The organism is Paenibacillus rigui (genome assembly GCF_002234615.1).
In the GTDB taxonomy this organism is placed as follows: Bacteria; Bacillota; Bacilli; order Paenibacillales; family NBRC-103111; genus Paenibacillus_S; species Paenibacillus_S rigui.
Window position 1 is genome coordinate 173,015 of the sequence record NZ_NMQW01000002.1, and the last position, 57,671, is coordinate 230,685.

The window sequence follows — 57,671 nt, forward strand, 5'->3', positions numbered from 1 at the left end:
TGGAGCAGCCGACGGCCCTCGCCGTTCCGGTGTTCCGCAGCGCGGACCCCGTCCAGGTCAAGCAGATCGAGGAAGCGGAGCTTATCCCAGCTCTGCAAAAAGAAATCGCCCGCCTGCAGTCGGGCGAAACGACAACCATCGCCCTCCTGACGCGAACGGAGGCCCGCAGTGAGCAGCTTCACAAGCGGCTATCCGCCGCTGGTCTGCAGGTCAACCTGATCGCCGCAGGCGGTCAGCATTACCAAGGGGGCATCTCCCTGGTCCCTGCCTTTATGGCGAAGGGGCTGGAGTTCGATGCGGTGATCCTGCTCGATGTCACCGAGGAGCAGTACACTGCAACGCCTCAGGATGCGAAGCTGCTCTATGTCGGCTGCACGCGTGCGCTGCACGACCTGCAGCTGTGGTACAGCGGAAGCCCTTCCCCCCTGCTGGCAGGGATCCAGGGAGATTTCGTTGCTTGGAGCTCATAAAAATACCAAAACACCCGTACCGCCTTATCAACATAAGGCCTGGTACGGGTGTTCTTTGTTTATAGCAGCTCATGGCAGCCTAAGCTTCCACAAGCTCCTTCAATTCCGGTACGACGTGAACTTTGCCCCCGGTCAATGCGCCGACCAGATTGTGCGCAGCTAACTTGGCCATCTCATAGCGGGTTTGATCGGTAGCCGATCCGATATGCGGCAGCGTAACGACATTCGGCAGCTTCAGCAGCGGGTTATCCGGCGAGACCGGCTCCAGTTCGAACACGTCGAGTCCCGCTCCGCGTATTTTCCCCTGCTGCAGTGCCTGAGTAAGCGCCTGCTCATCCACGGTTTGTCCGCGGGAAGCATTGATGAAGAAGGCCGTAGGCTTCATCAAGTCAAAATGCTCCGCACGAATCAGCTTCGCAGTCTCCGGAGACAGCGGGGTCATAAGGACGACGTAATCCGCTTCCTTCAGCAGCTCCTCCAGCGAGCAGAATCGCCCGCCGAAGCGAGCTTCGATGTCCGGCTTCGCAGTCCGGCTGTGGTACAGCAGCTTCATATCGAAGCCATGAACGGCGCGCTTCGCAATGGCTTCTCCGATACGCCCCATGCCGATAATCCCTACCGTAGCATGATGGACATCCATTCCGAACAGCTGCTCTTCCTTCACGCCGCCTTTTTTCCAGTTCCCCTGCTTGACGAAAGCATCCAGCTCCGCTACTCTTCTGCCCGCCGACAGCATCAATGCCAGCACCAAATCGGCTACCGTATCATCGAGCACATAGGGGGTATGTGTACCAATCACCCTTCTCGCCCGCATCGCCTCGATATCAAAATGGTTATAGCCGACCGAAACGGAGCTCACGACTCGCAGACGGGGCGCTTTCTCCAGGAAGGATGCGTTAATTGGACCTCCGGACAGCATCACGCCTTCATAGTCGTGAATTTTCGCCTCCAGCTCCGCTCTTGGCATAGAGCCTTCTTGATCCCACATCGTACAGTCCAAGTGCTCCTGCAAATAGGCCAGAATCGGTTCTGCAAGCTTCCGGGTCAACAATACTTTCGGTTTCGTCAATGGTAGGCACCTGCCTCTTGTTTATTATCGTCCGATGCTGTTATCGCGCTGTTTCCGCGTGAACAGCCTGCTGTTCGGGACTCAGCACTTCGTTCAGGCTTCCGGAACGGTAGCCTTTCAAGTCCATCGTCACATAAGCGTAGCCGATTTCCTTCAGCTTGGCATGGACCGTTTCTGCAACTGCCAGCACTTGAGCCAGGTCCGATGCCGGTACTTCAATACGCGCCAAATTATCATGCTGACGCACCCGAACCTGTCTGAAGCCAAGCTGGATCAAGAAATCCTCGGCTTGGTCGATCATGGACAGCTTCTGAGCCGTAATCGCCTCCCCGTAAGGGATTCTGGACGATAGACATGCGAAGGAAGGCTTATCCCATGTCCGCAATCCGGCTTGACGGGACATATGGCGAATTTCCGCCTTCGTAATTCCCGCTTCGAGGAGCGGCGCCCGAACTCCCTGCTCATGGGCTGCTTGCAGACCTGGACGATGCTCGCCCAAATCATCGGCAATCGCTCCGAATACGACATGGTTATAGCCGCGTTCCTTGGCAATCGGAATCAGGTGATCGAACAGCGAATTTTTACAAAAGTAGCAGCGGTTCGTCGGATTCTCGGCGTAGCCTGGAATATCCAGCTCACTCGTATGAATCACGACATGCTGTGCGCCTAACTCCTTCGCCAGTGCAATCGCTTCCTCTTTCTCCCGGACCGGGTAGGTTTCAGAGTCCGCGGTAATGGCCAGCACTTGATCCGGGCCCATAAATTCCAATGCCGCTTTTAATAGAAAAGCGCTGTCCACGCCTCCGGAAAACGCCACAACAATTTGTTCCATGGACTTCAGGATCTCTCCGAGCTTCGCATATTTTTGTTCCATCGTTTCCATCTCGATTCCTCCTGAGCTTTATGAAAATAATGACCTCCCGTTCCAAGTGGGAACAAGGGCAATGATGCTTTTTTGCAATCGTGTGCATAAAAATGAAAAAATGAAGTCTGCTCCCTATTATAGACCTTTTTACTCGATAGAAAAAGAGGGGCAGACATGAAGACCGTGCAAAATTACTTATGGCTTGCAAATATCAATTCAAATTCAGCCGCAGAAACGGGTTTGCTGAAATAATAGCCTTGGGCATGGGGGCAGTTTTGCGCATTTAAAAATTGCAGATCGCCTTCGCTCTCTACTCCTTCGGCGACCACATCAAGGTTCAAATGATTCGCCATTGCAATAATTGTAGATACAATAGCAGCGCTATCCGTATCCGTCGTAATGTCGCGGATAAAGGACTGATCGATTTTGAGCTTCTGGATCGGGATTTTTTTGAGCACATGCAATGAGCTGTAGCCGGTGCCGAAATCATCCATCGAAATCCGAATGCCGTAGCCCTTCAACTCATTCAGCTTGCGGATAACCTGCTCTACGTTATGCATTGCCACGCTTTCCGTAATTTCCAGCTCCAGGCAGCTTGGGGCCAATCCGGTGTCCTGCAAAATCCCGACGATATCTCCAATCAAATTGAGCTTCTGAAATTGCTTTAAAGACAGGTTTACCGATACGGTCAAGGCAGGCCACCCCGCCTCCTGCCAAAGCTTGTTTTGACGACAGGCCGTCCGGAGCACCCAGTCTCCGATCGGGATGATGAGTCCCGTTTCCTCTGCGAGGGGAATAAATTGTGCGGGCGAAATCAAGCCGTGCTTCGGGTGACGCCATCGGACGAGCGCTTCCATGCCGATCAACCTCATATCTCGTATATCGTACTGAGGCTGATAATGCAGCTCTAGCTCGCCGCGTTCCAATGCTTTGCGCAGATCATGCTCCCATTCCAGCTGCTGCAGCGAGCTGGCTGAGGTTTCAGCGGAAGCATCCAGCCGAAAAAGCCCTTGCCCTCCCGCTCTCTCAGCCGATTGAGCTTTGACTGCGTGCCGAAGCAGCGTATTCATGTCGATTCCATCATACGGATAAATTGCCAAGCCGATACTGCTGGAAATGACGAGCTCTCGGTCATGTACATAATAAGGCTCCATCAGCTGCAGTTGAAGGTGGCGGGCCAGTTCCACCATATCATTCGTATGGTCGAAGTGACGGACCAGCAAGGCGAATTCATAATTGCCCATCCGGCTGATGCGATGCGTATCCCCCGCCCATTCCCGCAGACGATCGCTGACCTGCATCAGCAGCATATCCCCCCAGCTGTGGCCGAACGAATCGTTAACGAGCTGGAATCGATCGAGTCCGATCATCATTATGGCAAACGGCGCCGTCCGTTCACCGCTGTTGGCGGCAGCGAGCTCCTGCGTCAATTGGATTTGAAACAGCGTCCGGTTCGGAAGACCGGTTAATGTATCGTAATAAGCCATATGCTCAATCATTTGAGCAGCAACCTTTTGTTCCGTCATATCCTTCAGGATCACATACACCATGCGTTCTTCCTGAGTGTTCGCCGGGATCATACGCAGCTCCAGCTGCAGCCGTTGACCATGCCGGCGCTGTATGACCGCTTGAGCCTGATCATTTTCACCAGTGAGCGCATGATGGAAGCTATGTTGGAAGGCTGGCCGGCTTTCCTGTTCCAGCAATTGCTCCAAGGTGCAATGCTTTATGGATTCAAGCTCACTGCCCAGCAGTTTTTGAAAAGCGTTATTCGTATGCACAATGATGCCCTTGCGGTTCAAAAGCAATAGAGCATCCGGGCTCTGTTCAAATAAAGGATGTGAGCTGAGCGTATACATCCCGTCCATGTTGTACATGTTGTGATCTCCCTGTATGTTTCCGGTCTGAATAATCCCATTTTGGTAAAATGACTAAGGCCAGTATAGCATAAAAAGGAAATCATATTGCTGATTTTGCTGAATTTTGTCAAATACACTTGGGCAAGACCCTTCGTCTCTCCCAACAAAAAACATCCCTTCCGACAGAAAGCAGATTTGTCTGTTGGAAAGGGATGTTATGCAGCTTTGCCCTCACGACTGGAGCAATCCTCCGTCCTCGCAGCTGGCTTTTATTCATCACATATATAAGGTTAAGTTCGATTTAAAGCTCCTTCTCGATCGCCTGTATCAACTCACTGTCTTCAGGAGTGACTCGGCTCGTGAACCGTGCCGCAACGTCGCCATCCTTAGTAATCAGAAATTTCTCGAAGTTCCACTTCACGTCCCCTTGGGGCTCCGACTGCTCGGTCAGCCATTGGTACAAGGGATGCTTCTCCTCACCCAAAATGCGCACCTTCCCCAGCAATTCGAAGGTGACTCCGTAATTCAAGCTGCAAAACTGCTGGATTTCCTCGCTCGTCCCTGGCTCCTGCCCCCGAAATCGTTGCAGGGTACGCCCAAAATGACCAGTCCACGATCTTTATACTGCTGATTCAGCTTCTCCAATCCGGCATACTGCGGAGTAAACCCGCATTTGGAAGCTACATTTACAATAAGTACGGCTTTTCCCTTATATTCGTTGAAGCTCTTGGTTCCGCCATCCGGCGTAGGTACGTTAAGCTCATAAATCGTTGACATGGTGAAGCCCTCCTTTATTCATCTCATCTTGTCCATCATATCATGTTGCGGATTGGAATAAAAATCCACCCCGTATTCGTATCGCGGATGTAATTTTGTTACAATAAACCTGCGCATTTTTTTGTTAAGGGATGCCGCCGAATAAGACTACGTCATACGCAATCATGAAGGAGGCCATAGCCAAGCCATGAAAGAAATAGAGACGATTCAATCCAAAATCGAGCAAGCGATCCGTCTGCTGGAAAGCCGGTTTCTGGAGCGTGAAGAGCTGATCCGCCTGCTTCTGCTTGGCCTGATGAGCCAGGAGAACGTTGTGCTGATCGGGCCTCCAGGTACTGCCAAATCCCAATTGGCCCGGGCCATTTCCCAGCTGTTCGGAGGCGGGCGCTGGTTCGACTACTTGCTGACTCGCTTCACGACACCGGATGAAATGTTCGGACCCGTATCACTGCAGATGCTGAAGCAGGATCAATACGTTCGCCAAACCGAGGGGTATCTGCCCTCCTCTCATTTCGCTTTTCTCGATGAAATATTTAAAGCCAACAGCGCCATTCTGAATGCGCTGCTATCGATTTTGAACGAACGCATCTTTTTTAACGGACGGGAAAAGGAAGCTTCGCCCCTCGTCTTCCTGATGGCCGCTTCCAATGAGCTGCCCGAAGAAAACGAACAGTTAACAGCGCTGTACGACCGCTTCCTGATCCGCTATGAGGTGGGCTTCTTGAAGCAAATGTCCAGCTATGAGCAAATGTTCCAGCTGCCATCGGAGCCGCTGCCTACCCTGCTTACGCTGAAGGATGTGGAAACCGTCCGTCAAGCAGCGGAACGGGTGACGATTCCCGAGGCTTTAATCTACATGCTGTACCAGCTGAAAACGAACATGGAGGCAAAAGAATTCACTCTTTCCGACCGCCGTTGGCGTAAAATCGGCCAGGTATGGAAAACCTCCGCCGCTCTCAACGGACGCGATAGCGTGAATGTGTGGGACACTGTATTCACGCCGCATATGCTGTGGGACCTGCCAGAGGATCTCCCGACGCTTAAGGAATTGTTCCAGCAAAGCTTCCAGGAGGCACTGAAGCAGGAATCCGAGCGGGAGCTGCCGCTGCGAGCCTACGACCAGACGACCCGCCAGTGGCTCGATATGGAGGATGAGCTGCACTCCTTTCAGTTCAAGAAGGAAGTCGGTGCCAGGCTCAGCAAGGAAGCCCAGGAAGCGACACGGGAAAAGCTGGATCGCTGCAAGAGCGAGCTTGAGGATACGGCACGCACCCTTCGCGGTAAGCTCGTCCAATGGCAGCAGCGCGAGAAGGACTTACCTGGGTATATCCGCAACCAAAATTTCTTGATCCAGCATACGGATCCGTACGCAGTCAAATACACGCACCTCCGCATTCAGGGAGAACGTATTCTCCAGACGCTTCAAGGGCTGTACCGGACCCTGTTCGACCGGGAAATCCCGGGCATCCATTATGATTACACGTTATAGAACAATTCCATAAGATGAAACCGGCGGTGAACGTACATGATGATTCAATGCGCCCGAATCGATCGATTCGTGTTTGACGGCTACATTCATTCCTCCCGTACGGCGCAGGAATGGGTTCGAGAGGCGCAAGCAACGACAGCTTGGTTCTCCGTGGAGCTGTTTGCCGATTTTTTTATGTGCTTTTACTTAAAGGACCCGCAGACGGACCGGTCGAAGGACGCTTCGCCGTTTCATCGCTGGCTGGTCGGACAGCTGCTTCGGCAATATTTTTACCGTTCTATTCATCCCCGTACGATCGGCGAGGTGAACGCTTCGTTCAAAACGGCGCTTAAAGCCCTCATGTGGCTGACCTCCAGCTACAATGAGGAAGTCAAGCGGCGGAAGCAGGACGAGCAGCTGCTGACGCTGGGTCTGAACGATCAAAAGCAGCAGCAGGGTCAGGAATCCGCACAAATTAACGAGCATTTGTCCGAGAAGCAGATTGCCCAGCTGAAGCTGGTCGGCTATACCTTGCAGCAGGGCAAACGCAATGTCGAGGAACAACAGTCCGCGCTCGACTCCCGGCCGCTCGTGGAAGCGGAAATCGCTCGATTGAAGGAGCGGATCGAAGTACTGCAGGAGGAGATGCGCACGGACTTCGTCCGCCGCGACAAAGCCCGGCAGAGGCTCAAAAAAACCGAGGCCGAGCTGGAGCAGCGGGAGCGGCAGCTTGAACGGTTCACGAAGCGCGATCAAGAGACGTTCCGGCAGCTGGAGGAACAGCTCGGTCAGTGGTTGAACCGCGCTTTGAAGGAAACGCTCGGCGTCGAGGACACTGAAACCTTGAACGCGTATGAGCTGGTTCAAGCAAGCCAACGGATCGCGAACCGGCGGTGGGGCAGCGATCTCGGACGTCTGCATCGTCAGGAGTTCGCCAATTACATGCGCTGGCTCGATAAGCTGAAGCGGCATCCCGATCTTGTTGCATTTTTGCAGGAGGTTGGCCGCAATCTGCAGCATTTGAAGGTGCAGCGCAAACGGATGAAGACGCCGCATATCCCTGAATCGTATGACGATTTGCGCCAATCCGGCGATATCTCCCATATGCTGCCTAGCGAGGCCAGCCTGCTGGCGGACGAGGACTACGAAATGCTGTTCACGGTCAAATGGCTCGACCGAAAGCTGTTGACCTACAACGTGTCCGGACATACCGACGAGCCCCAGAAGGGGCCCGTCCTGTGCATGCTGGACACGTCGCATTCGATGCGCGGCAGCAAGCTGCGGCTCGCGCAAATTTTTGTAGCGACCTTCGCCGCCTTCAGCCTGCTGGAGCGCCGCGACTTCGTGCTGCTGCTGTTCGGCGCGCGGGGCGAGCTGCTGGAGCAGCCGCTCTACTGGCGCAAGCCGGACTGGCCCGCGCTGTACGCGCTCTCGCAGCTCGCCTTCGGCGGCGGCACCCATTTCGATGCGCCGATCAAACGCGGCATCGAGATCGTGGAGGGGCATCCGCGCTTCGAGGATGCCGACTTCGTGATGGTCACCGACGGCATCGGGACCATCAGTGCCTCGGTTCGGCAAAGCCTGGCCGAACTGGGGGCGCGCAAGCAGGTGCGGCTTCACTCGCTGATCATCGGCAATGCGCGCCAGCACCTGGTCAACCGGTATGACATCCTGGGCGTTTCCCACCAGGTTCGCTTTGCTTCAACATGGGAAACGCAGGACCCGGAGAAAAGCGACCTTTTGCTCGATGTGTTCCGCAAGCGCCGCTAGTGAGCTAGTGAAAGTGTCCAGAGAGGATAGAGCTTTAGTTCCTTGCTGCTTCTTTTGCAGGGTTTCGGTAACGGATGATCCCCAGCTCTTTAAAAAACAGCGGCCGGACTAGGATTGAACATACAATCTTAGACGGCCGCTGCTCAATACATAAGGCATGACATCATTTGCCAAACATCGGGGCATCATTTTACATAGATGAAACTTTCTTAACGGTTGGGGGGAAAGCAGCCTTGGTGAATGCAGTTCCGTACGTGACGTTGGCGGGAATCGATATGCTGGTCCTACTTGTTGTCTGGCTGCATACCCGTCAGAAAGCGATCTTTCCACAGCTTCTCATTTTTACAGGCCAAATTTATTTGTTTGAATACATCATCATGGTCATCCTCAAGAGCTACGAATATCGGCCTCACTTTATAAGCGGTCCAGCTTTTCAGGATAATGTGTTGGGGGCAGTTGTTTCGAATATGCTTTCCGTCCCGATCATAGGGGTCATCGCAGCCTTGTACAAGCTTCGGTTTCCTTGGATTGCAGGGCTTGCGCTCGTATTGGCCGCGATTGAACGATTCTTCAGTTATATAGGGGTATTCAAGCATTTCTGGTGGAATGAATTCTTTACGTTCGTCAGCTTGATCATCTTCTTCCTGATTGCAAAACTATGGGTAGTGCAGCTGAAGAAGGGCTTGCGCAGCATTGTCTATTTGTCGCTTCTCATGTTTTCGTTTAGCCTGGCCTCAACCATGATGTTCACGCTTGCCCTTGCAGGGGCACGTTTATTCCATGGCGGCTTTTTCGCCGATCCTTTTCGGGACGACGTGGCGGTCGCAACCGCTGATGCCTTCGTAAAAGCGCTGCTCATAACCATCATAATCATTGTGACAGAGAAACATTTATTCCGGTTTGGATCGATTATTGTGTTTGCAGGCTTACAGGCACTGTTGGTCCATAAGGGGGTGCTTCACATCTTTATTTCGCTTCCTCTTTACTACACGATCTATACGAGCTGCTGCGCAATTGTCATCGCCATTGCATCCCACTTCTACCGGCGCTTAAAGCTCGATGCCCTAGGCTGGAACTAGCTGCATGCAGTGCTGTAAAAGTCTGTCTCCCCGGTACCTCCAGGAGGCAGCCGGGGAGAAGCTTTCTCAAAATACTAGACACTGAACTGTTTCAAATGATGGTCAAGATGTTTATAAATTCCTTTCCCCCATTGTTCAGGGGTGAATTTGCCAAAAAAAGGGTGCGGGTAGGATGAACATTTCTCGGGACCGTTACTTTGGAAAGTTAAAATCTTTTGTTTCAGTATTTCTTTTTCGGTCTCAAAATCTCTATCATCTAAAATACGTATGGTTGAAATTGTTGGCACACCGGTTGGTAACGGCTTGTCATTAAATAAAATCGATCTCACAAATCTTCCTATGAACCTTCCTAACCAATCTCTAGGGGGAAAAGCATTTCCCATTGGAATATCTTGAAACGCTGAGCAGTGAGCCAACATTTGTGCAGCATTCATGGTTCCCCACTGCGGCTTTGAATTTGGATTTAAATGCTCCATACGGTTCAGTATTTCCGCTGTATGCAGTGGGTTGTATATATTTTTCATAAGTACACTCCATTTTAAAAAATATCTTGCTTTGCGGAAGCTCACATATGCTGTAGCCCGATGCGATTTCCTTCCGAATCAAGAAACATCCCCAAATAGCCGGCATTCTCGCCCGTATATGTCTTCTCCATGATCACCTTTCCGCCTGCCTCGTTAACCCGTGACAGAATTGTCGCTAGATCGGGGCTTCCGTCCAAATATACAGTGACGCCGACTGCTGCCGGCTTGTGATTCGGGCCCTCAACCAGAGCCCCCCCATTAAACACCTCCTGTACAGGGAAAAACGCATAATTCGAATCCCCCATCGCCATTATTGGCATTTCAATCTTAAAAATCCGCTCATAAAACGTTTTGGCCCGTTCCATGTTACTTACAGGAATTTCGACCCAAATAAATAAACGCTGCATGATGCCACACCTCCTAATTGATTTATATTTTAAAGAAGTCTACCTCCTTCTTCAGAATTTGCCCGACGTGCTCAAGAGCATCTGCTATCTTATCCAATTGCTCCGGGTCGAGTTTGGCCATGAGATGGCGATTCCATTCAGCATATTGTTCGTAGATAGCACCCAGTACTTCTGCCCCTTTCGGAGTAAGCTCAACCAGCTTTGTGCGTCGATCGGTCTGGTGCTCCTTATAGCTAGCCAGGCCTTCATTTACTAATACGTCTGCGACACGCTGCACGCTCTGACGCGCATGTCCCATATCACGAGCGATCTTTGCCACCGTCTGGGGTTTATATCCAATGCGGCCAAGAACCTGCCACCTGGCACTGCTTTGATCGATTGAACGCGTGATAATGTCCCCGGAACGCATGAGCAGCCCATTAATGTGGAATATACTTAGTGAAAATCTGCTTAGTGGATCTTCTGGTTTGTTTGTCATGTTCATGATTGCATCATACCAATTCGACAGTATGCTGTCAATTAGTTAGATGTCAGGGACTTTACTTCCTTTGCCAGTGCAAAAAAGCAGCTCATCTCCGCCAGAGACGAACTGCTTTTTTCTTTGATTTGCTTCGATTTTGATGCCAAACGATTTCACTTTCAGCGTCCGGCTGGGCCATTTTTATCCACCTCAATTTATTAATCGTTATGGGCCAAGGTGAATCGTGACTAATTTGTGATGTATTGCTTATTATTTTGAGATCTTTTAATAACTCTTTTGAGATCATCGTTTATTATTATTTTTCTTGCGAACACGGATGGCAAAAACATCGGTAATGATTCGTCCTACGCAGAAACGGATAAAGGAGGTATGAAAAACCGGATGACTACAGGAGAACTTGAGAAAAGGAATACCGCAGGCTAACCAGGCCGATCCGCAGATTCAAGGATTCGTTGTTGTTCACAATGTTACGGCTCTCCCACTTGTTTAGTAAGAATACAAAAATAGCTTAAGGCTATCGGGTTTCATTCCGTTGTATGCCTAAAGCTAATCGAAAGGACTAGGTATATAGATGAAAAAATGTTGGGTATTACTCATGTCGCTGGCACTTGTTCTAAGTCTATTAGCCCCTGTGGCAAATGCACAGCCATCAGAGAATAATGATGTTTTAACCAAGGCTAAAAGTACACATGTTCAAATTGTATTATTCGATGGTTTCGATCTGCTGGACGCATTAGCACCATATGAAGTATTCGCTGCTGCGGGGATGTACTCCGGCGGGGCCGTTACTGTGGAGCTGGTATCTGCAGAAGGCAAGCGTTCTGTTCCAAGCGGTATGAACGGCCCCGCTCTCGAAGCGCAAGCCGCCTTAGACCCCAATCGTTCGGGAATTATTTTGATTCCTGGCGCTTCGGGCAAGCCGGCGGGAGATACGGAAGATGCCATTCCGAATCTATTAAAGCAGACCATGAAGACTGGCTTACCGGATATGATGAAGCAAGCTTTTAACAATAAGGAAGTTACGGTGGCTACAGTATGTGGAGGTACATTACTGCCTGCAATGGCAGGTTTGTTGAAAGATCGATATGCGGTTACCAATCATATAGGGATGGCTGCGTTAGGAGCTCTCGGTGCAATTCCAATTGAAGCCAGAGTCGTTGAAGATGGTCCTCGCTTGGTGAGCGGAGGAGGCGTAACTTCGGGACTTGACGTGGCCTTGTATTTGGTCGACCGCGAGGCAGGGCCCCAAATCGCAAATGCCGTAGAGAAGTTATTCGAGTACGAGAAAAGAGGCACGGTGTGGCGGGCGGAAGGCATTGCGCCGATCGACTTTAATACGAGTTCAAAAGCAACTGAAGAAAAATAATCAGCTGCTAATTCAGCGAGTCTAACTCAATTCTCCAACACAATTGATCTTCTTCTGGGGCTTTAACTTCCCTGACAGATTAAATGTGATGCAAACGCAACGAAAAGCCGTTCCCTCGCGGGACGGCTTCATCTTCAATGGCAGGCAAAAAGCCCGGCGCTAAGGGTGCAAGCCAACGCTTCCGACCGTAAAGATATCGCGGAAATCATTCATATGGGAATGCAGCTGGTAGGCCATCTCCATCACATCCAGCGTCAGCTCAAAACGGAACGCGTCCGAATCCAGCTCCCTCAGCCGGTTATAGAGGGCTGCGATCTGCCCAGCGTTATAAGGGCGCGGCAAAAAGTAGGCAAGCGAGACATGCGGCACATAAGGCTTTTGGAGCGGAAGCAGCGACTCCAGCCTCTGGAACAGGTCACACAGAAGCTTGGCATCCCTATCTTGGGACGGAACGAACTTCAGGCTGACCACATCCTTGCCGTTGGTGCTCGGACCCAGGGCCCGCATTCGGATTTTCTCCCCGCCATACATCTCCCGCACGTTGCGGAATAAAACCGCTACCGTCTCTTCCCGACGGGCTATATCGGCCAATACCAGCTCCGTTGTTCCACCGGGTACATTATATGGATTGCTGAGCGCATGGACGGTCAGGTGGTATGTTTCCGGCAGGATGGTGACCAATGGCAGGCTCAGTCCTTCGAACAGCCGCTCCCCCACGGCCCGGCATTTGAGCTTGTCCTCTTCGTTCAGCTTCAGTACGGTTGTGGCGCCGTAGAAGGCCTGCATCCGTCCGTCCTCGGTTATTTTGTGGTGCAGCGCCGGAGAAACGGTCCATTCCAAAGGCTGCTCCGACAGGTCTCTCCGGTAATGATTTTCCAGGCTTTGCACAAAGGCTCCGTTGAGCATGAGGTCAGATTCCTTTCTTTTGTTTAAATGGGTGTCGAGTCGTTTGCCGCCGTCACTTGACGGCGCCATCTGTTAACCCTGCGACGAACTGCTTTTGCAGCAGCAGGAAGACCGCGAGCACCGGCAGCACCACCAGAAGCGCGGCAGCGGAAGCCGCGTTCAGATCAGATGAATATTCGCTGAAGAAGCCCGCGATCGATAGGGTTACCGTGCGCAGCTCCGGCTTTTGCAGAAAATAGAGCGCGAAATGGTAATTGTTCCACGCTCCCAACCCCTTCAGAATGAGCACGGTAGCCGTAACAGGCCGCAGTTGAGGCAGCACGACCCGGAGGAAGGCGCCCAACGCGCTGCAGCCGTCTACGATGGCAGCCTCGTCCAGCTCCTTCGGCACAGCCTTGATAAAGTTCACATACAAAAAGATGGCCAGCGGCAGGCTGTTTGTGGTCAGTACCAAAATAATACCCCAATAGGTATTGATCCCCCCCAGCTGATTCATCACCGCGTACAGCGGCACGATGACGCTGAGTGATGGAATCATCATCACCGCCAGAATCGCATTCATTGCCATGGTGCTCATACGGGATCGGATACGCGCGATCGGGTAAGCGGCAATGGCGCTGACGGCCACCACCAGCAGCGCGGTAACCGCCGTGATGAGCAATGTATTGGCAAACGCCCGGGGCAGCCCACCCGCATCCCAGGCGAACCGGAAATGCTCCAGGGTTGGCGCCTTCGGCAGCAGCCACCGGGACGACAGATCGTGGGCTGGCTTCAGCGCCACAGTCAGAGCAATATACAGCGGCACGGCGTGGAGGGCCCCAATGGCGATCCCAAGGAGCGTGAGCAGAAATTTGCGAGCGGACAGCATCTACGTCTCTTCCCCCTTTCGCCATGCCATCCGGTTGGTGAACAAGGTAATGGACAGAATCAGCACAAATAATGCGATGCCGAGCGACGCCGAATAGCCGGCATTCTGATTGCCGAAATACAGGTAGTTAATCAGTGTCGGAATGGAGTGGCTGCTGAAGCCGGGCCCACCGTTGGTCAGCGCCATGATGACATCGAACAGCTGCAGCCCCCCTATCAGTTTCAGAATCACCGTAGAAAGAATGGCCGGGGCCAACAGCGGAAGCGTGATGTGGACGAACCTCCTCCACAGGGTCGCGCCGTCGATAGCGGCCGCCTCGTAATAGGCGGTGGGGATGGATTGCAAGCCGGCTAAATAGATGACCATCGCCTGACCCACGTATTGCATGGACGAGATGAACAGGATAAGACCCACCGCCCGTGGCCCTTCCGCCAGCCAGTCCACAGGCGTTCCGCCGAACAGCTCCAGCGCATCGTTCAAGGCTCCCCCATCGTATTGCATCAGAAAATACCAGATGTAGCCAAGGATCAGACCCGAGACCAGGACGGGCAAATAGATCACGGCGCGGACCCACCCGCGCCCCGGGAATTTCTGATTCAGGAGCAGCGCATAGAGCAGCCCCCATACATTCTGCACGGCGGCTCCCGCCAAGCCGTATATCAGGGTGTTGCGCAGCGCCGTTGCAACCCGGGTGTCCTGGAACAGCCGGACATAATTGTCCAAGCCGACATAACGGTACGTCTGGGAGAAGCCGTTCCAATCGGTGAAAGAAAGCCGGACGCCCTGGAGCAGCGGGTAAAACTCAAACACGGCAAAGAGGACAAATGCCGGCAAGCAAAGGAGATACAGACGATGGCGGTGCAGCTCCAGCACCACCCGTCCCCTGCCCCTGGACGCACCAACCGACTCCGGGCGGATCATCGGGCCGCAGCGGAGCGCAGGCGGTCGTAGTCCTGCTTCATGGTTTTCGATACGTCCTTGGCGCTCATACCGGACAGCATGCTTGTCCCGACGCTTTTCATCGTGTTCCACATGCCGTTAGGCAAATATTGCCTGTCAAAATGGTTCGTTACGGATAGTTTTGAAAATTGTCCGTACACGTCTCCTTGAGACCCCAGATCTACCTTGACTCCCTTGAGCGCCGCGGGAATCCCGTAGCTGGCAGCCACGGCCGATACATGTTCCGGCTGGGCCAGGAAGCTAAGAAATTGGAGCGCCTCCTTCTCATGCTTTGTGCTCTTCCATACACCGACAGCATCCCGCTCGCCGCTGATCAGGAACGGCTCATCCGTCTTGAGCAGCGTCGGAATGCGCATCAAGTTTACCTTGGAATCGGGATTCAGCTTCTTGATTTCGGTGATGGACTGATTGGACTGGAACGTGAACAGCGCCTTATTTTTCGCCATTGCCGTATGAGTTGCGTTTTTGTCAGCAGTCACATTGTCCACGTTGAAATAGCCCTTTTCCTTCCAGCTCAGGATGAGCGCCGTTACCCGGTCGAATTGGTTCCAATCGAAGGAGCCTTCGGCCAGCTCTTTTTTGTAATTTTTTCCTGAATCCATGATGAGCAGGGACAGGGCAATCCGGTTGATCATACCCGCCAGGCCGCTGTCATCCTTGCCGCCTACATGGATCGGCGTGTAGCCGGCTTGTTTGGCAGCTTCGCAGACGGCGGCGAACTCCTCCCATGTCGCGGGTACGGATCGGCCCAGCTCCTTCAGGATGGTTGGATTATACAGAAGGCCGGTCATATCCACATCGAAGGGCAGGACAAACATCTGGCCTTTGTCATTGGTTACGATGGGCTTGATCTCGTCCACCAGGCTGGATGCCCAGGGCTGATCGTTCAACGGCCGCAAATATTCGCTGTATTTCATCACAGACCACCCGTGAGTGTTGAATACGTCCGGCAGATCGCCCGAGGCCATCCGGGCGTTCATCAGCGTTTCATAATCCTTGGCGATCGGATTGAGCTCGACTTGGATGGACGGGTTCGCGGCATTGAACTGGTAAACCAGCGTTTTGTAGGCTTCAAGGGTAGAGCCGGAGGCGTTGGAGGCAACCTCCAGCTTCACCGGCTCCTTCGAGGCTTGTGAAGCTTTCTCGTCCGGTTTCTGGACCGTGTTGTTCACGGTCGGCTTGACCTCTCCTCCGGGGGAGCAAGCGGCCAGCATAACGGTAAGCGATACTAGAGGCAGCGCATTGCGCAGCATATTCATGTTCGACACCCATCCTATTCTCTTATGCGATTTGTTCGGTTCGTCACCGGAATGGGAGCTTGGATCGATCGGCCGGGCAGAGTAACGCGGCTACCGGACGCTTTTACGGACGATGAGCCGGGGATTCACCTCCACTGGGATAACCCCTTCTTCCCGGTCCATCATTTTATCCACGGTTGCAAACAGCTCCAGCGCGAGCCGCTCAAAATCCTGCCCCATTGTCGTCAGTGGAGGCGAATAATAACTCGAGATGGGGATGTTATCAAAGCCGATGACCGACACATCCTCCGGAATGCGCAGTCCTTGCTCCTGTAAGGCACTGTACACGGCGATCGCCTTTTCGTCGCCCGAGACGAAAAAAACCTCCGGCAGCTCCTTGCTCCCGATTTTGCCGGTGACGAACCGGTGAATGCTTTCCAGATTATTCATGTAAAAGACGATTTCAAGCCGTTCCGGTGGAATGCCGTGCCATTTGTACGTCTGCAGCATGGCCTCCGCTCGTTCCCGATTCACCTCGATCTCCGCGCCGAGCATGAAGCAGATGCGGGTCAGTCCACGTTCGAAGAGAAACCGGGCTACCTCCTCCACCCCTTTGCGGTTGTTGTTGGAGACGGAAACGGGGACGCTGCGGTTCTTCTCAAAGCTGAGATACGGGATTCCGCTGCGCCGGGCCAGCTCGATGCGCTTGTCATTGTCCTCCAGATAGAACAGGATGACTACACCGATGAAGCCGCTGAGCCGCTCCAGCATGGAATGCTCCAGCTCGCTGTCGTCGTAAACCACCTCATAGATCAGGTTGTAGCTGCGGCTTCCTGCCAGCCTCATCAGGTGGGACATGAGCACGTCGAACCACTGGGTCGTATTTTGGCCGTGGGCTTTACGGATGGAGATCAGAATGTTTTTGACGGACTTGCTCTGCAGATTCTTGGCGAACAAATTGGGCTTGAAATGGGTCTGTTCGATGACCTCCAGCACTTTACGGCGCGTCTCGGGCCGCACGTTCGGCTCGTGGTTGATAACCCGCGAAACGGTCTTGAAGGACACGCCAGCCATTTGCGCGATATCTTTGATTGTATATTTTTTTTCCAAACCAGGTACCCGCCTTTCAAGTATGACAACATTGTCATAGGCGATGATACCACAGGAAGGACAGGCCCGCATATGAAGAGTTTGTAAAGCTACTCTGACTGAACCTTCCACCGTTGGTTGGCGTTCCCGTTGGATTGGTACAGGATCAGATCGGCTTCCGGCACGATGACACCGCCCGACACATCCGCGACCCACGTGCTGTACGGATGCCGTAGCGTGTAGGAGGCGTCGGCTTTGTTATACAGGAGCGACCAGTTCTGGGTTGCGGTCCCGTCGACAGGCAGGGTTTGCAGCCTGGTGCCCTGAAGGGTGAACTTGCTTTGCGGCTCCAGCACCATGGCTCCTGCATGGATGTAGCTTTGTCCGGGACGGATATTCACAAGCGAGAAGGTTCCGTCAGCATGATTTAACGCTCTCCAGCGGACGCTGCTTAATATCGGCTCCCCCATTTCCACCTGGGCGCCTGAATAGTTCGATGCATTGAAAACTCCCATCATCAACGCGGGATTCCCTACGGATGGCAGCCGATAGGTCTTCACCGGAATCAGCCGCCATTTCTGGTTGATGCCGCCGTGAGGATCCCAAATCTGAACCTTCGTGCCGTTGGCCGAGCCGTTGTTGTCCACATCCAGCACTTTACCGCTGTCCGCATGGATGATCGCGTAGGTGCCATCCCCATTGTCAGACAACAACCATTTCTGCGCTTCAGTGTTATTGCTGGTCCAAACCTGCACGGCCGTTCCATTGACGCTATTGCTGTTGGGGAGATCCAGCGACTTGTTCGTAAACGGACTCAGCAGCCTCACCGTTCCGTCGCTGTTCTGTCTTACGGACCAGAGCTGATTGTCCAGCTTATGGAGCGACCATAGGGCTACTTGCGTGCCGTCAGCCGACTTGCCATCTGCAATGTCCATCGCTTTGCCGCTTCCGGCCGCCACCAAAGCGTACTCGTTAAAGGTGTTGAAATCCGAAACATCGGATATGGCGAGCTGGGTCGCCGCACGGGTAAAGGTCTCCGCATTCAGCACATACAGCGGATCCTCAATCGTCAGGGCGCCTGCCCATTTTTTCGTATCCTCATAGCTGCGCGAGGTTTCCTTATAAACTGGATATGCACCCGTACCGTCGTCCTTCCAATTGAAGCCGATGATCGTCTTGTTGCCGTTGTTCGGATCAAGCACGGGAGCGGCCACGTTAATGTCGGGCGGACGCCACGATTCCATGTTTGTCACCTTGCCTTTGAAAGCATTGTAAGCATCTTTGATGGCTTGATTGCTGAAATCCCCTACCCCGTTTTCGAAGGTGACCACCGGACCGCCGAGAAACCGGGCCCAATCATTCAAATACTGGGTAACATTCTCCATAATTTGGGTAACATCCGGCCCCGGCGATCCAGGGATCACTGAAGGCTCTCCCTGCGGATTGGGATAGACCAGCCGATTAGACACAACCGGAATCCATTTGTATTTAGTATAATTAGGAATTTGTGCTGCTACCGACTCCGGATCCGGCGTAGTGGAGCCGGGCACCTTGGCGTTGAAAAAGCCCCCTTTGAACACATTCGCGAAAGGCTTCAGGATGACCCATTCGTTCGCCGGTCGTCCGCTGCAATCGGTAATTTGGTCGATCGCCTTGGTGGCGGCCTTTACCTCCTTCAGATGGCGAAGATCCACGACCACTGTCATGCCGGGATACCTTTTACCGATATAATCCAACGCTTGGTCCAGTGACGGAACTGTGCCGTAATCGCCGACAGACCACCGGCCAATTGCATTCGCCCCCTTCAAGCTGCCCAAATTGCCCTGACTTTTGTCAAAAAGGATCAGCTTCGATTGGCCTGCTTCATTGCTGGACAGCTTATTGACGAGCGGATTGTAATTGGCAAGCGTGTTCCAATCCCCGTGCTCCTGAGGCCGGTATCCATTCTCGGTCTGGCCGAGAAACGGGTTCCAGTAACCGCCGTTGGTATGCGTCTCGGCATAATCGGTTGTCCGACCCAGGGTATAGTCATGCATTAGCATCAGCTTGGGCGATACCGACGAATTCTGGTCACTCGAAAGCTTGACATCCAGCTCCACCATCTCAAATTTCAAATCAGCCGCATTATCAATGGCGATGAGAGAATTTTCGGGTGCCGGCCTGGAAAGCCCCGCATCCGTTCCCCATGCCCCCCGATGTGCGGACAGGAACGGCCCCACCTCGTCGGCGCGAGGCTGACCAAGCTGCTTCATCAGCTTGCTAGGGTTATACTTCGCCCCCTGCCACGGTCCATAAGGCTTGCAGGCGTTGATCGTATCCGCCGCATGTGCCTCATTCATGTGCGGCACCGGGCTCAGGGTGATGCCACCCAGCAGAAGCACTGCCGCAATGCCCGTTAGAAATGTCTTTCTAACTACCTTGTTCACAAGATCCCTCCTTGGGTTAAGTTGCCGGAGGAAGCGGACGATGGCCCGATGTGCCGGTCACCACCGCCTGCCTTGTCGGCCTTTTGACTTGGACGGCTTAGCGGCTTTTGTCAAATGCACAGAAGTCATGTTTGCTCCAGCATGTCGAAATTCCACGAACTTTGCGGTGTTATGAGCTTTTTAAAACACATATGACAACGTTGTCAATTAAAATTATAGTCATGGACACAGAAGCAAGACAAGTTAAGTGTTTGTAAATCTATCCATGTGTGCCGATGGGGTGTCAAAGGCCCTTTCTTAATGAAACAAACCCGCTGCACCATTAACGGTTCTGCGGGTTTGTTTTCAATCAAACGATATATTTTCGCGTGACATAGTACGGATAGTCCATCTCATCCTGCACCTTCTGGGCTGCATAGGGTCCCAGCCAATACTCGATCATGAACAGCCCCAGGTCTAGCGACGTCGCAACGCCGCCTGCCGTAACCACATCGCCGTCCTTGACGATTCGTTCATCCAGCACTTCCTCACAATAAGGCAAAAGCGATTCAAATGCACTCGCAATCGTCGTCGCTCTCCGGCCTTCAAGATAGCCGGCAACACCAAGCAAATGCGCACCAGTACAGACTGAGATTTTGTACTTCGCCTGAGCGGCGGTTTGCAGCCACGAAATAAACTGCGGGTCTCCCTTAAGCCTTCTCGTTCCCCGTCCACCCGGAACATAAACCACATCGTATTCGGACAAGTTCGGACGAACCCGGTTGATTTTCAACATGACTCCCGCTTCATCCGACACTTCCTCCGTTAACCCGCACAAGTCCCAGGAAACCTCTTCCATCAGCTGAAGCGATTTCAATCTCGTCATCGCATCATAGAATCCGATAAAATCCAGAAGCGTCACCTGATCGAACAAAACAAACGCAATCTTCATGGCACTTTGCACGCCCCTTGACCTCGTTACGTCCTTATCGGGTGCGGCCATGGAAGGATGCTTCATGGAAAGTTTGCCGCACATCTTCATTATACCGGCAGCGCCGTCCAAACATTCCAATGAAACAAGGATAACCGGCTTTGCCATCTATCCAAATGGAGTGTTTGTCAAGGTAGACGAAGGTTGTCAATCTTATACTTTCCTTTCTACGACCAAAACCGGTTCATCCACCCGGATTACACCAGCTCCAGTTCTTCCTCCGCCTTGCGCTGAATCCGGTCGATAATGTGCTCCAAAGGCTCGGGGTGCAGCAGCTCGACAGGAGAAATGCCTTTGTCGAACGACAGGCCTTCTCCTTCCAGCACAACAACGTATTTGTTTCCGAGCTTCGCTATATGCAATTGATCGCCGAAATCCGCCAGGAGCGCTCTTACCGTCATGGAGCCCAGCTTCAGCTTCATCTCGATGTCAGGCTTTTGTTCGATCAGAATGGAGGAGGCCTCCATCACCTGGATAGGAGACCATTTCTCTTGAAGCTCCCGCTGCTCGCTGCAGGCCCACATCTCCATCTCCTGAACTTCCTTCTCCCGTGCCTCCGAATGTTCTTCATACACTTCCTCAATATATTGATGAACAAACCCCATGACCTGCTCATTCATTATTTCAGGGATGGATTTCTCGTACTCGACATACTTCAAGAAATCCTCAAAATACCGGGCATGGGACGATTGATGAATTTTCAGCTCCCATAGTTCCAGCATCCCTTCCTCGGGCATATGAGGGTACATGATAGACTTCATATTTTTGGCGTTGATCGCCATTTCCACTTTATTTAGAAGACTGCGTTCATCCGTAATACGCGCAATTTTTTGCTCGAAATCGCATTTCAGTACGAACATGAACGGCTCGTCGAACAGTTGCTGATGCTTGGCTCGAACAATGAATACGGCCCCGCCGCGGATCGCACTTGTATCCATATAAGCTTGTACCATTGCTTCCGCATGTTCAATATAGGCTTCCCGGGATTCCGCCGTGCGCAGCCGGGCGAACATATTATAGTTCGGATTGCTGTCCAGATCATAGCCCGGCTCAACGGCAAACCGTCCAATTTTGGTCGGAACCTGTTCGGCCTTCGGGTTGCGCTCCGCATTCCGCTTCGCAATCTTGGTAAATTCGCCGCCCAAAAACGAGCTGAGCTCACTCTCCGCATAGTCCTCTCCATCAAGCGTCTGGTAATGCTTGCACCGCTTCCCGCCCTGACCTTCTTCCCCGTCGACCTGGATCACAAAAAATGAGATGTAGTCCACTTCAAATTTCATCCGTACCTGCTCCCCCAAACATGAACAATTTCAACATAAAAACCCACCCCATAAGCTTATAGAACTAAGCCACAAGGTGGGTGTCGTTACATCGTAACATAGGATGACGGCAGCGGCAATGCTCTTCCGCTCCCAATTCTGTGTATTACAGGATCACACCGCAAGCGACCCGCGCTCCGGAATTGCCCGACGGATCCGTCTTATAATCGTCTTCCTTCTCGTGAATTACAAGCGAAGTGCCGCCCGGCTTAAGAAGGGAATTGGCTTTATCCCTCTCCAGCGTCACCTTGGCATCTACGAATTCGGCACTGCCTCTGCCATCGGAGCCGATCTCAATATTCGGCAAATCTCCGGCATGCGGGCCATCGGGATTGTCAAAGCCGTGCTTCTTCCCTTCGGGGTTGAAATGATCCCCTGCGGTTTTGAACTCCGGTGCTTCGCATACACCCGTCTGGTGCACATGAATACCGTGCTTGCCCGGGGTCAGACCGGCCACAGCCACCGAAAATTTCACGCCCTGACTGGTTTGAACCAGTTTCGCGGTACCGATCTTGCTGCCTTTGCCATTGATAATATCAATCGTTTTCTCCATAGCTGACGAGGTTGTTCGATCTTCGGCCGCGACCTCCGGCACCGGCTTTTGTTGCATAGAGCCCTCACTGTGTGCGGTTTGCTCATCTTGATGCGCAGCATGGCTTGGATGGGTCGCCGCCGACATCGTATGAGCTTTCCATTCGCAGCCCGTCGCAAGCAGCAGCGCGCAGCTGAGCAGCATGGCTCCTTGACTCACCCTTTTGTTCATGTACGTGTCCTCCAATCGACATAGTTCATGGTTGTAGTGTACGAAGCTGTACCCTATTCCATTGTTTACTTGTCGGAGAACAATTAAACCTTTATTCATTCATTTTATGGTCAACGGGAACGGATTACGTCTGAAGAAAAGGATTTCTCCATTCCATCAGCATCGCATAGTTCAGTGATTCCTCATCCTCCAAATAGTTGGCAGACAGCTTCACCGGGGTCCGTCCGCACCGAAGCAGGAACGTCATGACCGGATCCTTCAGCGAGCCGTTCAGCACTGCGCTTACATATTCCTCAGGTGTCATCGAAGCTGCGTGACGGTGATACCCGGGAAGCCGGCCGCCACCCAACAAGCGTTGGAGCTTTAATTCGACGACAACCTCGTACATCGACTGCATCAGCAGCTTGCCCAGACCCAGCTTGCGGTAGCTTGGCAATGCACATATATCTACAATGTATAGCGTATCTCCGTCCGGTTGATGATTCGTGATGTAACCTCTGTCCGTAATGTCTTCCCAGGTATGATCTGCATGCGTCGGGTCCCAGTTTATGAGAAGGCCTGTTATAGAGGCAACGGGACGGCCTCCGATCTCCACGCATAACGCCCCTTGAGGGAAACGGGCTACATGATTGGTCAGCTGCTCCTCGTTCCACCAAAGCTCGGATGGAAACGGAGGCGGGAAGCTTTCCTGCTGGATGCGTATGAGTCCGGGGAAGTCCTCCTGCGTATAGGAACGGACGACGGCTTGGACGGGCCGATCTCCGTCAAAGACGTACAATGCCTTTCGGTACATGGCTGCTTAAGCCTCCTTTTTCAGTACATAGAAGGAACTCGCCGGTGTCCGGCTGCGGCACGGCTTATCGGCCAATGCCATTCCAGTACGATTTCGCTGCTCCGCAGCTTCATCTCCGAACCTGTTAATTCCAGTCGGTATACAGATCGGTACGCCGGTCTCTCCATGTGGTCACGGAGCCCTTCTCGCGCACCTGGTAAAGCAGCTCCATATTCAAATCGGCGGTAATGACCATATCATGGTTCACTTCCCCGACGGTCATTAAGCCCCCTGGAGGGAACGGCACATCATTCGGCGTAATAACGGCCGCCTGCCCGTAGTTGCCTCTCATGAAATCAACTGTTGGCAGCGAACCGACCGTCCCCGTCGTCACCACATAAATTTGATTCTCGATCGTACGTGCATGGCAGGTGTAACGGACGCGATGAAAGCCGTGGCGATCATCCGTGCAGGACGGACAGAAGATCAAATCCGCACCACGGGCACGGGCCATGCGAACGATTTCCGGAAACTCGATATCATAGCAAATGAGCATGGCAATGCGGCCCTTCGGCGTGTCGAACACTTGCAGACCATCACCGGCTGCCATATGCCACTCTTTCACTTCCGTAGGTGTAATATGAAGCTTACGCTGTTCTCCAATCCTTCCATCCGGATAGAACAAGAAAGCGGTGTTGTACAGCCGGCCCTTCTCCTGGATAATATGTGTACCGCCTATAATGTACATTTGGGTCGACTGGGCTAAAGAAACGAACAGCTCTTTGTAAGCCTCGGTATAGGAAGGCAGCTCATCGATGGTCAAAGCCTGCGGATGGTTCTTTCCCCCTCCGATCGACATCAATTGCGTTGTAAACAGCTCCGGAAACAAGACGAAATCTGCTTCGAATTCCTCTGCCGTCTTAACGTAGTGGGTTACCTGCGCCGCAAACTCCTCAAAGCTGCCGATTGTATGTAAATGATATTGTACCGCCGATACTCTTACGTTCATGAACTGTTCTCCTCCGTATGATTCAGGTTTGTCTGCTGAAACAGCTGATCGCGCTCATCCTTCTCCTGGACGGTCTCTTCAATCGGATCAAAAAATAAAATGTGCGGCTTCTTCACACACCAGGTAGTCATGCACCTTTGATTGGCCACATTGACCGTTTTGATCGGTTCGAGCAAAATGCCCTGAAGCTTCTCCGTCGTACGGAGCAGCCGTTCCTCGTCCACAAGAAACCGGATGCTTCCGTCCGGCAGCTTGTATCGATAGTCTCCCAAAGGCTCGATACGGGCTTCGATCCCTATCGACGAAGCCAATCGGACAAAAAGCAGGCCACCGGGCCTCAGTACCCGCCATAGCTCATGCAGCATCTGCTGGAAATGCGCCTCGTTCATTGCAAAATGCAGTACGGCGCTGCACAGGACGACATCAAAGCTGTCATTGGCGAAGTTCATTTTCTCAATGGATTCGACCCGAGCCCTATCGGATGACCATGCCGGCGCCCACTGCTCCCCCTGCTTGCGAACCGCTTGAATTGCTTCTTCCGAACGGTCAATGGCATAAACTTCATAGCCGCTGCGTAGAAAATAGGTCAGATTGCGGCCCGAGCCGCAGCCAGCGTCGAGTATACGCATGTTTTCCGTAATTCGGCCTTTCAACAGCTGGTCGAACAAATAAATATCGATATCGCCGAAAAGCTCGCGAGGGTTCCTCATGGCATCATCCCGTTTCCAAATCATGACTATTGATTCCGCCATTATACCATTTCAGCGGTAAATCGAACAATGGCTTGCATCCGCTTGCATACAAGGATCAACGGCTTCGCCATCTTTCCGGATGGGATGCGTTTGTCAAGGTAGACGAGGGTTGGGAAACTTATGCTTTCTTATCCACGGAAAAAACCCGCGGGAGCTTGTTGTCCCGCGGGTTTACAACCATAGGTATCACGATAGGATCCGTGCTTAAATCCCAAACGTATTGCCGCCGTTGACGGACAAGCATTGCCCGGTGATGAACCTGGCCTCGTCGGATGCCAGGAAGGCAGTCGCAGAAGCGATGTCCTGCGGCTCCCCCACCCGCTGCAAGGGCAGCGTCCTCGCATAGTCGCTGGTATCCACTCCCTCGTGCCGCTCCACCGGTATCCATCCGGGTGCAATCAGATTGACCCGAATGCCTGCAGGCCCCAGCTCATTGGCCCAAGACCGGGTCATCCCCACCATCGCCGATTTAGCCGTCACATAGCTGGAGAAGCGGGCGTTCCCCAATTGGACCACCTCGCTGCCGATGTTGATGATGCTGCCTTTGCCCTGCGCCTTCATGCCGGGAAGCACAGCTTTCGTCAGGAGCAAAGGCGCTTTTACGAAAAATTCCAGCTGGTCCATGTATGCCGCCCAATCGCTCTCTTCAATGGACAGCATCGGCTGCGGACCCGTAGCATTATTGACCAGAATGGCGACAGATCTTCCGAAGGCTGTCGTCACCTCTTGAACAAGGCCTGCAACCTCTGCTTCCTTCGTAATATCCGCGCGGAACGCCATGGCCGTCCCGCCCGCTTCTGCAATCAGGCCTACCGTTTGCTCTGCATCCTGGTGGTTGTTGGCATAATTGACGGCTACCGCTGCTCCATGCTTTGCTAACTCGAAAGCAATCCAGCGGCCCAGCCCCCGGGAAGCCCCTGTGACCAGGGCCAGCTTCCCCTGCAGCTTTCCTGTCCGCTCCTGATTATGTTCTCTCGTATCCATTGTTCCCTCCGCCGATTGTTTACTGGGGATAGCCGCTATTGCCGGCATCTCCCTGGAACCACTGCTTTAAGGGTACCATAGATTCCTCCGGAACATAATACTTGAACGGATTGTCATCAATCACCCCAAGCAGCTGCTTGCGGATGGGTGTCGCATTTTCCAGCAGCTTATCGGAGGCTGTGCGATAGTCAATCGGACGCATCCAGATCGGACTGTACCCCAGAAACAACTGCCTGCGGGTAAACGGGGACCGGTTAGGCGCACCGGCATGCCACAAATTTTGGGCGAAAACGAAGACGTCACCGGGCTTTCCGCAAATTTGCAGCTCTCCCTGCACGGTATCGTCTACATTTTGCGACTCCGGTTGAAACGGCTTGTTATGCGAGCCAGGAATAATTTTCGTATTGCCTCGATCCGGCTCCGACATGTCGCTAAGGATGTAGCAGGTTTTAATGTAATAGGTGGACGTGAGACCACCGATCTTTGGAAATTGGGGATGCGGGCCATCCTGATGCCAATGGATAAAGCTGTGGGTTGCCGTCTTTTCATCCTGCGGATTCGGCTTGCGAATGGTAAGGTGAGAAATATGAAGCTGGATATTGTAACCGAGCAGCTGCACCATCAAGGGAAGCAGGGTCGGTTCGTCGATAAGGGACGCAATTTCTTCATGACGCTCCACGCTGTTATATAGGTTATGGGCTAATGTATCCGGTTCTTGAGCCAGAATCTCATCGATAGCTGCATTCAAACGCTCTACCTTCTCCGGCGTTAAAATATCGCGAAGCAGTAAATACCCCTGCTCCTGAAATTGCTGGGAAAGAGCTTGCAGGTCTAGGGACACTGCGGTCATGGAACAACACTCCTTAGGATAGTTTATTTGAGATAGCCGAGATCCTTCAGCTGCTTTTGGGCTCCGTCCATATAAGCCTTGTAATTCATGGAGGATTCCAGCGTTTTCAGGAAATTGTCATACTCGGAGAGCGGCTTCTTGCCGAAAATAAATTTGGCCAGCTCTTCTTCGATAAAGCGGTTCGCGTCGGCTGCGTTATACCCGGCAGGGTAATCGACAAACCCGTTCAGCGCCTGGATTCTTGGCTGTTTGTTGGCAAATTCGATATAGGGTGCCTGCTTCGCGAATTTGACCTGTAAATATTCCATCTCCGGGCGGCCGGTAAATTGATACAGCCAGAAATAACCGCCTTCCTTTCCCATCAAATCCGTAGGAATGACCTTCGAGCCTTCCAGATTGTAATGCTTCCCCTTCACACCGTACTGCACGAGCAGCGAGCCTGTCTCTTTGTTCGAAACATAGTTGAGCAGATCAAATACTTTCTGAAGCTTCTCCGGATTTTTCTCCAACGTCTTCGGCACTGCGTACAGCCCTGCAGTTTTTCCGATATCCCAGGAGCTGGCGGTCTGTCCCCCCGGCCCTTTTACAGCGTCGACCTGGACCCAATTCGCGTTCGGATTCACCGCTTTGATCTGTTCCACAAATTGATCCTTCGTCATATTCGGCCAGTCGATATAAATGATGCCTGCCTGCCCCTTGATCGCCTTTTGCTGGTGCTGCAAGCCTGAATTCGCCATCAATTCGGGATCGACTGCACCAGCTGTCGTCAGTTTATTAATAAAGGCGAGCGCATCCTTCATAGCAGGATCGTATAGCGCGTTGATCAGCTTGTTATCCTTCACATACAAGCTTGGCACGCCCTCGGAATATCCGATGCCATACGCTCCGAAGATGGTGTTAAAAGCGCCGAATTTCCCGGCCGTGATACCGATCGTATCTTTTTTCCCGTTGCCGTCCGGGTCTTTCTCGACAAAAGCTTTAGCGACCTCGAGGAGCTCATCTGTCGTTCGGGGCACCTGCATTCCCAGCTTGTCGAGCCAGTCCTTGCGTATAAAATACGTATCGTACGGAATTTGGGGCGTTTTGGATACGGCAAACACCTTCCCGTTCATGGTTCCCTTCTTTAAGCTGTCGGGACCGATGAAATCCTTCACCTGCTTCAGCTTCGAGTCCATATAAGGCGTCAAATCCAGCAGCATGCCCTGCTCGGAAAATTGCTTCAGCTGCTGCCGATCGACCATGAACAGATCCGGAAAGTTAGCGGAAGCCATACGTACATTCAATTGATTCTTATAATCGTCTCCGGATGCGTACACGGTTAAATTCAAATCCGTCCCCAGCACCTTATCCAGCTCCTGCTTGATGATATCCTGTTCGGGTGCCGGAAGTCCGTTCCCCGTCTCGATGATGTCCAGCTTAACGGGCTTGCCGCTGGAAGCGGAAGCCGGCGCTTCCTTCGATGCCGAGCCTTTCGGCTCGGGCTTGCCGCTTGAACCGCTGCAGCCTGCCAGAACTGTACCTCCCAGCAGCAGCAGGCTCATGGAAACGGTGATTGCTTTCTTTGTCGATTTCATGCCATCCCCTTCTTTCCTTATCTTTAATCTATTGAAGCGGCAGCTTTCAGCTCCGGCTGCAGTCCGTCACAAAGGCTTATCCGCCGTTCAATCCCGGTTTCTTGAGGTTGCCGCCCTAGCCCTTCACCGAGCCGAGCAGCATCCCTTTTGTAAAATGCTTTTGAATAAACGGATAGATAACGATAATCGGCAGGCTCGCCATCACGACCGAAGCCATCTGCATCGTTTCGGTAGGCAGCATGCTCTCCGCATTTTCCAGCGGCTGCTGGGTCAGCATTAACAGCTCTCTGATGATGACTTGCAGCGGAAATAGCGTACGGTCGGTCACATACATCACCGCTTGGAAAAATTCATTCCAATGCCCTACCATGTAGAACAAGCCGACGGTCAGCAGAGACGGAACGGAAAGGGGCGCTACAATTTGAAGCAGAATACGGAACTCCTTGGCTCCATCCATTCGAGCGGATTCAAACAGCTCTTCCGGCAAATTTTCAAAAAAGCTTTTCATAATCAGCACATTGAAGCTCCATACCGCATTAGGCAGGATCATGGACCAGACCGAATCCAGCAAACCAAGCGATTTTACGATGAGGTAGGTCGGAATAATACCTCCGCTGAACAGCATCGTGAACACGACCAGCAGCAGAAAAATTTGACGCCCCGGCAGCATGCGGCGGCTGAGCGGATAAGCCATCAGAGCCGTCAGCACCAGATTGACCAACGTGCCGACCACAGTAATGAATATCGTAACCCAGAAGGCGCGGGGGATGTTCGATTCGGTCAGCAGCTTATGATAAGCGGTAAACGTAGCTGATTTCGGAAGAAGGATGAACCCTCCGTTTTTAAGCACCTCCGAGAAGGGTGTAATTGAAACCGATACGACATACATCAAGGGGAATATAGCCGCAAGGCCGGCCAGACCCAGCACGGTATACACCAATACATTCATGAGACGATCCTCCAGCCCTCTTACCATATTCCCTCCCCCCATTTCTTCGACAAATGGTTGGAGCCCAGCACCAAGACCATGCCGATCACGGATTTGAACACTCCTACAGCGGCGCCAAGACTGAAATTCAACTGCTGCAGACCGGTTCGGAACACCCAGGTATCCAAAATATCCGCCACCTGATACACCTGAATGTTGTACAAGATGTAAATTTGATCGAAGCCGGCATCCATAATGCTGCCCAGCTTCAGGATGAAGAGCAGGACAATGACATTGCGGATGCTAGGCAGCGTGATGTGCCAAATCATCCGGAGCCGGCCGGCCCCGTCCACTCTTGCGGCCTCATACAAAGTCGGATCAATCGCAGTCATCGCCGCCAGATAAATGATCGCTCCCCAGCCGAGGTCCTTCCATATTTCCGATCCGACGAGAATCGTTCTGAAATAATCCACGGAGGTCATGAAACCGATCGAGCTCCCTCCGCTCTCTTGAAGCCACCGGTTGACCAAACCGGAGTTTTGTGAAAACAACGCGATAAGAATACCGTAGATGATGACCCAGGATAAAAAATGGGGCATGTACGTCAGCGTTTGAATGACGGTTTTGAACCAGCGCACACGGCATTCGTTCAACAATAGCGCCATCATAATGGGCGGCACCATCCCGAACACCAGCTTATACAAGCTGATGACTGTTGTATTGATCATCAGCTGGGAAAAGTACGGAGAGTGGAAAAAGATTTGAAAATGCTTATACCATGGATCCGCCCAGGAGCTCCCCACAATGCCCTTCATCATATTAAAATCCTTAAAGGCGATGATGACGCCGTACATCGGTACATACCGGAATACAATGTAATAAATAACTCCCGGCAAAAGCATCAAATAAAAAGCACGGAATGCCCACACCTGCTTGCCAAGCAGCTTGAACCGGCGCTCCCTTTGCTTCGTCATCGCCACTTGCTCTATCGTCCATTGCTGTTCCACAGGACCACCTCCCTCTCAATTTGAATGCGCTTTCTTCTATACTGTTAAGTATAAACAGGCGCTTTACGGCGTGCTATACAGGGATCCTGCGAAACTGTTTCAATTTTTGCAAACGCTTTAATCTTTACTGACATAGGCTGGCAATTCGATCCGGATCAAGGTGCCTGTCCCTGGCAGGCTTGCGATCCTAAGGCCGTATTCCGATCCAAAATGAAGCCTGATCCGTTCATGAACGTTCATGATCCCGATCCCGGTGAACCGGTGCTTGCTCGGGGCTTTCCTGCGTTCCGAGAACACGCTCTGCAGCTGCTCACTATTCATTCCGACTCCATCGTCGCGAAGGTAAATGATAAGCCTGCCCCGGCGGAGCGCCGTGCGAAGGCGAATCGTGCCCTGCACCTTTTGCGGTGCCAGGCCGTGAAATATCGCATTTTCGAGCAAGGGCTGCAGCGTCAGCTTCAAGATTTGGCAGGGCAGTGTCTCCGGTGCAATGTTCAGGTGAAATGTAAATTTATCCCCATACCGGACGGTTTGAATATGGGCATACATGCGAAGCCCTTCGAGCTCCTCCTCCAGCGTGACGAATTCGCTGCTTTTATCAAAGCTGAACGAAAGCAAGCCGACCAAGGACCGGATGGTCTCACGAACCGCATCCGTCTTGTGCTGCTTGGCCAGGCTGCTGATACAGGCAAGCGTATTGTACAAAAAATGCGGAGCAATCTGGCTTTGCAGCATTTTCAGCTCATATTGCTTTTTCCGCTGCTCCATTTCCTTCGTTTCGGTCAGAAGCATATGAATCCGTTCCATCATCGCGTTATAGCTTTTAGCCAATCGGCCAATCTCGTCCTCTCTTCGTACGGAGATGCTGGGCAGCACCTCCATATCGCGGACGCGGTCCATCTTGGCGACCAGCATACGTACAGGATAAGTGACATACCGGCTCATCATGTAAGAGCTGACGAATAAAATAAGGACCCACACCAGTGCGGCAGCCTTGTAATTGTTATACAAGCTGATGATGTTCTGATAAAAGTAGCGGTCCTCGATAAAGGCGATAAAATACCAGCCCAGCTTATTCATGCCCGACTTGACGGCGACCAGCTTCCCCTTTGCCCCAGCCAATTCCGTAATGCCTACAGGCAAATCGCCCGCTTTCTCGACAAAATCGGGATTCAGCTCGGGTGGAAAAACAGACGTATCGTACGGTAGTAAATCATAATAGAACAGAGGCCAGCTCGTATCGTACGTGTTGACCACATGATTTTTATTCGTAATGATGGTGAAGGTTTGGTTTCTGGAGTTCATCAGCTGGGAGAGCATGGTGGTCAAGCGGATCAGATCAATCTCGATGACGGCCATTCCCTTCAGCTGAGCGTCGGTTTTCGTTCGAATCGGAAAAATAAAGGCGACCGTTTTGCCGGATAATGGCGATTGGTACGGCTCACTAATCATGACGCCGAAATTGTTCTTGGCCTGATTGTACAACCGGTCCAGGTTCGGATTCCCGATAATGTCATAATATACCTGGGTATTGGAAAGAACCTTGCCGTCCGGCCGGACAAGGTACAATGTTTTATATAGCGTACTGTTATTTTCCGCGTACTGGCGAAGGACCGTAACCGCCTCCTCCTCGTGGCCTTCCTCCAGCAGCTCCGCCCTTGTCGAGAGCAGGAGAAGAATGTTTTGTACATTGTCCAAATAGGCGTTTAAATACAGATTGGTCCTGTCGATAATAACCTGGGCATCGGACAAAACCTGCTTCCTGAAGAGCTGCTCCGCATCGTGCAAATTGTTCCACGCCACCGAGCCAAACAACACCAGCGTCCCTGCAAATAGAAACAGCGAATGCTTGGTGGCCATACTCCAGCTTCGAAACCATGCCAGCACCCGCTTCATCATTCCACTCCGCCTTTCTTGTATTCGGAAGGGGCAACCCCGGTCCGGTTGCGGAACAATACTGAGAAGTAGCGGTAGCTCGGAATGCCTACCTGTTCGGCTACTTCGTATACTTTCAGTCTCGTCGTTTGCAGAAGATGGATGGCTTTATCGATACGCTGCCGGGTCACAAATTCGTTGAACGACTCCCCTACCTCCTCACGGAATAAACGGCTCAAGTAAAAAGAGCTCAGCCCCACCTGCTCGGCAGCCCAGGTTAATGTGATCGGTTCAGCCAAGTGATCGGCAATCAGTTGAATCGAGCATGCCACTTCCTTGCGCAGCCTCTGCTTGCCTCCGGCCCGGACCTCCAGTTCACGAATCAACAGTGAAATCAGCTCGGCGAACGTACGGGCGTTATGAAGCTTCCGTATAAGCTCCTGCTGGATAGCGGCTTCCTTACTGCCCATCCATTCCTTGCGTACAGACACAAGCCACAGCTTGAGCAAATCCCGATCCGGGCGTGACTGCTGGACCCAGTCGGTTAGCGTCTCCCGGTAGTATCGGGCAAGCGAAGCTTTGTCCTGTGCGGCTTCTCGAAGCTGTTCTGTTAGCATGTCAAAATTTTCGGGGGCAGTGTTTTCAGCAAAGGGCTCCTTGCCCCTTTCCCTATGAAAAGCTCCTATCGTATCTGCGTCGTAAACCGACCCGCTTGGATCATAGAACAAGCAGGCTGCGGGGAGCTCCGATTGACGTAGGGCTGAGGGCATTTCCTCCACACGTGGAACCGCGGCCCCGATAACAGCATACAAGCTGACAGGCTGGCTTAAATAGGAAATGTTCGCATCAAGCGTTTTTTGCAGCTGGGTCAGCCATGCGCCTACGTACTGCAGCCAGAAGGAATCCGGCTTGCCCGAGCCTGCGCACTCCTGAAACAGCAGCATATAATCTGACGGGCCTATGGCAGCCCAGCGCCGCGATAAGCTCTCTGGGGAGGGAGAAAGCTCCCATTCACTTAAGCATGCTTGCAGCTCACGATGCGCAAACATTTCTTCCTGTGACGTTACATTGACATGGATTCGAACGATTCTCAGCGGAAAAGCCGTTTTCCATAGCTGAATTGTCGATGCAACCAAGGACAGATTTCGATCCCGATGCCCTTCTTCGGTACTGCGGCTCAACAGTCTCGACAGCTCCCAGCGCTGTTTATCCAGCTCGCTGCGCCTGTAGTTATGCTCCCGTTGAATGGCATCCCTCGCCTTGTCCAAAACCTGCTCCAGTTCCGTATCCAGCAGCGAGACTTTAACTAAATATTCCAATGCGCCAAGCTTCAAGGCTTCTTTAGCATAAGCAAAATCACTGTGGCAGGTCAGCAAAACGACCTGTGTCAAAGGAAATTCCCGTTTGATGATGCGGAATAGGTCCATTCCGTCCATAACAGGCATCGTAATGTCTGTAATTACGACATCCGGCTTAAGCTTGCGGCACAGGGCCAGTGCTTCCTCCCCATTCTCGGCTTCGCCGATCAGCTCGGCGCCGTAGTCCTGCCATGGGAACAAGCGTAATTCTTCCCGCAGCGGCAGCTCATCGTCTACGACCATAATGGATAGTGGTTGTGTCAGATGCATAGGCATAGCCCCCCTTGATTACAGTAAACGCTTTCAATTATTGATTTCATCATAACATATGCCTCAAAGCGAACCTATACAGTAAATTTGTGAAAAAGTACCAAAAAGCCGAAAGACTATGACAGCAGCTGTCAGACTCCCGTGGTAAAGTCAATTTTGTAAACGAAGTTCAAATTATCGATGTGATGAAAGGATCGTGTCCTATGAAACCTGTTGCCAACCAGCCTCTACTCCCTGTCGTGGAGTACAAACCTGCTTATCATGTAGTCGGAATAAAGGAAGTGCACACCCTTGTTCCCGGACAGCCGATGACTTCCATTGCGGATCAATGGGCCCGTTTCATGCAGCGTATTCAGGAGATTACGGGGCGTGAAGCTGGCGCTCCTACAATGGGCGTCTGCTTAAGCAGCCCGGACGGGAAACCATTTGACTATGTGACAGGTGCGGTTGTACCCGAGTCCAGCTCCTCGGTCCCTCAGGGAATGGACCGTTGGACCCTTGCTCCCCATACATATGCCGTGTTTACCCATCGTGGTCCTATTTCGCAATTGGACGGGACGTATGCGGCCATCCATCAATGGCTGAACGAAAATGATGCGTATGTAAGGGCGCAAGCCCCCGAAATGGAATTCTATGACCACCGTTATATTTCGATGGAAGCAGCAGACAACGAATTTGATATTTACGTTCCTGTAACCCGGAAATAATTTAGGGTTCCCGGTACGCTTCCGCCAGTCTGTTTACAGCGGACCTTGCCATGGCCACCATTTCCGCAGGCTGAACAATGACAGCGTCTGCTCCGAAACCAAGGAAATAAGACGTATAATAGTCCAGTTCGCTTGCGGAAATGTCCAGCCGAAGCGTGCCGGTTCCATCCGGCTCTACATGAAGTGCAGCGCCAAAATACGCTTCCCATTGGCATCGTCTTACGCCGTCTCGGGTTAACTTGACAACCGTCTTGAACAACGCATCCGACGCATGCGCCATATGCCCTGACGGCTTCGGTTTGAACCAATCCATGATGGAATAGCGGCTCAAATCAACGCCGGGCACGTCTTCATTTGACAGCTCCGCCGCAAGCACCCGATCGACGCGGAACAATAGAAACCTTTCCTTCAAATGGCAATAAGCCGGGCAGTACCAATAGCCGTTATGGGAATAGACGCCGATAGGCTGTATAATCCGGGACTTGGCCCCTTCCTTCGAGTCATAGACGATTGCGAGCTTGTGCTGCTGCAGTGACGCGTCCAATAGCGGCTTTAGATAAGGATTTGAAGCATACCGCTTAGGGGTCCAGAAGACAACCCTCTGCTTCATCTTATCGATGACTTCCTTGGTATCGTCCGGCAGATAGTAGTAAAATTTATTCAAGGCTGTGGTGGACTCTTCTGCAAAAGGAAGCGCACCATAATGCTGCAGCGACTGATAGGCGAAAAACATCGCCACGGCCTCCTGTTCGGAGAACGTGATCGGAGGCAGCAAGCGCTCTCTCAATACCCGATAGCCCCCATGAGGCCCATATTCCGTATACAAAGGGATGCCAAGCTCGCTTAATACCTGCAAATCCCTCATAATCGTACGCATGGAAACCTGGAATTCTTCCGCCAGCTCACGTACGGTAAACTTCTTCCGTTTGTTCACGGCAATCATCAGCTCCATGAGCCTTTTGGACTTGGACATGGTCATTCTCCCTTACGAACGCGCGATTTTTCGAATCGGACGCTGGAATGGCTTTAGTATACCATACAACTAAGACAAGAATTGTCATAGTTGTGTGCGTCCCTTTTTTAGACAACGAAAAAGCTGTCACCCGAGCCAGAGGAATCCTCCTTTACGGGTGACAGCTTTTCTTTATGAGAAAGCTTCTATCAAAGTCTTGCAGCCGGACTCAGACTTGCTCCAGCCACTTTACTTCCTCCGGCGTCAGCGTAATTTGTGCGCCTTCACGGCAGGACTCCAGCTCAGCCTCGTTCTGTGCACCGATCAGCGCAGCGGTCGGGAATGCCTGGTTTAACACATAAGCCAGTGAAATTTGTACCGTACTGACGCCTTTTTCCTTGGCTAACTGCTCCGCGCGACGCAGCCGTTCCCAGTTGGCATCACTGTAATAGACGCGAACCATTTCCTTGTTATCCTGAATGTCCGGTGCGAAGCGCCCGGTGAAGAAGCCTCCGGCTTGGGATGACCATGACAAAATCGGCAGCCGCGATTTTTCATGCCAAGCAATCGCTTCCTCGTCAGCCGACACGCAGCCTGCCCATCGAGGCTCATTCGGCTTGGCGAGGCTGAGGTTCGGGCTGCTGAAGGTGAAGCCGACAAGGCCGTTGGCTGCCGCATAATCGTTCGCCTCCTGCAGTCGGGTGTGCGTCCAGTTGGAGCCGCCGATCGCGCGAATGGTGCCGGTACGAATATGCTCGTTGAGCGCATCGATAATTACACTGACCGGCACATTCGTGTCGTCACGGTGAAGCGCATACAGATCGACATAATCCGTGCCCAGCCGCTCCAGACTTACCGCTAAATCGCTAGCTATCGCTTCCGGATTGACACGCGGGCCGTCAGCATTATGATGGGCGCCTTTGGTTAAAATAACGACCTGCTCGCGGTTGTTGCGGTCCTTCATCCAGCGTCCGATCGTCTCTTCACTCTCGCCGCCGCAGTAGATGTAGGCCGTGTCTATCGTGTTACCGCCGATAGCAAAGAAATTATCCAGAACGCTGCACACTTTATCATACACGTTATGCTTAAAAAAATCGGCTCCTTGAATCAGCTGCGAAACCGGTTTATCCAATCCTTCGATTTGAATGGTTTTCATCGTTTCGGCTCCTTTACCGTTGAAATGATAGCTTATAAAACAACCCGGCTGCGTGTTCTTGCAGACGTATAGCAAGCATCGATGACCTTCATGTTAGCGACGGCATCTGTCGGTGCAAATCGAAGCGGAGTGCCTTCGAGCACACTGCGTCCCAGATCATCGGCCTGCAGTGCGTAATGATTTACGTAAGGAACGGCAACCTCCCGGCGCTGTCCTTTGGCAGTCACGAACACGTTGTCTTCCGGATTGTGACGCGTAACGTAGGCGCACGGAACTTCAATACGTCCATCCGTTCCGAGAATTTCGAGCACGTTGCGGCCTGCCGCCCACATCCCGCAGTCGAACGTCAAGGCGACGCCGCCTTCGAATTCCAAAATACCCGATGCCATCATGTCCACATCATCATGCTCCGGCGAGAAGAAAGCATGTACCGTAGCCGCTTGCGGCTCTTGTCCAAGAATGAGTCTCGCTGCGCTGATCGGGTACACCCCCACATCATAGAGAGATCCGCCGCCCATGAACTGTTTATACCTTACATTGTTGCTGTCCTTGGCATTATTGAAAGTAAACGCGCCATGAATGCCGCGAATGGTACCGATTTCACCCGAATCGATAATATCCTTGATGATTGCATAACGCGGGTGGTGCCGGTACATGAACGCTTCAGCCAGCTTAACCCCGTGCTTCTCACAGGCTGCAACCATTTCTTCGGCCTCCTCCGCATGGAGTGCAGCAGGCTTTTCACAAAGAACGTGCTTGCCGGCTTCGGCTGCGCGAATCGTCCATTCTTTATGCAAATGGTTCGGCAGCGGAATGTAGACCGCATCAATATTGTCATCTGCAAGCAGTGCTTCATAGCTTCCATAAAAAGTAGGAATGCCCAATTGCGCAGCGGTTTCCTTTGCTTTCTCTTCATCGCGGCTTGCGATAGCCGCAACGACTCCGGTCTCGGATTGTTGGATACCCGGAATGACGGCCCGTTTGGCAATTCCTGCGCAGCCCAATACGCCCCAGCGTAATTTTTGTTGGCTCATGATTCAAGCTCAGCTCCTTTGAGTGGGTAGAAAACTTAATACTTTATTGCCATTATATTGAACATTAAGTAAAATGAAAATGACAACTTTTTGCCCACACCTATAACAATATTGTCATCTAATGAGGAGCTTGTACATGAGAAGACAGATTTTGCTTCCTACCCTCCTGGAGCACTCCTTTTTTTGCTTGCCCGAGTCCGTCGGCTGGTATGAGAATGCGCGGGCCCATACCGTCGACCGTCAGGAGGGAGCGCTCAACAACTTCAGCATTCACCTTATCGTAAGCGGCAAAGGCTATGTGGAAACAGACAATGAAACGTTCACGCTGCAGGCCGGTGATGCTTTTTTGTATTTCCCGCTTCAGAGACAGCGCTACTATTCCAGTGAGGATGATCCTTGGGAGGTACGCTGGGTTCACTTTTACGGTGACAAGCTGAAGGAGTACTTGATGGAGAACGGACTTTACCGTTCCCATCTATGGACCATCCGGCAGTGGAAGCCTTTGGAGCAGGCGCTGCATCAACTGCTGATCGAAGCGGAGGAGAACACCTTCTTCCAGCTGACTAAGCTTTCGACCTTGACGTATGCGGTCATCGCCGAATTCGTTAATCAGGCGGTTCCTTTGACGGCAAGCACCAATATAGGAACGCATGACCGCATCCTGCAGCTGCTCCCTCTCATACAGGAGCAAGCCTGTAAGCCGTTTGAGCTCGATTATTGGGCGGAGCAAGCCGGAATCAGCACCTATTACTTCTGCAAGCTGTTTCGCAAAGTAACCCAAATGACGCCGATGACCTTCGTCACGCTGTGCAGGCTGCAGTTAAGCAAGCAGTGGCTGCTTGAGAAACGGGAGCTGACCGTGAAGCAGATTGCGAATGACGCCGGCTACCCGAGCGTCAGCTATTTCAACAAACGGTTCCTGGAGCAGGAGGGGATGACCCCTACCGATTACCGTCTCCTTTATTGGAAGCAGTAGCGCAGGCCATAAGTATGGAAAATGGACAGCCATCCCTTTTTCCAGTAATGTTATAATAAATCATTCACCAAATCGGGAGCAGTTGAACCTGCTTTCCGACGATCAAATCATGACAATCGAAGGAGCTTGTATGAAATCCCTAGTCTTAGCAGAAAAACCTAGCGTTGCCAAGGAAATTGCCCGTGTCCTCGGCTGCCAGCAAAAGCATAAGCATTACATGGAAGGCCCCAAGCACGTCGTTACCTGGGCGCTTGGGCATTTGGTGACTCTGGCCGAGCCCGAGGACTATGACGCCAAATACAAGGCGTGGAACCTTGAGGATCTGCCTCTGCTTCCCGAGAAGATGAAGCTGAAGGTCATCAAGGAAACAACCCCTCAGTTCCGCGCCATCTCTCAGCTTGCACAGCGCAACGATCTGGAGCAGCTCATCATCGCCACGGATGCGGGGCGGGAAGGCGAGCTCGTCGCCCGCTGGATCATGGAGCTGATTCGCTGGCGTAAGCCATTCCAGCGTCTGTGGATCTCCTCCCAGACGGATAAAGCGATCCGCGACGGCTTCGCCAAGCTGAAGCCGGGCCGCGATTACGATGCGCTCTACCAATCCGCCGTCTCGCGCGCCGAAGCGGATTGGCTCATCGGGCTCAATGTGACCCGAGCCCTGACCTGCAAGTACAATGCGCAGCTGGCAGCCGGCAGGGTTCAGACCCCTACCCTGGCCATGATGATGCAGCGCGAACAAGAAATTCGCAGCTTCCAGGCGAAGGACTACTGGATTGTCAAGGCGCAGCTGGCCGGCTTTCAGGCGATGTGGCGCGGGAAGCAGCAGCCGGATGGCCGCATCTTCGATAAGACGGCCGCGGATGCCCTGCTCGCCCGACTGCAGGGCGGACACGCCAAGGTCGCCGAGCTGAAGGTGTCGGAGAAGCAGGAGCCGCAGCCGCTCGCTTACGATTTGACCGAGCTGCAGCGGGATGCCAACAAAAAATTCGGCTGGTCGGCCAAGCAGACCTCCGGCATATTGCAGCGGCTGTATGAGCAGCACAAGCTGGTCACGTATCCGCGAACAGACTCTCGCTACTTGACCTCTGACATGGTGTCCACGCTGCAAAGCCGCTTGGACAGCTTGAACCTGCAGCCCTATGCACCACTTGTGCGGCCGCTGCTGAGAAAGCCGCTGCCTAGCACAAAGCGAATCGTCGATGATAGCAAGGTATCCGATCATCATGCGATTATTCCTACGGAGCAGGCCCCTCTTCTGCATACATTGAGCGCTGAGGAGCGGAAGCTTTACGACTTGATCGCCCGCCGCTTTATCGCGTTGTTTTATCCGGTGTACCGCTACGATGAAACGTCTGTGACCCTCGACATCGCCGGCGAGCGCTTCTATGCCAAGGGCCGCATCATGAAAGACGCCGGTTGGAAAAGCGTCTACGGTCAGGAAGCATCATCTTTTTCCGATGAAGACGATACCGCTGAGGACGACAGCCACGGCCACAGCCGTGCCCAAGCCTTGCCGCAGCTTCAGCTCGGTACCGAAATGAAGGACGTCCGCTGTCAGCTGGAGAAGCATGCGACCAAGCCTCCGGGTCGATTTACGGAGGCGGCGCTTCTCTCCGTGATGGAGAAACATGGTCTCGGCACCCCAGCCACCCGTGCGGATATTATTGAGAAGCTCGTGTCCACGGACACGATTGAGCGCAAGATGAACACCCTGCAGCCGACAGGCAAAGGGGCCCAGCTGATCGAGCTGGTTGTACCGTCCCTTCGCTCACCGGAGCTAACCGCCCGCTGGGAGCAGGAGCTGGAACGGATTGCCAAGGGCAGTGGCAATATGAAAGCTTTCCTCAGCGGTATTCGGGAACAGACAACAGAGATGGTCCGCACCGTAAAAAACAGCACGACAGAGTATAAGCCGCATAATTTAACCCACTCCAAATGCCCGGAATGCGGAAAAAATCTGCAGGAAATCAAAGGGAAACGCGGGAAAATGCTCGTCTGCATCGATCGTGAATGCAGCTACAGGCGGGCGGCAGAGCCGATGCTATCCAATAAACGCTGTCCGCAGTGCCGCAAGAAGATGGAGATCCATACCGGGAAGGCAGGCAAATATGCTCAATGCCGTCCCTGCAATGTTGTAGAAATGCTGAATGATGAAGCACGTCCCGGAGGCAAGGCCGCCAAGCGTAACGCCTCCAAACTGATTGAACAATACAGTGACCAAACCTCGCTGGGCTCCGGCCTGGGAGATGCATTGATGGCTGCGCTGCAAAAACAACAAAAAAAAGATTGAGGGCGCTATGCCTTCAATCTTTTTTGTTAAGTGTTATCGATACGCTCGACCTTCAGACGCAGAAGCTGTTTGACGGACTGCTCATAAAATTGCCGCAGCTGTTCCTTCTCGGCGTCTGTGAATTGATATTCGCAATCGCGCCCTTCATCCTGCGGCACGATTTGTACGATATCTCCTCCATAGGTACATATCAGCAAAGCGCTTAGCTCTGACAGGTCTGCCGGCAGCTCGCTGCCTTGATGCAAGTCCAGCTCGAATAGGACTTCAACATCGATCCACTGCGCATCCCGAAGCTCAATCGAGGCACGCATCGACGAAAAACGCAGCTCGTGCAGATCAGTTGATCCATATTGTATCATGACTGCACACCTCCTTACTTTCCTCCGACCAAATCGTCCAAAGCCAGTTCGATCGTCGGGTATTTATAATGGAACTCATACTCCGTCGCCAAGTAGGGAAGCACTTTTTGACCTTCCAGCACGAGCGTTGCCATTTCCCCAAGCAGCAGCTTCATCACAAAGGCAGGCACAGGGAAGCGATGCCCTGTATGCATTGCCGCAGCCAATGTCCTGCCGAATTCATCATTGGTCACCGGGTGGGGGGCTGTAGCATTGATTTGCTCGATAATATCCTCGTTCTCGATACAGAACTCAATAAGCCTGCACAAATCCTCGATGTGAATCCAGGAATAAAATTGTTTTCCGCTCCCTATTCTTCCGCCGAGGCCTAATTTATAAGGTGTCATCATTCTGGGCAGTGCGCCTCCGTCCTTGCCAAGCACGAGACCGAGCCGGAGCTTCACAATGCGGGTGTCTTGAATTTGATCCACCGCTTGCTCCCATTGGGACACTACACCGGATAAAAAATCCATCACCCTCGTATCACTATGCTCGACGAGACCAAGCTTCTCAGAGGTTCCATAGATCGCGATAGCCGATGCGTTAACAACAACCTGCGGTTTATTGTTCATGCGCGCTACAATGTCCGCAATTTGCCCTACCGTCTCCAGACGGGATTGGAGAATGCGTTCCTTGGCCGCTTTTGTCCATCTTTGGTTAATCGTTTCGCCTGCCAAATTAACAATTGCATCCGTCCCTTCCATCATGGACACATTGGACTTCAGCTCCGACCAGGTCGCATAACGAATTAAAGGATGATCCGATTTCTGGCTTTTCCGGGAAATTAAAATAATAGAGTACTTGCGCTTTAAAAAATATTGGGTGAGATGCCGACCCACAAACCCGGAACCACCTGCAATAGCAATCTTCAAATGTGATTCCTCACTTTCCAACGATTTTTGTTATTCATTATAGTCTTCCCATTATATATCATATTTTGAAGCAAACAAAAAGCACAAAAGCGTGAGAAGCTCACGTTTGTGCTTTTTGCCCTCCTTTTGGGAGTTCTTTTCCTTTATGGCGTGTCCGCGGGTCCGTTGGCATACTCTTCATGGCTTTAAACATTTTAACGGTTTTGCCGACCAGGTCGCTGCCTTGCGGCACCATGTCCTCGGTGATGACAACATCCACAGGCTGCCCCATTTCTTCGCCGTCCGTGAAGCCGTCTTGATCCGTGTCTTTCCCATTGTTCGGATCAATGCTTGTTTTGACCAGCATGCCGTTCTCAAGCAGCATCCCTGTCACTTCATAATAATCGTCGATGCCGTCTCCATCCGCATCCACAAACTCGTCATGCCGCGTCGTGTCGACAACCGTTCTGAAGGCTGCCTCCAGCTGCTCCGAGGTGCGAACATGGAAATATTGGCCGCCGCCTAGCGTCGCCATCTGCGTAAGGTAACCCGAGTTGACCGAATCCCCTAAGCCCATGGTGATCAGCGTTACACCCTTTCCGTAAGCAGCCGTAATCGCATTCCAATCCGGTGCGAGACCTGAAGTATCTTCCCCGTCCGTCAACAGAACAGCGATATAACGGTGATTCGCATCCCCTGCCGATTCGAACTGACCGTAGGCTAGCTTAAGCCCGGCAAAAATATTAGTTCCACCGCTGCTGTCGATCCCGTAATAAACAGCGGCCGCAACGGTCGGTCCATATGTCGAGAAGGTAACAACCGCGCGGGCGCTATTGTCAAAATCAATAACAGCGGCACGGTCCGCCTCTTTATACACCGAGCCCTCATAATGATATACCGCATTCGCTACGCTAATATCTCTGATTTCGAGTACTTGCTCGGAATTCGGATTGAAGTTCAAGCCGTAAACGAGATCCGTCACCGCTTTTTTACGCAGATTTTGAGGATCCGTATCCATCATACTGCCGGAGCTGTCAATGATGAAAGCAAAATCGACATAAGGCTTGTACACTCCGGATGTGACGGTCAGGCTGTTTCTCCAGGCCTGATCCCAAGCCGTCTTATCGATCAGCACATATTTACTGTTATGCGTTGTCGAGAAGCTGACCGTACCATCAGCCACATTATAAGCTGTGCTTAAAAATTCAAATTTTTTCGTCGTTTCATTGTAATAGGCTGCAGTCAAATTTTGCTGCGTTGCAATTGAACCTACATTCAATGTTAAGGTAGCATTGGAGAACGTATTGCCGTTCGTATTGAACTCAATAACAGGACCCGTAAGTCCCGGTACTACGGTAGTGCTGCTGCCAGTCAATGTCTCCTGCTTCTGCATCTCAACATGAATATCGCTCAGGCTTCCGTAATAACCGGATAAATTCAAACCGGCCAATGCCACAGTATTGTTCTGAGCATCCGTGCCACTGATGGGATTGCCGTTTCCAACGGTGTCAATCAATTGTTGACCGTTCAGGCTGACTGTGTTTGCTTTGTTATTATGCTTGGAGCCTCCGCTGGAAGCACCTGCACCCGCCGCTGCTTCCGTCGGTGTTGTCGTCGAAGGATTGTCCGTCGGCTGTGTTGGCGTCACAGGAGGGTTTGTCCCTTCCTGCGCTTTCAAATACCTGGCGATCACCGCGATCGATTCAGCGCGGGTAGCTGATTTAACGGGCTTGAACACCGTCTGGCCGTTCTCCATCGAACCCTCGATCAGCTTATTCGAAGCTGCGGTCCGAATGGACGCATACGCCCAATAATCCGCGGGCACATCGGCAAAGCTGACCGTGTTCCCTGTTTGTTCCTTCAGCTGATACCCTCTCACCAGCATGGTGGCCAGCTCGGCCCGTGTAATTTGTGCATCGGGCTGGAAGCTTCCATTGTCATAGCCATCGACCCAGCCTTCTTTCTTGGCTGTTTCAATGTAAGGCTGTGCCCAGTGTCCCACTGGAACATCCTTGAAGGCAGCGGTAGAGCTGCCAGCAGCTTTTTTGCCGGTTGCCCCAACCAGCATCTTTACGAATTCGGCGCGGGTTACCGTACGATCGGGCAGTATCCAACGTTTTCCATCAAGCTCTACCCCATCGATAATTCCTTTACCGGCCAGGTATTCAGTCTCTGCCTTGGACCAATGGTCGTTTACATCGGCAAAAACAGGGCTGCCCGCCTCCGCACCAACCGCTGCCGTCAAGCCTGAGCTTAACGAGACGCAGCATATGAGTGCCGAAGCTACAAACTTTTTCAAATCCATAAATTCACCTCTCCACCATAACTGGTATGTATTTCCTAATTCATCGACATTGTATTACAAGTTTTCGGGACTGTATATCCGCTTTTTTTCCTACATGTTTTTTATCTCCCCATATTTACAAACGGAGAACGCCTCCTTATAATCAAGAATGTCACTTACTAGATTAGGAGAATGTACCTATGAATTCGCTTTCATTAAAAGTGATCATTTTATTATTGATCGGCGTCTGTGTCGTTCCTTTTATCGGCTCCGGAACGCCGAATTATATGTATAAAGACCAAGTCGCCGTCATCATGTACCACCATTTGAGCGATACGGCCAAAAGCAGCGTGACCATCACACCGAAGCTGTTTAAAGAACAGCTGGAGCTCCTGAAGGCACGGAACTATCACTTTCTTACCTTGCAGCAATTCGAGCATTATATGTCCGGTGGAGCCGTGCCCGATAATGCGGTGCTGGTCACCTTCGACGACAGCTACAAGAGCTATTACGACATCGGCTACCCGATCCTTGAACAATTGGGCATTCCTTCTGTCAACTTCGTTATTACAGAACAGCTGACAGACCCGTTCGGCGGCAATATCCCTTTCCTCTCGAACGATCAAGTCGCGGAGATGATTGCCAAACCGGGCAATGCCGCCGATTTCGAATGTCACTCGGACCGGCTCCATGCCCAAAAGAACGGTCAGCCTCTGCTGACTTCGAGAATCGGCTACGATGGGAATGCGGAGACGCCTGAGGCCTATACCAAACGGATTGGTGAAGATACGCTGGCCTGCCGCAATAAACTGAAGCAGCTTCATCAAAAGCCTGTGAATGCTTACGCCTACCCGTTCGGCAGCTTTGATCAAACTGCATCGGACATTCTTCGAAAGAACGGCATTCGCTACGCCTTTACCGTTGTTAGCGAAATGGCGACCCGCGAGGATGACCCTATGCAAATTCCGAGGATTACTGCGGGCAACCCGAGCATCTCTCCCGAGGAGCTGCATAATACGATTATGCGGAAGGTGGTGGACCGGAGCCGAACCTTCGGCTACATTCCATTTCGCGAAAGTGTCGGACAAGTGGGCGGCACCATGATTCAGGACAAGGACGGTACGATTAACTTTTATTATCACGGCAAGCATTGGACCACCCGAATGAACAGCAGTACTGTGAAGCTTGACGACCGGCAATTCCAGTTGACCTCCCCGATCCAGATGAAAAGCAGGCGGACCCAAATTTTGTATGAGGACCTGCAGCGCATCCTGGGCATTCAAATGGTGTTCAACCCGGTAAAAAACACGTTTAGTGAAAGGCTGACACCGACGGCCTCACCTTCCCAATAATAAGGAAAACCCTACAGGAGGTTTTTGGACTTGTAGGGTTTTCTTTTTGCTTTAACCATGAGAAATGATTGATTTTGTTGAAATGAGGCGGTACGCATCGAATTTTGTGTTGCTTCCTTTTACCGGAAAAAGTAAAATATAAGTATAAGGAAGTAATCGGAGGAACCTCGCTTGTCATTGACCATACATGATTTTCAATTAACCAAATGGTACGATCACGAGCCGTATATTATATACCGCGGCCACAACGCATCCACACAGCAAACCTACCTGATCAAACTGCTGCAATCCGAATATCCGTCACAGCAGGAAATTCAATGGATGACGAATGAATTTAATAATGGCCGGAATCTTCACCTGGATGACATCATCCGTCCTATTCGCATGGAACCGTACGAGAGTACGTTTATGCTTATTCTGGAGCCTGTCGAAGGTCAGCCGCTTGCCGAGCTTTCATTAACAGCACCTATGGAAATGAAGCTTTTTTTGCAATTGGCAAAGCACATGACTGATATCGTGTGCAAGCTCCATCAAACCAAAAGGGTACATCTGAATTTGAATCCGAATGCATTTTGGGTGAGTCCGGATAAGCACAGTATAAAACTGACGGACTGGAATACGTTAATTCAGTACTCGGCACAAGGCGAACCGTCACAGTCTTTTGAACCGATGCTGTTCCCGTCGCGTCTGCCTTACATGGCCCCTGAACAGATGGGGCGTATGAATCGGAATATCGACTATCGGACAGATATTTATTCTTTGGGCGTCGTGTTCTACCAGATGGTTACCGGAATCGTGCCTTTCTCGAGCCCTGACTCCATGGAGCTGATCCACCACCACCTGGCCAAGCAGCCAGCTTCCCCATCAGAGATGGCACCCCTTGTTCCCCAGCCTATTTCGGATATCATTATGAAATGTTTGCAGAAACACCCTGAAAACCGTTATCAGAGCGCATTCGCATTATTATGCGACCTGGAGGCCTGCCTCAATAACCTTCTTCATGAGGGCTTCATTCATAACGTAGCCGTAGGCAAGGGTGAGGCTATGGATATTTTTAACATGACGGAATCGCTTTACGGTCGGGAAGCCGAACTCCGAGAGTTGACCCATGCGTTTCATCGGACGATGCTCGGCAGCAAGGAATTTATCTTTGTTTCCGGTTTATCCGGTGTCGGCAAATCGAATCTGATTCAGGAGTTTCAGAAAACGACGCAGCGGGATCAAGTCCTGTTTATTTCCGGAAAATTCGATCAGTTTAAAAGAGATACGCCGTTTCAAGCCATTATGCAGGCTGGGCAGCAAATTATCCAATTTCTTCTCACGCTGGATGAAGATCGCTTCCAGATTTGGAAAAAGAAAATTATGGATGCCGTTGGTACGAACGGTCAAATATTAGCCGACCTCAATCCGGATATGGAAAAAATTATCGGCAAACAGCACCCGCTGCCCAAATTGCCTCCGGCCGAAATGCACAACCGTTTCTTATTGACGCTGCAGCAATTTTTGCGAGTGTTTGCGACCAAGGAGCAGCCGTTAATCGTGTTTCTGGACGATTTGCAGTGGGCCGATCCTGCCTCGCTGCAGCTTTTGCAGGATTTGCCTGCGACGGATAATTCGGCGTACTTCATGTTTATAGGCACCTACCGCAATAACGATATAACGGAATCACACCCGCTTCGTCTAACCATTGACAAGCTGGAACGAATGAAGCATTTGCACACGCAGCACATCCTTCTCGAGCCGCTCGGTTTTGATGATGTGCGCCTGCTGCTTAAGGATACGCTCAAGACGGAGGACAAAAACCGGCTCGAGGGACTGACGTCGATACTGATTCAAAAAACAAAGGGTAACCCTTTTTTTACAAAACAGTTTCTGCGTTCCCTTTATGATCATCAGCTGCTCCACTTCAACTATGGAATGGGCCGCTGGGAATGGGATCTTGCCAAAATCAAAGAGCTTCATATTACCGATAACGTCGTCGATTTAATGATCAATAAGATCCGCAGGCTTCCCGACCCGGTTCAAGAGCTTCTCATGCAGGCCTCTTGCATCGGAGATGTATTCGCAGCTGAACTGCTGGCGCTTGCCGCATCGAGGCCATTGACCGAAATCGACAGGCTGCTGGCGACGGCAATGAACGAGGGCTTTATTATTTCGTATCCGAACGGTCAGCCGGAGGACCAGCTGCCGAGCGTTTATAAATTTTTACATGACCGGGTTCACCAAGCCGTCTATTCTATCGTACCAAGAGATCAAAAAAAGCAGCTCCATTACGAAATCGGGAAGCTGATGCTTGCCACCATGACTGAGGATCAAATCGAAGAGCATCTGTTCGATATCTCTAACCAGCTCAATCTCGGTAAGGAATTCTTGCGCACCTCAGAGGAAAAAGCGAAGCTGGCCGAATTGAATATGAAGGCCGGTCGTAAAGCCAAATCGAATACCGCCTATGAAACCGCCTTGAAATACGTCACGAGCAGCCTTCAGCTCTTGGAAAAGGAGAGTTGGACCGTACAGTACGACCTCTCCTTCGCGGTGTATCTGGAGCTGGCTGAGCTCGAATATTTATGCGGTCACTTTGAAGAGGCCAAACGTTCATTCCAGCTTATTTTACAGCAAGCCAAAACCAAGCTGGAGAAAGCTGAAGTTTATAACCTGATGATTGTGCTGTACACAAATCTCGGACTTCATGAGCAAGCGATGCACATCGGTCTCGAAGGATTGCGGATGTTTGGCATGCCGATTCATTCCAAAGCCCGGAGAAGCTCCCTTCTCCTCGAGCTGGCTCGTTCCAAGCTGCACATGTTCGGAAGGCATCCGGAAGAATTGGCAGACCTTCCTTCCATGTCGGATCCGCACCATCGTGCGGTTATGAGGCTCATGGTTAATCTGATTGCACCGACTTATTTTCTCGATTCCGAGCTTTATGTATATTTAATGCTCAAGATGTTCAATTATTCGCTCCGGCACGGAAACTCGGAAGGGTCTGCATTGTCTTATATGACCTACGGCGTTATCGTCAGCTCTCTGTTAGGCAATTTGAACCAAGGCACCCAATTTGGTCAGCTCGGCCTCAAAATGAGCGATTTATTCGATCATTTGCCGATCAAGTGCAAGGTGTATTTTGCTTACGGTGCATTTACGAATAACCTCAGAGACCATATGGACTCCAATATCGGCTATTTGCGGCAGGCCTATCAATTCGGTGTGGACTCTGGAGATTTCGTCTATGCCGGCTATTCCATTGCTTTCAGCTTCTTTATGCGCCTGTTCAAGGGCGATTCCTTGAGCGACGTATACAAAGAATCCGAAAGCTATCAGCCATTCATTCACCGGTCGCAGGATCAGGATACGATTTATATTTTGATGGTGCTCCAGCGGTTTATGCTGTTCATGAAGGAGGACCCGCTGCCGCAGGCCATTACCCCAGCCGGCCGGCTGGAACCGTTTATGGGCGAGGAGGAACGTCAGCAGCTGCGGAGCTTCTCGAACAAGGCAACCGTTCACACCTATTATGCTCTTCAACTGCAATCGTACTATATGCTGGATAGGCTGGACGAAGCCGAGGCCATCATGGCTGAAATGGAGTTAAGCCTTAAGTCTGTTTTCGGGCTTCATTTGGTCCAAAGCTATTACATCATCGGAGCGCTTGTGATAACTGCAAGGCATCCGTCGGCAGCTCCTAACGAGAAGAAGCAGTATGAAAAGAAACTGCAAAAGCATTTGCGTTACTTGAAAAAATACTGCATCCTCTCCCCCGACAATTTTTTACACTTGAAACTGCTGCTGGAAGCCGAAATCAACCGGATTTACGGAAACAGCAACCTGGCTGCAGAGCTGTACGAGCAAGCGATTTTTTATGCAAACAAAAACCGCTTTATTCAGTTTGAGGCGATGGCTAACGAGTGTGCCGCCAAATTTTATATGCAGACGGGAAGGCTCAAAATCGCACGTTCCTATATGATGGAAGCAAAATCGCTGTATACCCAGTGGGGCGGCCTGAGAAAAGTGGCACAGCTCGAGGATAAATATCCGTATCTGGTCAACCGTGTAACCGGACTGCAATCGACTATGGATGTCACAACCGTTGCCAAAGCGTCGCAAGCGCTATCGAGTGAGCCTGCTTTTCACAATTTGTTGGAAAGCTTCATGAATATACTGATTGAAAACGCTGGAGCGGAGAAAGGAATCTTGCTTCTTGAGAGGGAGCATCGATTGTTCGTTGAGCTGGAAAAAGTGCCGCACAAGCCTTTCCAGTCGCTGCATTCCATTCCTTTGGAAGAATACCGCGATGCGGCGGCGACGCCCATTCAATATGCGGCACGCACGGAGCTTCCGCTGCTGCTGCACAATGCCGGTGAAACCGAGATGTTCATCAAGGATCCCTACATTCAGGCGGAGCAGCCCAAATCGATGCTGATTCTTCCTATCCTGAAGCTGGGTAAAATGATCGGTGTACTTTACCTGGAGAATAACCTGGCAACCCATGTATTCCAGGAGGAACGTCTGGATACACTTAAGCTTCTTACCTCGGAAATGGCTGTTACCATTGAGAATGCGAAGCTGTACAGCAACCTGGAACACAAGGATTACAAGCTGCAGCTTCTGGAGGAGCAGGAGAAAAACATTCGTTTGCAGCTGGATGAGAAGGAGCGTTGGGTTCAATCTTCCGAGGCAACCATGCTGAATATACGCAAGGCACAGCACGAATTAATCAATAACGTACAGACTATTCATGCGCTGCTCATGATGAATAAGCACGATATGGCAAAGGATTACATTTCCGTATGGTGTAAAGAAATTGTCCAGCAATCGGTCGTCAATTCCGTTAAATTCCCTGTGCTGGGGGTTGTATTGAACAACATCAGCCTCCCCTGCATCTCCGAGAAAATTAATTTGCAGGTTACCGGACATTTGGAATGCACCTTTGATGCGATTACTTTGCCAATCAGTTATTTCTCAAGTATCGTACATAATTTGCTCAAAAATGCGATCGAAGCGATTCCTGATGACGATCCTCTTCGAACACTGCGGCTTCATATCGAGGAGCAGGAGCAGTTTTACAAGCTAATCGTTTTTAATTCCGGTTCTTATGTCTCGGAAGCAAATCGTACTCGAATCTTTACCAAAGGCTTCTCGACCAAATCGGACACGACCAACTCCGGACTTGGGCTTCATATTGTCCAAAACTATTTGGAGCATTACGAAGGCTCGATAGAATGCACCTCCGTTGAAGGGGAAGGGACTACATTTACCGTCATCATAAAGAAAAAGCTTACTCACGCTCAGCCGCGAAAATTGGTTGCTCAGAAAAGCTAAGCCCTCCATCAGGTACCTCCCTTCACTGACACTAAAAACCCCTTAAGATTCATTGAATGAAGTGATCTTAAGGGGTATTCTCTATTCGTTTTTGGCAAATTGAGCTTCCATAAAATTCAAAGCGTCCGGCAAATGCTCTGTCCAATACTCCCATGTATGCTCGCCTGAGAACTCTTCATAGACATGAGGATATTGAATGGATTCCAGATGCTTCGTATAACTGGCATTCATGCTGTATAAGAAATCGTTCGTTCCACAGTTGAAATATAAAGCAGGCCGCTGAGGCTCCTGGACACGGCGGCTTGCCAGCAATTGCAGATCGTGCCCTTGGGCAAACGGTCCGCGGACAGGTCCTATCATTTGTGACACATCCGAACGGCTGTAATGCTCGGCAATATGCTCGGTTGAGGTGAGCGCACCTGACAAGCTGGCCGCAGCCCCGAATAGCTGAGGATATCGAAGTGCCAAGGAGAAGGCACCGAAGCCTCCCATGGACAAACCGCAGACAGCCCGATATTTCGGATCATCCAGCGTACGGTACTGCTTATCTATCTCCATGACCAAGTCATAAATGAAATAATCCTCGAAGTTGCCGGTTCCATTGTACCAATTGATATAAAAGGTACCATGTCCGTAGCCGCCGTCACTTGGCATCACGACAATAGAAGGTCGAAGCGTCCCTTCGTCGATCATACGGTCCAGTGTCTGCTCCGCATTCCCCTTGAGCAACCAGTGCGACTCGCTTCCATACATCCCATGCAGCAGGTAAATGACGGGATAGCTTCGGTCGTTCTCCTCATAGCCTTTGGGCAGGTACACAAAGCAGGTTTTGCGGGCAAATAAAGCGCCTGAGAAAAAAGGATGCGGTCTCACGCTCATGAGCGGGTTCATCTCCTGATCTTGTGGAATAGCTGGATGGGCTCAGGTTCACAGAGGAAGTCTTATTAATTCAGAACCGCAGTCATGTGGGCTTGCGTAACGGACCAGTGAGAAGTGTTCCAAACCGCTTCCTTGTTCTTTACATACACAATTTGCGGAGAAGCATGCTTCACACCGGTATCCTCTGCGATCAGATTGGACACCGGGCGGGATTCAATCACCTTTACCAATACATATTCCACGTCTGTGTTCGGTTCTTTCTGCAAATAAGCTTCGAATTCATCCAACGCATTCGCGCTCACCGGGCAAGTCGTGCTATGTTTAAGCACAACGACTGGCTTACTGGTAGAAGCTTCGAATTTTTGCGTCCATTCTTCCGTAGTTGTGATTTCTTTCCATTGTGTCATGATAAGTCCCTCCATAAATGTAATTTTTCTTACGATTTGCTATCGTAATAATGCAGAGTCGCCTGAATTGGAGTCTCTGATGGTTCCCACTCCAGCAATGCATACGAATACCGCGGCTGACGGCGTTTATCCGTAGGAGATCCGGGATTGAGGACAAGCACCCCACGATGCGTTCCTTGATAGGGAACATGGGAATGTCCGAAGATAATCACATCGACCTCTTCCTCACGAAACGCATCGATCGCCCGATCCAAAGTGGTCTTACGCCCACCATCTCCATGAATCAAGCCTATACGGCAGCCTGGCAATGACACGATTTTTTGACGTCCGAAGCGCTGAATGATGTCGGTACCGTCATTGTTTCCTGCAACGCCGTCGGTCGGGGCAATTTGCTCGAACAAGCTGACAACCGCGGCATCGATCCAATCTCCTGCATGCAAAATCATATCAACCCCCTGCAGCCCTTCCACCAACTCGCGCGGCAGCTGCTTGGCTCGTCCAAACATATGCGTATCCGATACAATGCCCAAGCGCATGTCCATCCATCACCCTTCCTTCGATCGCTGCTCTTCTGTGTTATTCTACCATAAGTTGCATTTCACTTTCCATGATGAGGTCTTGTTGGTTTGCAGCTCCTTGAATTTCCCTGCCATGCCGAATGCCCCGTTTTACGGGCGGCCTATGCGGATAAGCCGTACGCTGCATATATTGAAGGGAAACCCTGCTTTAAGCAGGATGGGAAATCGAAATCCCTTTCCACATATCGTCTAACTGAAGGGAGTAGATGAGGTATGGCAAAAGGTTTTGATTGTGCAACGCCTTTAACTGCAGCAGCAGCCAAGGCATTCTATGCCGATGGGTACGAATTTGTCGCACGCTATCTGGTGCCGAGCGGTTGGAAGATGCTGTCCAAAGCGGAAGCCGAGCTGATCAGCAAAGCCGGATTGCAAATCGTCTCCGTCTACGAAACGACAGCAGACCGAGCTTTGGGAGGCAGAGCTGCCGGCTTAAGCGATGGAATTACAGCCATGCAAACAGCCCGGAGTATCGGCCAGCCGGAGGGGAGCACTATATACTTCGCAGTAGACTTTGACGCAACAGCCGCGCAAATGCCCGCTGTGATCGATTATATCCGGGCGGCAAGCGAGATTACTCCTGGCTACAATACAGGCGTGTACGGGTCCTATTCCGTCGTAGAGGCGGTCAGTCAAGCGGGTGCATGCTCCCGTTTCTGGCAAACCTATGCCTGGAGTCAAGGCAAGCAGTCCTCCGTGATGAATATTTATCAATACCAGAACGATATTACCGTGAACGGGATCGGAATCGACCTGAATCGTTCTTTCGGAAATGAAGGCTGGTGGAATACCCTGGAATACATGTTAAGCCCCGAGGATGCGAATAAAATGATTGCTTTCCTGGGTGCCGGTTATATGGCTACGGAATATGCCGATGCCCGGGCTGAATTTCACCGGTTGGCAAACGAGCTTCGCAAGGCGTCAGGCCAGCCTGAGACCTGATTTCCACTCATACTTCGTCATCACTTGCCGACAGCATCCGGCTGTCCAAGCCTTAAACCGGGTAGAAAAAACCCATGAGCCACGGCCCATGGGTTTTCGCCATTATGCTGTTGGTGTTCCTGCGAGCTGCAGTGCTTGTGCCGAAATTTCTTCCTTGAAACGCCCCATACAGTGGCATTCGAAATCTTTACGGCAAATCGGGCAAGGCTCTTTCAGCAGACGGTTCACGGTCGTCACACGTGCAGAACCGGTAGCTGCGTCCTTCTCAAAAGTAAGACGGCAATGGGTACGGTCCTTTAATTTGACTACCATTTCGAACAATCCGTTTTTCGGGTTGTTGCTGACGATTTCGGCAGAAACGACTTGTGGTTGGTATGCCATGGGTTCAGCACCTTTCATAATCTGATATGTCTTGTTCTACAAAACAATGTATATAGAATGATAGCTTGTTTTACTTATCCCCGTCAAGTAGATTGCCCAGACCGCCTAGAATGCTGCCTTCTTCCTTCCGGCCTCCGGCCCGCGATGCCGACATGACCCGGTCCGCCAGACGGCTGAACGGCAACGATTGAATCCATACCTTGCCGGGACCTTTTAACGTTGCAAAAAACAGTCCTTCGCCGCCGAAAATTGCGGTTTTGACGCCTTTGACAAATTCTATATCGTATTCGATATTTTGTGTCATCGCTACCAGGCAGCCGGTATCGACACGAATCAGCTCGCCCGGAGCGAGCACTCTATCGCAGATGGCGCCGCCCGCATGGACGAATGCGAGTCCATCGCCTTCGATCTTTTGCATAATAAAGCCTTCGCCGCCAAAAAAGCCCGCCCCCAGCTTGCGCTGCAGCTCGATACCGACGGAAACGCCTTTAGCTGCGCACAGGAACGCATCCTTTTGGCAAATCAGCTTACCGCCCATGATCGCCAAGTCCATCGGCAGTATTTTACCGGGATAAGGTGAAGCGAACGATACTGTCTGTTTACGGGAACCATGATTCGTAAAAAGCGTCATAAATAAGCTTTCCCCGGACAGCAGCCGTTTACCGGCTCCGAGCAGCTTGCCCATAAGTCCTTTATTCTCGTTGCTGCCATCACCGAAAATCGTCTGCATCTGGATATCGCTGTCCATCATCATTAGACTGCCCGCTTCCGCAATGACACTTTCGGCCGGGTCAAGCTCAATCTCCACATACTGCATTTCCGTGCCGTTGATTTGATAGTCGATTTCATGAGCATTCACAGACGAGCCCTCCTTTATTGTAGGCAAAACGATCCGCAAAACTCTTAGGACGGGGTCTCCCCTAGCTTCCGCTGCTGCTTCCGCCGGGTCCTGGCATCATACCGCTCCTGCGCACTGGCATAGATCCGCTTCTCCTCGTCGGTTTCCGGGATCACACTGGGGACAGGTGTCGGTTTGCCGTCCTCGTCCAAAGCGACGAACGTTAAAAATGAAGTTGCCGTCGTTTTCCGTTCGCCGGTAAACAAATTTTCGGACTCCACCTTCACATACACTTCCATGGAGCTCCGGTGGGTCCAGGATACGAAGGCTTCAAGCAAAATCGCTTCGCCCACTTTGACCGGAGCCAGAAAATCCAGACTATCGCTGGATGCTGTAACGACGCCGCGCCGGGAATGGCGCATGCTTGCGATGGTCGCTATTTTATCTATGTATTGCATGACGACGCCACCGAACATGGTGCCATGGTAATTCGTATCCGAAGGAAAAATAATATCGGACATCAAGCTTCGCGACATCCTTGCAGGCTTCGCCTGCAGCTCGCCGGAAGTCAGGTCAGGCTGATCGGGATGAGTCATCGGGTCATGGCCTCCTGTCGGAATGAAATCACGCCTCGCTGTAGTATGGAGTCCCCCTACGATGAAGCATACAAACCTATGCGTTACATGGATAAGCGGCTTTGCCGTTTTTCAGAACGGCAGGTGATGGTCAGGACCGCTCCATATATAGTGAAGCTGATACTTCCATGTCCGCTTATGAATAAACCAGCTTCAGCTTTTCAGCGGCTTCCGCAGCTACAGCTCTTGCTTCGTCCGTATTCTCAGCTGAGGTTAAAGCTACAGCCATCCGCCGTCCTACCTTCGTCTCCGGCTTTCCAAACACGCGTACCTGCGTATTCGGCAGCGCTAGCGCTTGCTCCAATCCTTCGATACGGAAGCTTTGGGATTCCTCTACGGCTTTCAGCGTATGGGAAGCACCTGGCGTCAATAAACGGATCGTAGGAATCGGAAAGCCGAGAATCGCACGTACATGAAGCGCAAACTCTGATAAATCCTGGGTCACCATCGTCACCATGCCTGTATCGTGCGGGCGCGGGGAAACTTCGCTGAAATATACCTGATCCCGGCCGAGAAACAGCTCCACGCCATAGATTCCGGCTCCGCCCAACGCATCGGTAATCGTTTTGGCAATGTGCTGCGCCTGCTCGATCTGCTCCGGAGTCATGTCATGCGGCTGCCACGATTCGATGTAATCGCCGTCCTTCTGCACATGTCCGATCGGAGCGCAGAAAGTCGTGCCGGATACGGAGCGTACCGTAAGCAGTGTAATTTCCGATTCAAAATGAATAAATTGCTCCACGATTACCCGTGTTTTCTTGGCACGGCCGCCTTCCATGGCGTAATTCCAGGAAGCTTCCACATCATCCGGGGTACGGCATACGCTTTGCCCTTTGCCTGAGGAGCTCATGATCGGTTTAATGACGCACGGCGTTCCGATGGACGCAACCGCCGCCTTCAGCTCATCGAGGCTGTCCGCAAACGCAAAGTTCGCCGTCGGAAGCTTCAACGTCTCTGCTGCCAGCCGGCGAATGCCTTCGCGGTCCATCGTCAAGCGCGCCGCCGTAGCCGTCGGGACGACACGAAAGCCTTCCTGCTCCAGCTCCACCAGCACATCGGTAGCAATAGCTTCGATTTCCGGCACGATGTAGTCGGGCCGTTCGGTTAAGATCAGGTCGCGCAGCTGTGCCCCGTCCAGCATATTAATCACGTAAGAACGGTGTGCCACCTGCATCGCCGGAGCGTTATCATAACGGTCTACCGCAATCGTTTCGACCCCGAGACGCTGGGCTTCCAGCACAACCTCTTTGCCAAGCTCGCCTGAGCCGAGCAGCATCATTTTTTTAGCCTGTGTTGATAATGGTGATCCGTACATCCTTATAATTCCTCCCATGCGTCTTTTACTTGCATCCATTTTAATTTTATGACCCATTACGTTACAGCTTGCTTATCAACAGCCTTCGAAGCAGCGGCGTCAGCTGGGCCGCAAGATCAGATACATCCGGCACCACCACGCTGTGCCTGCCGTAAATATTCGTCATCGTGATGCGCTCCGTCTCTTTCACAGAACCCTTGCCTATAAAGACGCTTACGACGTCCACACCCGACCTTCTCGCGAGCTGCACCGCCTCATAGGTATCCATAATGCCATCCTCGTGATATTCGGCTGCCGAAGGCTCCCCATCGGAAAATACCAGCAGCA

At 51.7% G+C, this 57,671-nt stretch carries 50 protein-coding genes and 1 pseudogene (2 of these 51 running past the window's edge); 11 read left to right on the plus strand and 40 right to left on the minus strand.

Annotated features, from left to right (window positions below; translation table 11 throughout):
• Window positions 1–470: the 3' portion of a HelD family protein gene (locus CF651_RS01500; protein WP_094013066.1), read on the plus strand. 1,690 nt of this gene lie to the left of the window's left edge; only the last 470 of its 2,160 coding nucleotides appear in the window; its start codon lies off the left edge, out of view; its stop codon occupies window positions 468–470.
• Window positions 471–549: 79 nt separating this feature from the next.
• Here CF651_RS01500 and CF651_RS01505 read toward each other — a convergent pair whose 3' ends face one another.
• From CF651_RS01505 to CF651_RS01520, 4 genes and pseudogenes are all read right to left on the minus strand, one after another.
• Complete coding sequence (locus CF651_RS01505; protein WP_094013067.1) at window positions 550–1,539, minus strand: 2-hydroxyacid dehydrogenase; 990 nt, start codon at window positions 1,537–1,539, stop codon at window positions 550–552.
• Window positions 1,540–1,579: 40 nt separating this feature from the next.
• The gene (larE, locus tag CF651_RS01510; RefSeq protein ID WP_094013068.1) at window positions 1,580–2,422 is read right to left on the minus strand and encodes an ATP-dependent sacrificial sulfur transferase LarE; all 843 of its coding nucleotides are present in this window, start codon (window positions 2,420–2,422) and stop codon (window positions 1,580–1,582) included.
• 173 nt (window positions 2,423–2,595) lie between these two features.
• Window positions 2,596–4,281, minus strand: coding sequence for an EAL domain-containing protein (locus CF651_RS01515; protein ID WP_094013069.1), 1,686 nt, complete (start codon window positions 4,279–4,281; stop codon window positions 2,596–2,598).
• A 283-nt stretch (window positions 4,282–4,564) separates the two neighbouring features.
• Window positions 4,565–5,040, minus strand: a pseudogene (locus CF651_RS01520) (glutathione peroxidase).
• 187 nt (window positions 5,041–5,227) lie between these two features.
• Here CF651_RS01520 and CF651_RS01525 point away from each other — a divergent pair.
• The 3 genes from CF651_RS01525 (at window position 5,228) to CF651_RS01535 (ending at window position 9,357) form a co-directional block, all read left to right on the plus strand.
• A complete protein-coding gene (locus CF651_RS01525; RefSeq protein ID WP_094013070.1) occupies window positions 5,228–6,529 on the plus strand; it encodes an AAA family ATPase in 1,302 nt (433 codons plus the stop codon).
• Window positions 6,530–6,565: 36 nt separating this feature from the next.
• Window positions 6,566–8,278 (plus strand): hypothetical protein, encoded by a 1,713-nt coding sequence (locus tag CF651_RS01530; protein WP_094013071.1) that lies wholly within the window; start codon window positions 6,566–6,568, stop codon window positions 8,276–8,278.
• Window positions 8,279–8,511: 233 nt separating this feature from the next.
• Complete coding sequence (locus tag CF651_RS01535) at window positions 8,512–9,357, plus strand: hypothetical protein (protein WP_094013072.1); 846 nt, start codon at window positions 8,512–8,514, stop codon at window positions 9,355–9,357.
• A 74-nt stretch (window positions 9,358–9,431) separates the two neighbouring features.
• Here the strand turns inward: CF651_RS01535 and CF651_RS01540 are convergent, their stop codons facing one another.
• From CF651_RS01540 to CF651_RS01550, 3 genes are read right to left on the minus strand one after another with little or no spacing between them, the layout of a single operon-like run.
• Window positions 9,432–9,881 (minus strand): DUF1569 domain-containing protein, encoded by a 450-nt coding sequence (locus CF651_RS01540; protein ID WP_094013073.1) that lies wholly within the window; start codon window positions 9,879–9,881, stop codon window positions 9,432–9,434.
• A gap of 41 nt (window positions 9,882–9,922) precedes the next feature.
• Window positions 9,923–10,288 carry a VOC family protein gene (locus CF651_RS01545; RefSeq protein ID WP_094013074.1) on the minus strand — a complete coding sequence of 122 codons (366 nt, stop codon included), beginning with the start codon at window positions 10,286–10,288 and terminating at the stop codon, window positions 9,923–9,925.
• 22 nt (window positions 10,289–10,310) lie between these two features.
• Entirely contained in the window at window positions 10,311–10,772 is a 462-nt protein-coding gene (locus tag CF651_RS01550) for a MarR family winged helix-turn-helix transcriptional regulator (protein ID WP_094013075.1), read from the minus strand.
• A 568-nt stretch (window positions 10,773–11,340) separates the two neighbouring features.
• Here CF651_RS01550 and CF651_RS01555 point away from each other — a divergent pair.
• Window positions 11,341–12,135: a DJ-1/PfpI family protein gene (locus tag CF651_RS01555; protein ID WP_094013076.1), complete on the plus strand. Its 795-nt coding sequence runs from the start codon at window positions 11,341–11,343 to the stop codon at window positions 12,133–12,135.
• Between the two features lie 159 nt (window positions 12,136–12,294).
• On the opposite strand, the gene CF651_RS01560 is transcribed toward CF651_RS01555, so the two are convergent.
• The 19 genes from CF651_RS01560 to CF651_RS01650 form a co-directional block, all read right to left on the minus strand.
• Window positions 12,295–13,110 carry a 2'-5' RNA ligase family protein gene (locus CF651_RS01560; protein WP_144029000.1) on the minus strand — a complete coding sequence of 272 codons (816 nt, stop codon included), beginning with the start codon at window positions 13,108–13,110 and terminating at the stop codon, window positions 12,295–12,297.
• Window positions 13,094–13,909 carry a carbohydrate ABC transporter permease gene (locus CF651_RS01565; protein ID WP_094013078.1) on the minus strand — a complete coding sequence of 272 codons (816 nt, stop codon included), beginning with the start codon at window positions 13,907–13,909 and terminating at the stop codon, window positions 13,094–13,096. Before CF651_RS01565 ends, CF651_RS01560 begins: the two co-directional genes overlap by 17 nt.
• Window positions 13,910–14,782, minus strand: a complete 873-nt coding sequence (locus CF651_RS01570; RefSeq protein ID WP_245855595.1) for a carbohydrate ABC transporter permease — start codon at window positions 14,780–14,782, stop codon at window positions 13,910–13,912. It lies immediately after the preceding gene.
• 44 nt (window positions 14,783–14,826) lie between these two features.
• Window positions 14,827–16,128: an ABC transporter substrate-binding protein gene (locus CF651_RS01575; RefSeq protein WP_094013080.1), complete on the minus strand. Its 1,302-nt coding sequence runs from the start codon at window positions 16,126–16,128 to the stop codon at window positions 14,827–14,829.
• Between the two features lie 90 nt (window positions 16,129–16,218).
• Window positions 16,219–17,217, minus strand: coding sequence for a LacI family DNA-binding transcriptional regulator (locus CF651_RS01580; protein WP_179232645.1), 999 nt, complete (start codon window positions 17,215–17,217; stop codon window positions 16,219–16,221).
• An 89-nt stretch (window positions 17,218–17,306) separates the two neighbouring features.
• The gene (locus CF651_RS01585; protein WP_094013082.1) at window positions 17,307–19,622 is read right to left on the minus strand and encodes an RICIN domain-containing protein; all 2,316 of its coding nucleotides are present in this window, start codon (window positions 19,620–19,622) and stop codon (window positions 17,307–17,309) included.
• Between the two features lie 349 nt (window positions 19,623–19,971).
• Window positions 19,972–20,553, minus strand: coding sequence for a DJ-1/PfpI family protein (locus CF651_RS01590; RefSeq protein ID WP_094013490.1), 582 nt, complete (start codon window positions 20,551–20,553; stop codon window positions 19,972–19,974).
• 236 nt (window positions 20,554–20,789) lie between these two features.
• The gene (locus tag CF651_RS01595) at window positions 20,790–21,872 is read right to left on the minus strand and encodes a DUF3900 domain-containing protein (protein ID WP_094013083.1); all 1,083 of its coding nucleotides are present in this window, start codon (window positions 21,870–21,872) and stop codon (window positions 20,790–20,792) included.
• A 145-nt stretch (window positions 21,873–22,017) separates the two neighbouring features.
• Window positions 22,018–22,674 (minus strand): superoxide dismutase family protein, encoded by a 657-nt coding sequence (locus tag CF651_RS01600; protein WP_245855597.1) that lies wholly within the window; start codon window positions 22,672–22,674, stop codon window positions 22,018–22,020.
• A gap of 124 nt (window positions 22,675–22,798) precedes the next feature.
• Window positions 22,799–23,467 (minus strand): GNAT family N-acetyltransferase, encoded by a 669-nt coding sequence (locus CF651_RS01605; RefSeq protein WP_094013084.1) that lies wholly within the window; start codon window positions 23,465–23,467, stop codon window positions 22,799–22,801.
• Between the two features lie 124 nt (window positions 23,468–23,591).
• On the minus strand, window positions 23,592–24,455 hold the full coding sequence (locus CF651_RS01610) for a carbon-nitrogen hydrolase family protein (RefSeq protein ID WP_094013085.1): 864 nt from the start codon (window positions 24,453–24,455) through the stop codon (window positions 23,592–23,594).
• A complete protein-coding gene (locus CF651_RS01615) occupies window positions 24,452–25,189 on the minus strand; it encodes a class I SAM-dependent methyltransferase (protein WP_245855602.1) in 738 nt (245 codons plus the stop codon). Before CF651_RS01615 ends, CF651_RS01610 begins: the two co-directional genes overlap by 4 nt.
• A gap of 222 nt (window positions 25,190–25,411) precedes the next feature.
• Window positions 25,412–26,191 carry an SDR family oxidoreductase gene (locus tag CF651_RS01620; protein WP_094013086.1) on the minus strand — a complete coding sequence of 260 codons (780 nt, stop codon included), beginning with the start codon at window positions 26,189–26,191 and terminating at the stop codon, window positions 25,412–25,414.
• 19 nt (window positions 26,192–26,210) lie between these two features.
• Window positions 26,211–27,041 (minus strand): phytanoyl-CoA dioxygenase family protein, encoded by an 831-nt coding sequence (locus CF651_RS01625; protein ID WP_094013087.1) that lies wholly within the window; start codon window positions 27,039–27,041, stop codon window positions 26,211–26,213.
• Between the two features lie 23 nt (window positions 27,042–27,064).
• Window positions 27,065–28,615: an extracellular solute-binding protein gene (locus CF651_RS01630; RefSeq protein WP_094013088.1), complete on the minus strand. Its 1,551-nt coding sequence runs from the start codon at window positions 28,613–28,615 to the stop codon at window positions 27,065–27,067.
• Between the two features lie 115 nt (window positions 28,616–28,730).
• Window positions 28,731–29,591: a carbohydrate ABC transporter permease gene (locus tag CF651_RS01635; protein ID WP_094013089.1), complete on the minus strand. Its 861-nt coding sequence runs from the start codon at window positions 29,589–29,591 to the stop codon at window positions 28,731–28,733.
• Window positions 29,585–30,517, minus strand: coding sequence for an ABC transporter permease (locus CF651_RS01640; RefSeq protein ID WP_094013493.1), 933 nt, complete (start codon window positions 30,515–30,517; stop codon window positions 29,585–29,587). Before CF651_RS01640 ends, CF651_RS01635 begins: the two co-directional genes overlap by 7 nt.
• 150 nt (window positions 30,518–30,667) lie before the next feature.
• Window positions 30,668–32,449, minus strand: coding sequence for a cache domain-containing sensor histidine kinase (locus CF651_RS01645; RefSeq protein WP_245855603.1), 1,782 nt, complete (start codon window positions 32,447–32,449; stop codon window positions 30,668–30,670).
• The gene (locus CF651_RS01650; protein WP_179232646.1) at window positions 32,446–34,053 is read right to left on the minus strand and encodes a response regulator; all 1,608 of its coding nucleotides are present in this window, start codon (window positions 34,051–34,053) and stop codon (window positions 32,446–32,448) included. Before CF651_RS01650 ends, CF651_RS01645 begins: the two co-directional genes overlap by 4 nt.
• Window positions 34,054–34,256: 203 nt before the next feature.
• On the opposite strand from CF651_RS01650, the gene CF651_RS01655 reads away from it, so the two are divergent.
• Window positions 34,257–34,760, plus strand: a complete 504-nt coding sequence (locus CF651_RS01655; protein WP_179232647.1) for a GyrI-like domain-containing protein — start codon at window positions 34,257–34,259, stop codon at window positions 34,758–34,760.
• Between the two features lies 1 nt (window position 34,761).
• On the opposite strand, the gene CF651_RS01660 is transcribed toward CF651_RS01655, so the two are convergent.
• From CF651_RS01660 to CF651_RS01670, 3 genes are all read right to left on the minus strand, one after another.
• A complete protein-coding gene (locus CF651_RS01660; protein ID WP_094013093.1) occupies window positions 34,762–35,733 on the minus strand; it encodes a helix-turn-helix transcriptional regulator in 972 nt (323 codons plus the stop codon).
• Window positions 35,734–35,941: 208 nt separating this feature from the next.
• Window positions 35,942–36,868 (minus strand): aldo/keto reductase, encoded by a 927-nt coding sequence (locus tag CF651_RS01665; RefSeq protein WP_094013094.1) that lies wholly within the window; start codon window positions 36,866–36,868, stop codon window positions 35,942–35,944.
• A 32-nt stretch (window positions 36,869–36,900) separates the two neighbouring features.
• Window positions 36,901–37,902 (minus strand): Gfo/Idh/MocA family protein, encoded by a 1,002-nt coding sequence (locus CF651_RS01670; RefSeq protein ID WP_094013095.1) that lies wholly within the window; start codon window positions 37,900–37,902, stop codon window positions 36,901–36,903.
• A gap of 136 nt (window positions 37,903–38,038) precedes the next feature.
• Between CF651_RS01670 and CF651_RS01675 the strand changes: the two genes are divergently transcribed.
• Together CF651_RS01675 and CF651_RS01680 are read left to right on the plus strand one after the other, a co-directional pair.
• Complete coding sequence (locus tag CF651_RS01675; protein ID WP_094013096.1) at window positions 38,039–38,878, plus strand: helix-turn-helix domain-containing protein; 840 nt, start codon at window positions 38,039–38,041, stop codon at window positions 38,876–38,878.
• 130 nt (window positions 38,879–39,008) lie between these two features.
• Window positions 39,009–41,168: a DNA topoisomerase III gene (locus CF651_RS01680; protein WP_094013097.1), complete on the plus strand. Its 2,160-nt coding sequence runs from the start codon at window positions 39,009–39,011 to the stop codon at window positions 41,166–41,168.
• Window positions 41,169–41,194: 26 nt separating this feature from the next.
• Here CF651_RS01680 and CF651_RS01685 read toward each other — a convergent pair whose 3' ends face one another.
• From CF651_RS01685 to CF651_RS01695, 3 genes are all read right to left on the minus strand, one after another.
• A complete protein-coding gene (locus CF651_RS01685) occupies window positions 41,195–41,527 on the minus strand; it encodes a hypothetical protein (RefSeq protein ID WP_094013098.1) in 333 nt (110 codons plus the stop codon).
• Between the two features lie 14 nt (window positions 41,528–41,541).
• A complete protein-coding gene (locus CF651_RS01690) occupies window positions 41,542–42,459 on the minus strand; it encodes a TIGR01777 family oxidoreductase (RefSeq protein ID WP_342746538.1) in 918 nt (305 codons plus the stop codon).
• Window positions 42,460–42,538: 79 nt separating this feature from the next.
• A complete protein-coding gene (locus CF651_RS01695; RefSeq protein WP_094013100.1) occupies window positions 42,539–44,722 on the minus strand; it encodes an S-layer homology domain-containing protein in 2,184 nt (727 codons plus the stop codon).
• Between the two features lie 179 nt (window positions 44,723–44,901).
• Between CF651_RS01695 and CF651_RS01700 the strand changes: the two genes are divergently transcribed.
• Together CF651_RS01700 and CF651_RS01705 are read left to right on the plus strand one after the other, a co-directional pair.
• Complete coding sequence (locus CF651_RS01700; RefSeq protein WP_094013101.1) at window positions 44,902–46,053, plus strand: polysaccharide deacetylase family protein; 1,152 nt, start codon at window positions 44,902–44,904, stop codon at window positions 46,051–46,053.
• Between the two features lie 171 nt (window positions 46,054–46,224).
• A complete protein-coding gene (locus tag CF651_RS01705; protein WP_094013102.1) occupies window positions 46,225–51,372 on the plus strand; it encodes an AAA family ATPase in 5,148 nt (1,715 codons plus the stop codon).
• Window positions 51,373–51,453: 81 nt separating this feature from the next.
• Here the strand turns inward: CF651_RS01705 and CF651_RS01710 are convergent, their stop codons facing one another.
• The 3 genes from CF651_RS01710 to CF651_RS01720 all read right to left on the minus strand — a co-directional run bounded on the left by CF651_RS01710 (window position 51,454) and on the right by CF651_RS01720 (window position 53,194).
• Complete coding sequence (locus CF651_RS01710; RefSeq protein ID WP_094013103.1) at window positions 51,454–52,251, minus strand: alpha/beta hydrolase; 798 nt, start codon at window positions 52,249–52,251, stop codon at window positions 51,454–51,456.
• 65 nt (window positions 52,252–52,316) lie between these two features.
• On the minus strand, window positions 52,317–52,658 hold the full coding sequence (gene ytxJ / locus CF651_RS01715) for a bacillithiol system redox-active protein YtxJ (RefSeq protein WP_094013104.1): 342 nt from the start codon (window positions 52,656–52,658) through the stop codon (window positions 52,317–52,319).
• 29 nt (window positions 52,659–52,687) lie between these two features.
• Window positions 52,688–53,194: a metallophosphoesterase family protein gene (locus CF651_RS01720; RefSeq protein ID WP_094013494.1), complete on the minus strand. Its 507-nt coding sequence runs from the start codon at window positions 53,192–53,194 to the stop codon at window positions 52,688–52,690.
• Between the two features lie 255 nt (window positions 53,195–53,449).
• Here CF651_RS01720 and CF651_RS01725 point away from each other — a divergent pair, with 255 nt between their 5' ends.
• Complete coding sequence (locus CF651_RS01725) at window positions 53,450–54,175, plus strand: DUF1906 domain-containing protein (RefSeq protein ID WP_094013105.1); 726 nt, start codon at window positions 53,450–53,452, stop codon at window positions 54,173–54,175.
• A gap of 102 nt (window positions 54,176–54,277) precedes the next feature.
• Here the strand turns inward: CF651_RS01725 and CF651_RS01730 are convergent, their stop codons facing one another.
• The 5 genes from CF651_RS01730 to CF651_RS01750 form a co-directional block, all read right to left on the minus strand.
• On the minus strand, window positions 54,278–54,556 hold the full coding sequence (locus CF651_RS01730) for a hypothetical protein (RefSeq protein WP_094013106.1): 279 nt from the start codon (window positions 54,554–54,556) through the stop codon (window positions 54,278–54,280).
• A 70-nt stretch (window positions 54,557–54,626) separates the two neighbouring features.
• A complete protein-coding gene (locus tag CF651_RS01735) occupies window positions 54,627–55,415 on the minus strand; it encodes a TIGR00266 family protein (RefSeq protein WP_094013107.1) in 789 nt (262 codons plus the stop codon).
• 44 nt (window positions 55,416–55,459) lie between these two features.
• Window positions 55,460–55,990, minus strand: a complete 531-nt coding sequence (locus CF651_RS01740) for an acyl-CoA thioesterase (protein WP_245855604.1) — start codon at window positions 55,988–55,990, stop codon at window positions 55,460–55,462.
• 175 nt (window positions 55,991–56,165) lie between these two features.
• Window positions 56,166–57,344, minus strand: coding sequence for a formate-dependent phosphoribosylglycinamide formyltransferase (purT, locus tag CF651_RS01745; RefSeq protein WP_094013108.1), 1,179 nt, complete (start codon window positions 57,342–57,344; stop codon window positions 56,166–56,168).
• Window positions 57,345–57,405: 61 nt separating this feature from the next.
• Window positions 57,406–57,671, minus strand: partial view of a vWA domain-containing protein gene (locus tag CF651_RS01750; RefSeq protein ID WP_094013109.1) — the end only. Its footprint extends 1,660 nt past the window's final position; the window shows 266 of its 1,926 coding nt (coding positions 1,661–1,926); its start codon lies beyond the right edge, outside the window; its stop codon occupies window positions 57,406–57,408.

Bases quoted from the DNA above. Each gene is read 5' to 3' on its own strand.
- CF651_RS01675 (WP_094013096.1), top strand. From the start codon at position 38,039: ATGAGAAGACAGATTTTGCTTCCTACCCTCCTGGAGCACTCCTTTTTT.
- CF651_RS01680 (WP_094013097.1), top strand. From the start codon at position 39,009: ATGAAATCCCTAGTCTTAGCAGAAAAACCTAGCGTTGCCAAGGAAATT.
- CF651_RS01720 (WP_094013494.1), bottom strand. From the start codon at position 53,194: ATGCGCTTGGGCATTGTATCGGATACGCATATGTTTGGACGAGCCAAG.
- CF651_RS01555 (WP_094013076.1), top strand. From the start codon at position 11,341: ATGAAAAAATGTTGGGTATTACTCATGTCGCTGGCACTTGTTCTAAGT.
- CF651_RS01700 (WP_094013101.1), top strand. From the start codon at position 44,902: ATGAATTCGCTTTCATTAAAAGTGATCATTTTATTATTGATCGGCGTC.
- CF651_RS01515 (WP_094013069.1), bottom strand. From the start codon at position 4,281: ATGTACAACATGGACGGGATGTATACGCTCAGCTCACATCCTTTATTT.
- CF651_RS01550 (WP_094013075.1), bottom strand. From the start codon at position 10,772: ATGAACATGACAAACAAACCAGAAGATCCACTAAGCAGATTTTCACTA.
- CF651_RS01615 (WP_245855602.1), bottom strand. From the start codon at position 25,189: ATGATTTGGAAACGGGATGATGCCATGAGGAACCCTCGCGAGCTTTTC.
- CF651_RS01665 (WP_094013094.1), bottom strand. From the start codon at position 36,868: ATGAAAACCATTCAAATCGAAGGATTGGATAAACCGGTTTCGCAGCTG.
- CF651_RS01725 (WP_094013105.1), top strand. From the start codon at position 53,450: ATGGCAAAAGGTTTTGATTGTGCAACGCCTTTAACTGCAGCAGCAGCC.
- CF651_RS01640 (WP_094013493.1), bottom strand. From the start codon at position 30,517: ATGACGAAGCAAAGGGAGCGCCGGTTCAAGCTGCTTGGCAAGCAGGTG.
- CF651_RS01630 (WP_094013088.1), bottom strand. From the start codon at position 28,615: ATGAAATCGACAAAGAAAGCAATCACCGTTTCCATGAGCCTGCTGCTG.
- CF651_RS01650 (WP_179232646.1), bottom strand. From the start codon at position 34,053: ATGCATCTGACACAACCACTATCCATTATGGTCGTAGACGATGAGCTG.
- CF651_RS01685 (WP_094013098.1), bottom strand. From the start codon at position 41,527: ATGATACAATATGGATCAACTGATCTGCACGAGCTGCGTTTTTCGTCG.
- CF651_RS01575 (WP_094013080.1), bottom strand. From the start codon at position 16,128: ATGAATATGCTGCGCAATGCGCTGCCTCTAGTATCGCTTACCGTTATG.
- CF651_RS01590 (WP_094013490.1), bottom strand. From the start codon at position 20,553: ATGAAGATTGCGTTTGTTTTGTTCGATCAGGTGACGCTTCTGGATTTT.
- CF651_RS01605 (WP_094013084.1), bottom strand. From the start codon at position 23,467: ATGTACCGAAAGGCATTGTACGTCTTTGACGGAGATCGGCCCGTCCAA.
- CF651_RS01645 (WP_245855603.1), bottom strand. From the start codon at position 32,449: ATGATGAAGCGGGTGCTGGCATGGTTTCGAAGCTGGAGTATGGCCACC.
- CF651_RS01660 (WP_094013093.1), bottom strand. From the start codon at position 35,733: ATGTCCAAGTCCAAAAGGCTCATGGAGCTGATGATTGCCGTGAACAAA.
- larE (WP_094013068.1), bottom strand. From the start codon at position 2,422: ATGGAAACGATGGAACAAAAATATGCGAAGCTCGGAGAGATCCTGAAG.
- CF651_RS01525 (WP_094013070.1), top strand. From the start codon at position 5,228: ATGAAAGAAATAGAGACGATTCAATCCAAAATCGAGCAAGCGATCCGT.
- CF651_RS01625 (WP_094013087.1), bottom strand. From the start codon at position 27,041: ATGACCGCAGTGTCCCTAGACCTGCAAGCTCTTTCCCAGCAATTTCAG.
- CF651_RS01600 (WP_245855597.1), bottom strand. From the start codon at position 22,674: ATGAACAAAAGGGTGAGTCAAGGAGCCATGCTGCTCAGCTGCGCGCTG.
- CF651_RS01710 (WP_094013103.1), bottom strand. From the start codon at position 52,251: ATGAGCGTGAGACCGCATCCTTTTTTCTCAGGCGCTTTATTTGCCCGC.
- CF651_RS01545 (WP_094013074.1), bottom strand. From the start codon at position 10,288: ATGCAGCGTTTATTTATTTGGGTCGAAATTCCTGTAAGTAACATGGAA.
- purT (WP_094013108.1), bottom strand. From the start codon at position 57,344: ATGTACGGATCACCATTATCAACACAGGCTAAAAAAATGATGCTGCTC.
- CF651_RS01565 (WP_094013078.1), bottom strand. From the start codon at position 13,909: ATGCTGTCCGCTCGCAAATTTCTGCTCACGCTCCTTGGGATCGCCATT.
- CF651_RS01635 (WP_094013089.1), bottom strand. From the start codon at position 29,591: ATGGTAAGAGGGCTGGAGGATCGTCTCATGAATGTATTGGTGTATACC.
- CF651_RS01670 (WP_094013095.1), bottom strand. From the start codon at position 37,902: ATGAGCCAACAAAAATTACGCTGGGGCGTATTGGGCTGCGCAGGAATT.
- CF651_RS01530 (WP_094013071.1), top strand. From the start codon at position 6,566: ATGATGATTCAATGCGCCCGAATCGATCGATTCGTGTTTGACGGCTAC.
- CF651_RS01655 (WP_179232647.1), top strand. From the start codon at position 34,257: ATGAAACCTGTTGCCAACCAGCCTCTACTCCCTGTCGTGGAGTACAAA.
- CF651_RS01730 (WP_094013106.1), bottom strand. From the start codon at position 54,556: ATGGCATACCAACCACAAGTCGTTTCTGCCGAAATCGTCAGCAACAAC.
- CF651_RS01595 (WP_094013083.1), bottom strand. From the start codon at position 21,872: ATGAAATTTGAAGTGGACTACATCTCATTTTTTGTGATCCAGGTCGAC.
- CF651_RS01620 (WP_094013086.1), bottom strand. From the start codon at position 26,191: ATGGATACGAGAGAACATAATCAGGAGCGGACAGGAAAGCTGCAGGGG.
- CF651_RS01610 (WP_094013085.1), bottom strand. From the start codon at position 24,455: ATGAACGTAAGAGTATCGGCGGTACAATATCATTTACATACAATCGGC.
- CF651_RS01695 (WP_094013100.1), bottom strand. From the start codon at position 44,722: ATGGATTTGAAAAAGTTTGTAGCTTCGGCACTCATATGCTGCGTCTCG.
- CF651_RS01560 (WP_144029000.1), bottom strand. From the start codon at position 13,110: ATGGCGCCGTCAAGTGACGGCGGCAAACGACTCGACACCCATTTAAAC.
- CF651_RS01540 (WP_094013073.1), bottom strand. From the start codon at position 9,881: ATGAAAAATATATACAACCCACTGCATACAGCGGAAATACTGAACCGT.
- ytxJ (WP_094013104.1), bottom strand. From the start codon at position 52,658: ATGACACAATGGAAAGAAATCACAACTACGGAAGAATGGACGCAAAAA.
- CF651_RS01740 (WP_245855604.1), bottom strand. From the start codon at position 55,990: ATGACTCATCCCGATCAGCCTGACCTGACTTCCGGCGAGCTGCAGGCG.